Below are 55,060 nucleotides of genomic sequence, written 5' to 3'. Positions count from 1 at the left end.
CGTACGACGGGATCGGGCTGAACGGCGACTCCGGATCCATCAGCGGACCCCAGATGCTGCCGATCCGGAGCAGAATCGGTTCGGCACCGCTGCCCTGCAGAGCGTGGACCGAGATCGGTTCGACCGCCTTCTTGAACGCGACGATGTGGTGCGGCAGGTCAACGGTCGGCAGGTCAAGCTCCTCGTGCCACGGAATCTCGGGACGCCCGCTGTAGACCCCGAGGCTGCTGGCGACGGCGAACCGGCGGACACCCCACGCCCGCGCGGCGTCGAGCGCGTTCAGCAGGCCGGTCAGGTCGGCGCGGTAGAAGTCGACCGGATTCTCACCGGGAACGGTGCCGGCCAGATGGACGATCGCGCGTACGTCGTACTGGTTGCCCAGAGCAAGAAATGCGGCCCGGTCGGTGACGTCGAGGGACTCGACGGCCACCCGCCCGGCCAGGAAGGACGGGACATCGGTCTGGCGGTAGGTCGTGACCACGACCTCCTGCCCGAGCTCGACCAGTGCGTGGGCGGTGTGGGCCCCGATCATGCCGAGGCCGCCGGTGACGAGGATCATCGGACCACCTCGTAGTGCAGGTGCGTGACGCCCGGAGCGGCGACGGCTTCGAGCAGCCGCAGGTTCACGTGCCGCGGCAGCTCCTGGAAGAAGCTGCGCCCGCCGCCGAGCAGGATCGGGATCTGGTGCAGGACCACCTCGTCCACCAGACCGGCGGCCAGCGCGGTGCTCACCACGCCGCCGCCCATCAACGCGACATCCTTGCCCCCGGCAAGCTTCTGGGCCACGGCGACCGCGTCCTCGATGCCGGAAGTCACCAGCGTCTGCCGCTCGCTCATGCCTGCTGACACTCCAGGGGGTGTGACAGACGAATCCAGCGGCCGATGACTGACCACCACCAACGGCGCCGTCGGATGCGGCGCTCCGCCGTCGATCCACCCGGAGTCGTCGTACGTGTTGCGCCCGGCCAGACTCACCCCGACCCGGCTCGCCAGACTGTCGAAGACCCGCGCGCTCGCCTCGCTCAGCCGGAACCCGTCGAACTCCCGGCTCGTGGTGTCGCCGTCGAAGTACCAGTCGAACAGCATCGACCCCTCCCCCAGCCCGCGCCCGGCGCCGGGATCGCGGCCGGTGATGTACCCGTCGACCGACACCGACAACGCAGTGAAGACCTTGCTCATCTCGCTCCCTTCAGATCCCTTGTGGAAAGGCGAAAAAACGCTGCGGATCGTAGGCCCGCTTGACCGCCTGCAGCCGTGGGTAGTTGCTCCCGTGGTACGCCGAGGCCCAGTCCTCGAGCGCCGGATCGGGGAAGTTCGGATACACCCCGCCGGACCCGTCGACATGTGCATTCGCCCACGACGCGTCGACCCACGGGTCACCGGCGTTCGCGACAAGTTCGAGCAGGAACCGCGTCCGCCGGTGCGCGAACGCCGTCGCCTCGGCCGCGACCCGGTTGTACGCCCCACCCATCGCCGTCAACGAAATCTCCCGACGCGTCCCCGCAAGCTCGCCCACCAGCGCCGCGACCGTCCCGGCCCGCAACGAGGACGTGAAGAACTCCGATCGAAGACGCAGCTCAGGCCTCTCCAGCGGATCAGCGAACGAGCTCTTCAGCTCGGCGTACGGCAGTCCACCCTGCACGTCGACCGGCCCCGGAAAGACCTGCAGCAGGTCCCGAGTTGCCGCGGCGCTCAGCATCGAGGCCCCGAACAGTCGCGCCCCACCAGCTCCCAAACTCAGATTCACCGTCACCTCGTCCGGAGCATCCGGCGCCCACTCCTGCCACCTCGAGACCAGCGACGCGAGGTCAACCCCCGGCCACCGCGCCTCGATCCGCGTCATCACCGGCTCAGGCACCGTCGCGAACCGCAGCGACGTCACCACCCCGAACTGCCCACCGCCCGCACCTCGCAACGCCCAGAACAACTCCGGCTCCGACGACTCGGAGCACTCCACGACCCGCCCGTCCGCCAGCACCACCTGTACGCCGACCAACCGGTCGCACGTCAGCCCGTACTTCCGTCCCAGCAGCCCGATCCCACCACCCAGCGTCAGCCCGGCGATCCCGACCCCGGGCCCGCAACCGCCCGGCACGGCTCGCCGGTGACGGTGCAACTCGGCGTACAAGGCCCCCAACCGCACCCCGGCCCCGACCGTCGCGATTCCGTCGCGCACCGAGATCTCGTCGAGCCCCGACAGGTCGAGCACGATCCCGTCCGTCGACGACCGCCGCGCGAAGCAGTGCCCGCCGCCGCGCGGTACGACGCGGTCCCCGGTCGCGGCGCCCTGCCGCAAGCCCGCCACGACGTCCGAGACCGACCGGCACACCACCACCAGCCGCGGTTCCAGGGTGATCATGCCTCGAACCTAGACCCGGTGCCCCGCCCGGTCTTGAACAAATCGAGCCTGCAGGAACGGCCGGTACGACGCCGAGTGGTCGTGCCCGCACAGGCACCGGTCCACCGTCCCGCCCAGCAACTGGGTCGGCGTGAGCCCGGTCAGCCGCAGGCACTCGCGGCTCAGATGCGCCTGGTCGGCGTACCCGACATCGATCGCCAGACCGGCGGTCCCGTCGGCACCGCGCCTCCCGGACGCCGAAGCGCCGGCCTGGGCCAACGCGAGGAACCCCTGGAACCGCAACGTCCGCTGCAACACCTTCGGCCCGACCCCGACCGACCGCAGACACCGCCGCCGCAGCTGGCTCGCCGAGAGCGCCAGCTGATCGGCCAGCGCGTCGATCGTGACCGGCTGCCACGGCATCAACGCCCGCACCGCCTCACCCATCAGCGGATCCGTCCGGCCCCGGAACTCGCGCTCCAGATGCCGCTGCAGGACCATCAACGCCCGCTCCGGCGTACCGGCCAAGGCCATCGTCTCGACCAGCCGATCGACCAACCCACCCCACAGGTCGGTCAGGTCGAGTCGCTGATCCACCAGGTCGTCCAGCCCCGCCTGCAACGGCGGCGCCGTCCCCGGCAGGAACCGCACCCCGACGATCGTCGTCCGCGCCGGAATCACCTCGACCGCCGGCCCGGTCAACGGCCCCACGAGTTGGGGCCGCCCACCGATCGGAAAGTGGATCTCCACCCCACCCGTCGGCAGATGCCGCTGCACGTACGACGCGTCGCCGGTCCGCTGAATCCACACCGTCCGTACGACGCCCGCCAGCACCCCGACCGGCGCCTGCTCGACGTACGACTCCACGCCTGAACTGAAGCGGCCGCCGTACTCGTCGTCAACCCCCGGCAACCACGACGGTCGCGGGATCCGGCGAGGTCCCCGCGACCACGAAGTCCGCCCGTTCCCACGGGCGGTCGCGCTCCAGGAACGGGATCTCCGACGCCATCCACTCGTGCCAGAAGGCTGTCGCCGCCGTCGCATCACCGTTCACCCCCGACGCGATGTCGCGCGCGATCCCCCGCCGTTCCGCCTCGGCGAAGTCCGACTGCACCCACACCAGGACGTCGACCAGCTCCGCCAGCTCACGCCGCCCAGCTCCGACCCCCTCGACCACGACCAGCGACGCCCCGACGTCGATCGAACCCGCCCGACCGTGCACGTCCCAAGCCGGCGGACGGTACGCCACGGCTTCACCTCGCCGTACGGGCTCCAGCACGCCCTCCGCCAGCAACGAGCTCCAGCCGAACATCGGCGCGTGCCACGCGACGTCGTCCACATGGACCACCGTGCCGCCCGCAACACTCGCCAACCGGTCGGCCAGGGTCGACTTGCCGCTCCCACTGCGGCCGTCGATCGCCACCACGCGGGGCCCTGCAGCCAGCACCCGCTCCACGAACTCGTCGAGCGGAATCGACTGCCAGTTGCCGAATATTGGTTCGCCAGGCCCGGGTCGCATGCCTGCATGATGTCCCCATGGAGCCCCTCGAGACCACCCGCCGCCTGGCTGCCGACCTCTTCCCGACGGCGGTCTGGGTCGTGCTCGGCGGCAGCGTGCTGACCTCGGCGCGGACGGCCGGCTCCGATCTCGACGTCGTCGTACTGCTGCCCGACGGCACGCCCGGCGCGCCTCGCCGCGAGTCGATCCGGTACGACGGGTGGCCGGTCGAGTTGTTCGTGCACGACCGGGCCAGCCTTGCCTACTACCTCGCCAAGGACGGCCGCCGTCCCGCGCTGCACCGAATGGTTGCCCTCGGCACCGCGGCTGTCGGTGATCCCGCCGACGACCGGAAGGCGGCCCGCGAGCACCTCGACGCCGGCCCGGCGCCCCTCGACCAGGCCTCGAAGGACAGCCTGCGGTACGGCCTGACCGATCTGCTCGACGACCTGACCCACGCCCCGGACGACGAGCAGGCCGTGATCGCGACGTACACCTGGCTCCGGACCGCCGAAGCGGTTCTGAGCTTCCGCGACCACTGGCTCGGCAGCGGCAAGTGGTTGCTGCGCGAGCTCCGCGATCTCGATCCCGCGTACGCCGACCGCTGGCTGGCCGCGCGCACCAGCACCGCGGCGATCCGCGACCTCGCCGAGGAGGCGCTGACTCTTGCCGGCGGCCCCCTTTTCGCGGGCTACCAGGCCGCCGGCGAGCGCGGTTGATCCAGGATCGTCGAACGATCCACGGTGTTAGTCTGACCCGATCATGGCCAGTGATTCCGCCGTTCCGGACTACGAGCTCGAGGAGACGATCGAGCTCACCACGGCCGAGCAGGTGCGGGCGATCAGCGACCCGCTGCGGACCACGATCCTCGGCCTGCTGCACGAACGCGCCGCCACCGTCAGCGAACTGGCCGCCGCGGTCAAACGCCCGAAGAGCACCGTCGCCCACCACGTGAAGGTGCTGACCGACGCCGGCATCCTGCGCGTCGTACGGACCCGCAAGGTGCGCGCGATCGACGAGCGGTACTACGGCCGCGCGGCCCGGATGTTCTACGTCGGCCTCGGCCGCCGCGTCGACGGCGTCGAGCTGCCGCCGGACTTCAACGACTTCGAGGTCGCGATGAAGGAGTCGACCAGCGCGTACGACGCCGGCCAGCTGCGCTCGTTCATCCGCCACGCGCGCGTCCCCGACGAGCGCGTCGCCGAGTTCTGGGACCGCGTCGAGCAGCTGGTCCATGATTTCGACACGCTGCCCCGCTCGGGCGACACGACGTACGGATTCGTCACTGGTGTGTACCCGATCCTCGACTACCCGGCGCTGCCGCCGAAGAAGGACTAGGTCCGCAGGCGGCGCCTGCTCGAGCCCGGTTCCCGTCCTTGCCTGTTCCTCTCACGTGCATCGGGATCGGGTTGTTCTGGCGTTGACGCTCGTGCTTGGCTTGAGGCGTGCCCCGAGACCAGTTGACCGAGCTCCGCGACCGCATCGCGGCCCACGCGCGTCCCGACCTGTCGACCGCCGTCGACGGCCTGACGCTGTCGAAGGTCGAGTACTCCGAGCCCGACTACTCGCTCACCGAACCGCTGCTCGTCGTGATGGCCCAGGGCGCCAAACGCCTCCTGCTCGGCGACGAGACCTTCGACTACCACGCGGGCGACCTGTTCGTAGTCACCACCGACCTCCCGGTCTCCGGCCACTTCGTCGACGCGACCCCGAAGACCCCCGCGCTCGGAATGGGCATCACGCTGCGCGCGGAAGCGATCGCGCCTCTGCTGCTCCAGACTCCGCCAGTACGCCGTACCGGCGCGACGTCGCGCACTGCCGACGCCACGGCGCGCACCGTCGGCGCAGGCGACCCTCCGGAGCGCACCGTCGGCGCAGCCGACGCGCGCGGGCGTCGTACCGGCGCGACGTCGGCGATCGCGACCGGGCCCGCCGGCCCCGAGATCCTCGACGCCGCCCTCCGCCTGATGCGCCTGCTCGAGTCCCCCACCGACATCCCCGTCCTCGCCCCGCTGATCGAGCGCGAGCTCCTCTGGCGTCTCCTCACCGGCCCGCACGCCGACGTCATCCGCCAGATCGGCCTCGCCGACAGCAGCCTGACCCACGTCAACCGCGCGATCCACTGGATCCGCGACAACTACGCCGAACCACTCCGCGTCGCCGACCTCGCGAGCCTGGCCGGCATGAGCCCAGCCGCCTTCCACCGCCACTTCCGCGGCATCACCAACCTGAGCCCACTCCAGTTCCAGAAGCGCATCCGCCTGCAAGAGGCCCGCTCACTCCTCGCCGCCCACCCACGCGACATCGCCGGCGTCGGCCACCTGGTCGGCTACGACAGCCCGTCCCAGTTCAACCGCGAGTACCGCCGCCTCTTCGGCACCCCACCCGGCGCCGACGCCGCCCGCCTCCGCACGGCTTAACTCGTCGCACTGGTGTAACGCCGCAACCCTCTCCGCCACACCACCCAAGCCGCCGTACTGGTGCCCACAGCAACAATCAAGGGCACCACTACCAGCGCCTCACCCCGGAGCGCCTCCACCGGCACCGTCGCGATCAACGACACGGGCACGACGTACGTGAACACGACCTGAAGCCCCGACTGGTAGACCTGCACCGGATACCGCCCGAACTGCCACAGCGCGTCGTACAGCACATCGAGGCTCAGCCCGAACGCCCAGAAAACCACCGACGCGACCATCACCCGCGTCGCCCACATCGTGACCGTCGCCGCGGCAACAACCACCAACCACGCGACGACCCCACCCGGCGAGGCCACGAGGTCAGCTTTCACTACCCCCGTGACAGCAATCCCGACACCGAGCCCCACCTGGATCAACGCGGTCGGCGCGCACGACCCCAGACTCGCAAGCAGAATGCTCGGCGCCGGCTGCACCAGGATCGCGTCCAGCCGCCCGCTCTTCACCTGCTCCCCGAAGAACTGCAGATTCGGCTCGACGAACGTACTGCGCAGCCCGCTCACGACCTGGAACGTCCCCAGCAGAGCGATTGCCTCGCCAGGTCCCCAGCCGCCCAGCGTTTCGGTCCGCGTGTAGACGACGAGCAACGCCGCGACCGAGGCGCCCGCGCCGACGATCGTCACCAGCAGCTCGAACAGCAGGTCAGCCCGGAAGGCGACCGCCCGGCGTACGGACAGCGAGAACAGCACACCGAACAACATCCCTAACCTCCGAAGGCGGTGAATCGGCGTACCGCACGTCGCCAGACCAGTACGGCGAGCAGCACGGCCGCGACCAGCCAGCCGGCCTGTACGGCGTACACCCTGAGTACGTCGTCGACGTTGCCCGCGGCAACCTCAGCCGGCGCCCCGAGCATCGACCAGAACGGCAGCACCGATCCCACCGCGCGGAACGGCTCGGGCAGGAACGCCAACGGCGCCGCCGTACCGCCGAGCAGGAAGATCAGCGCCTCGCCCATCCCGACCACGCCGTGCGCCCGCTGCGTCCAGACCGCGGTCAGAGCCAGCGTGTAGGTCACAGCGAACCGAAGCCCCGCGGCGAGCACGATCGCCGGCAACGCCAGCAGCAGGTCTCTGCCGTCCAGACTGATACCGGCGAGCAGTCCGACCGCGACGATCAGCGGCGCCCCGAAGACCAGGTGCCAGCACCGGAGCGCGAGATTGGTCCCGAGGAAGTCGAGCACGACCGGCCGCGGCTTCACCAGCTCGACGGCGAAGTCGCCGCCGTAGATGCTGCCCGCCAGCGTGTGGTGCTCGTACGAGACCGTCATCAGCTGAACGGCGAGCAGCACGACGTAGTACGTCGGGACGCCGCTGTCGCCCGGCACCACCGCCGACCACACGAACAGCCCGAGCAACGGCGTCACCACCTGCCCCGCGACCAACGTGATCACGAACGACCGGAAGCTCCACCACTCCACCGAGCTGCGCCAGAACCCCATCCTGAGCAGCACCGCCGTACGGCTGACCGTGCTCACGAAGGGATCCCGTCGCGGTAGAAGCGGTCCATCACGACCTCGAGCGACGGGTCCTCGAGATCCGAGAACTTCGCGGCCAGCGCGGCCAGCTCCCCGTCGTACCGGATGCGACTCTGGTCGATCAGGATGACGCGCTTGCACAGCGTCTCGACGTCGGCCATCGAGTGGCTGGTCAGCAGGACCGTGGCGCCCGTGCTCTTGGCGTACTCGGCGACGAACCGACGCAGTGCGCCCGCGGCGAGTACGTCGAGACCGAGCGTCGGCTCGTCGAGGAACAGCACTTTCGGCTGGTACAGCAGGGCCATCGCGAGGCCGGCCCGCATCCGCTCGCCGAGACTCAGCGCGCGGATCTGCCGGTGCAGGAGCTCCCCGATGTCGAGCAGATCGACCAACTCGTCGACGGTGTTGTCGCCGCGCGGTACGTCGTACAGGACGCGCTGGTACTTGAACGAGTCCATCACCGTCAGCTCCGCCGGGCCGCCGATCGGCTGGCTCCCGCGGATCAGCGCGATCCGCCGCAGGTACTCGCGCCGCCGCTGCCACGGCGTGAAGCCGAGCACCGTCGCGCGCCCTCCGGTCGGGTGCAGGATCCCCGACAGGATCTTCATCGTGGTCGTCTTCCCCGCGCCGTTCGGCCCGAGGAACCCGACGACCTCACCTTCGTCGAGCCCGAACGAGAGCTCACTCACCGCCTCGATCCGCCGGTACTCGCGGTGCACGACCGCCCTGAGCGCGGCCCGCAGACCAGCTTCCCGCACGGGCGCCCGGAAGGTCATCGTCAACCCGTCGACCTGAACAACTGCCATGAACCTCAACCTAGAAGCATGATGCAAGATTTTAAGGTTGCCCGCCGGATCCGCTGGACGGTTCAGGCTTCACGCCCTCCAGGGCCGGTTCAAGGTTTCTCTCTAAGAGTCGCCGCGATCGCAGAGGCGAGTAATAGGCCAGCGCGACACCGGCCAGCATGCCGAGGCTGCTGATCACCAGGGCTGCCTTGAGGTCCAGCAGCGTCCCCACCAGTCCACCGGCCAGCGCCCCGACCGTCTGGCCGCCGATCACCAGCGTGCGCCAGGCGGCCGTCGTACGGCCCAGCAGGTGGTCGGCCACTCTGGCCTGCCTCAGGGCACGCTGCGGTACGCCGTACAAGGCCATGCCGAGCCCAGCCATCGCCTGCCCCACAAAGACAAACGGCCACCACGCCAGCGCCAGAGCGAACCCGGCCCCCGACGCCACCAGCTGACCGACCAGGTACGCCCGTCCCATCCCCAGCCGCCTGCTGTACGCCGGAGCGACGAGCGCGCCCACCACCGACGCGACTCCCAGCGTGGTGACCGCCACTCCCAGCTGAACCGCCGACCACCCCAGCTCCCGCACCAGGTACAGCACCACCAGCGGCCCCTGCATAGCCCCAGCAACCGCCGCCACAGTCGCCGACCGAGCCAACGGCTTGAGCACCGGATCCCCGAACAGCTCCGTAAACCCCACCGTTGGCTTGTGCCTCTGCGACTGCCTCTCCCGCACCGGCTCCTTGATCAGGAGGTTCGCCACCGCAGACCCGACGAACGACACCGCATCCACCACGATCGCGAACGGCGCACTGACCGCCTGCACCAGCAGTCCCCCCACCGAAGGCCCAGCCGTGGACGCCAGGGTCTGGCTCAGCATCGACGCGCTGTTCGCATCCACCAGGTCCTCCCGCCGTACCAGCGCCGGCAGCATCGCCAGCGACGCGGTGTCGGACACCACCGTCAACGCCCCCACCAGCACCGCGACGACGTACAGGTACCCCATCCCGAGCTCCCCCGTTGCCGCCAGCAACGGAATCGCCCCCAGCAACCCCGCCCGCCCCAGATCGGCCCCAACCATCAACCGCTTCCGGCTCCCCCGATCGACCCAGCCCCCCACCGGCAACCCCAACACCAGATGCGGCACCACCCCGAGCGCCCCAGCACCCCCATCTCTCCCGCCGACGCCCCCAGCCCCACCACCGCCACCAACGGCAAAGCCACCCCCGTCACCGCCGACCCCGCCGCCGAAACCCCAAGCCCCACCCACAACTTCACGAACTCGGGATTCCCACGCCATCGCATTCCCCCAACCCTGTCGGCGGCCCGGTCGGTCCACCACCCCCGTTCACCCCCAGCGAACCGATTCCTCCTCTGGCGGAAACCCGCCGCGTTGCGCACGCCCAACTCTTCGGGGTCGTGCGCCGGAATCGCCGCAGGGCGACTGTCACTTGGCGTGGCCTGCCGATACCCCTTGTGACCGGGAGCTAGTAATGTGTGCGTCGGCCGACGGTCCGCTCGGCACAGCTCGGAACTTGGGGAAGGTCATGCAGCCTGAGGCGCCACAGTCCACGGTCAACGAATCCATTCCGACAGCTGCCCGGATGTACGACTTCTATCTGGGCGGCAAGGACAACTTCGCCGCCGACCGGGCCGCGGTCGAGGAGCTGGACAAGGTCGTTCCCAGCACCCGCGCTCTGGCCTTGAACAACCGGCAGTTCCTGCAGCGCGCGGTACGAGTTCTGGCCGAGGAGCACGGCGTCCGGCAGTTCGTCGACATCGGATCCGGGCTGCCGACGCAGGACAACGTGCACCACGTCGCACAGAAGGTCGACGCGGAGTCGCACGTCGTGTACGTCGACAACGACCCGGTGGTGCTCGCCCACGGCCGCGCCCTGCTGGTCGAGGACGACCGCACCACGGTCATCCAGGCCGACATGCGCGACACCGAGACGATCTTCACCCACCCCGACACGCTGCGGCTGATCGACTTCACCCAGCCCGTCGCGGTGCTGTTCAACTCGGTCTTCCACTGCATCCCCGACAGCGAGACCGACGGCCCGCCGGCTGTGGTCCGCCGGGTCGTCGACCGGCTCGTCCCGGGCAGCTTCCTGGTCATGTGCCAACTCGTGAGCGAAGACCCCAAGATCCGCGAGTCGGTCACCAAGATCATGGACCAGGCCACCCAAGGCCACTGGGGCCGCGTCCGCGAGGAGCAGGACGTCGCCGCGTGGTTCGAAGGCATGGACATCCTCGAGCCCGGCCTCGTCGAGGTCTCCACCTGGCGCCCCGACGACGCACAGGTCCCCGCCAAGCAACTGACCACCGAGTGGATCGAGTACGGCGGCATCGCCCGCCTCCGCTGACGCGGAACTCCGTACGACGGCGGCATCGCTTCCTCCGCCGACCCTGCATTCCGTACGACGGCGGCTTGGCGCCTCTCGCCAAGCCGCACGAGTTCAACGTCTGACAGCCGCGCACCCTCGAGGCAGCTCAGGGCCGATTCCAGGCGACCCGGCCGACGGGGCTGAATCCGGGTGACACCGTCGATCGAGTGCGGACATCATGGGCGCATGGCGCGCCTCCACGACATCGTCTTCGACTGCCACCACCCCGCGACCACAGCCCGCTTCTGGGCCGGCGCCCTCGACGGCTACGCCGTCGCACCGTACGACGAGGCCGAACTCGAACGCCTGCGCTCCCTGGGGATCACCAACACCGAAGACGACCCGACCGTCCTCGTCGAACCGTCCCACGACGGACCCCGCCTGTGGTTCCAGCGCGTGCCAGAACCCACCCCCGGCAAGAACCGAGTCCACCTGGACCTGTTGGCCGCCGACGTGGAGTCGGAAATCCAGCGCCTGACAGCCCTAGGCGCGACAGTCCAAGCCCGCCACCCCGGCAACACCGTCCTGACCGACCCAGAAGGCAACGAGTTCTGCCTGTCCCAGTCAGCCTGACGGCGCACGCCGTCGCCCTCACGCCACAGCCCACCACACGGCTCCAGCCTCGCGCTTCCTGTGTGGGGCGGGTGGGGCTCGAACCCACGACCCAGGGATTATGAGTCCCCTGCTCTGACCGGCTGAGCTACCGCCCCCGGCGCCTGGTCCGGCGCTTGTCGGGAGATCGTATCTGGTGCGTCCCGGGTTGTCGGCGCCGGAGGATAACCCGGCGAGGCCTGGGCCTGCCGATGGTTGTCCACAGACACAGGGTTACCGAACAGTTACTTGACGTAGTTGTCCACCGATTGCAGATCGGCCCGTTCCGGAGCACTGTTTCGCGGCACCATCCCTTCAAGAGAGAGGGGAGCAACGATGGCCGCGATCGACTGCGATGCCGCTGATGTGACCGGGCTGGTCGCCTACCTGCGCGACCTCGGGCGGCACGAGCTGCTGAGCCCGGAAGAGGTGTACGAGTTGTCGTCCTGGATCGAGGCCGGCGTACTGGCCGCCGACCAACTGGCCCGGGCCGCACCGACGACGGACCGGGCCGAGCTCGCCCACCGTGCCGAGCTGGGCGCGGTCGTCGAGTTGGGCCAAGCCGCCCGCCGACGCATGATCGAGGGCAACCTCCGCCTCGTCGTGTCCCTGGCCAAGCGGTACGCCGGCAAGGGCCTGTCGCTGCTCGACCTGATCCAGGAGGGCAACATCGGCCTGATCCGGGCCGTCGAGCGCTTCGACCACAAGCTCGGCCACCGCTTCTCGTCGTACGCGATCTGGTGGATCCGCCAGGCCCTCGGCCGGGCGGTCTCCGACCGCTCCCGTCTGATCCGCATGCCGGCGCAGGCGTACGTCGACGCCGGCCGCGTCGCGGCCGTCCACCGGGACCTGATCCAGCGCCTCGAACGAGAACCCACCACCGAGGAACTGGCGGCAGCCGCGTCGCTGACCATCGCCCGGGTCGAAAGAGCCCGGGCCTGGAGGATCCGCCCGGCTCCCCTGGACATCAACGAGGCCGACCAGCTCATCGACGACGAGGACCTGCTCCACCGAGCCGTCCTGATCCGAGACCTCCACTGCCAACTCGAACACCTCGACGACCTGGCCCAAGACATCCTCCGCCTGCGCTTCGGCCTCCACAACACACCGCTGTCCACCTTGGAGGAGACCGCTGAGCAACTCCGCCTACCACCCGCCAAAGTCCGAGCGCTGGAGCTGGAGGCCCTCCGCTACCTACGCAAGTGCCCGGGCCTGAGGGAGTACTCCAACTCGACCTGACCCGCGCCGGTGTTGGGTCTCAGGCCCGGCGATGCGCGCCGGGCCTGAGGCCGCGGTCGGTGTGCGTCAGATGTCGTAGATGCCGTTGACGTCGCGCCCGAACGTGCCGGCCGGAGTCTCCACTTCCAGGTAGTAGAACTCCTCGGTCACCGGGTGAGCCTTGAGGTAGGCCAGCGCCTGCGCCCGGTCGGTCGCGCGGTACGCCTCGTACGTCGCAACCTGCCCGTCGCCCGACCGCCGCTGGACCTTCTCGATGAACTCGAGCCTCAGCGTCGAGTCGGCCTCCACAGAATCAGGAAGGAGAACATGTTCGTCGATCAAAGCCCGCAGCCGCGTATGAGCCTCCTCGTCGGGCGCCGAGGCCAGCAGGGTCTGGAGCGCCTGCTCAGCAGGCTCCCGCCCCAACCGAAGCGACTCGGTACTCGGCGCACCGAAGCTCATCGTGTGCCCCCGAATCTCGTCGCGCAGAACGAGGACCGTCCGCTCGCAGTCGGTGTCCGCCTGCAGATCCCACAACGCAGCCCCAGCGGCCGCCCGGACCGCAGCATCCAGGTCAGCAAGCCGGTCGACCAGTTCCTCGACCTCAGCCACAGTCGCCGTACCAGGCTCCGGCCCCTGCTGAACAGCAGCAAGCCGAACAGCCGGGTCCGGATGATTCAGATACCCGACCACCATCCGAGTCCGCTCACCGGCCCGTACGCCGTCGAACAACCGCACAACATCAGGCCGAGCCACCAGCTCGATCGCGTCCCCACCACCCAGCCCGTACCGATCCGGCACGGACACGGTCTTGGGCCGCCGGAAAAATCGCATAACCCCCAACCTAGGCAACAAGCCACCCCCACCGCCAACACCCGCCCGCATCCGGCCGCGCCCGCATCCCTCCCTGTCCCGATCCCTCGCCGGATGCCTCGTGCCCCATCCCTCGCGTCGGCGCTCCCTCGTCGCAGGCCACCCATGTCTCGCCGCCCGCGGCTCTGCCCGCTCCCTCACCGCCACCCGCACAGCGCCCCGGCCCGTCGACGCCAGCGGGGCTGCCCGGAACCGGTCGCCGGCGCGTCGTACCGGATCCTGGCGCCGTCGGCTCGCCCGTTCCTCACCGGACGACCTATCAGGTTTGCCTCAACCAGCAACCTGCTGTCGGGATGCCCTCCCCCGCGCGGCTTCACCCTTGCGGACGTCGCCCAGTCTCGGCGACGACTTCCGTCAGCTGGTGGGGTGGGCGGGGTGGGGTTGGTGTGGGCTGGGACGATGGGGGTGTGTTGAGACTTCGGCGTTCGGTGTGGCCCTCTGAGTTGATTGAGGGGGTTCGGGTTGCTGCGGGTGGGCGGGACGACATCCTGGCAGCGGTGCAGCTGACGGGCGGGGACTGGGTGGCGGGGACTCGGTCTGCGGTCTATCTGCCGGAAGGCGACAAGGTCCGGCGGGTTGGGTGGGAGGCGATCGAGCGCGCGGCGTGGGACTCCGAGGAGTCGGTGCTGCGGGTGTTCGAGACGACCGCGTTCGGTACGCCGTTGCGGTCGACTGACCTGGCCGTGGACGACCCAGGACGGTTCGGGCAGCTGCTGCGGGAACGGGTGGACGCGAGCATCGTCGTACAGCGGCATGTGCTGTTGGCCGGGAAGAAGGGCGTACGGATCGTCGGGCGGCGCAATCCCGCGACGACGGACGCGCCGGTTGCCTGGAACTTCGTTCTGGACAAGGGATTGGAGCCGGACCGACCGGGGCTGATCGAGCAGGCCGAGGCGGCGCTGCGAGCGGTCCGGGACGAGTTCGGAATCTGACGCGAAAGGCAGTTTGGGCGGGTGCTCGCAGGCGGCGAATCCCGTTTTTGTAGTTCGGCCCGATCCTGCTAACCTAATCCGGTCCTCGGGGATCGGGGGCAGGGAAACACAAGCGATCCCGCGTAGCTCAATTGGCAGAGCAGCCGGCTGTTAACCGGCAGGTTACTGGTTCGAGTCCAGTCGCGGGAGCAACAAACGATCGACCGGTTCCGGATCTCGGAACCGGTCTTTTTGTTGGCCGTACGGCGGGGTGGTGGCTGGCTCTTCTTGTGCCTGTACGGCGGGGCGATGGTCGCTCTTCTAGTTGCTCGTACAGCGGGCCGGTGGATCGCTCTTCTCGTGCCTGTACGGCGGGTGGTGGCTCGCGCTTACGGCTGCGCTGGACCACAGTGGAGCGCTCATCTTGTGTTCGCAGGCCGCTCGTCGATGTCACCCATCGCGGATTGCACGTCGGTCGAGTGCTGCTTCGGTGGGCGTGGGTTGGGGCGCCCCGTCGCTTGGTGCGACGGGGCGGTAGCTGGGTGGGTCAGCTCTTGTTCTTGCGGCGTTCCAGGGCGCGCTGGATGCGGTGTTGTGGTTGCCCGGTCAGCTTGGCGATCAGGGGGACGCGGTACTTGAACGCCGCGACGGCGCCCACGATCAGCACCAGCAGGATGAACCAGCCCATCGAACTTCTCCTTCGGTCGGACCTGGACTCCATCATCCCCTGTGGGTGGTGAGATTCACTGGGTCAAACCCCTGAGCGGGCCCTGGTTTCCTGACCGGAGGGCTGCGAGGCGGGCTGGTGCGGGCTTGAGGGCGAGACGAGGGGCGCCTGAGGGCAGAGGCGGCTGGTGATGCGGCCGGGTAGGTCGCGGGGGCTGAGGTCGCGGCGGCCGGGAAGAAGTACTAGAGAAGGAGGCCTGTGCGGGATCTGCTGCGAGCGGCTGGGGCCGGTCGTGTGGGGAGGTTGGCCGGGTTGAGGTGCCGGCGTGGGTGAGACGGATGGGGAGGCTGACCGGGGCGAGGGGTCGGCGTGGGTGATGCAGGCGGGGAGGCTGACCCGGTCGCAGGGGTAGGCGCGGGGAAAGGTGGCTGGCGATGCGGCCGGGTACGTCGCGGGGGCTGAGGTCGCGGCGGCCGGGAAGAAGTATTGGAGGAGGAGGCCGGCCTGTGCGGGATCGGCTGCGAGCAGCTGGGCCCGGCCGTGTGGGGAGGTTGCCGGGTTGAGGTCCGGCGTGGGGTGAGACGGTGGGGAGGCTAGCCCCGGCGAGGGAACCGGCGTGGGGTGATGCAGGCGGGGCGGCTGGCCCAGTCGCAGGGGCAGGCGCGGGGAAGAGGTGGCTATCGATGCGGCCGGGAACGTCGCGGGGGCTGGCGTCGCGGCGGCCGGGAAGAAGCATTAGAAGTGGGCCGATAGGAGTCGGCTGCGAGCAGCACGGCGCGGCCGTAGGGAGGCTGGCCGGGGCGAGCGGCGGGTGTGGGGGGTGAGCTGGGCACGGAGGCTGGCCCAGGGCGTGAGGGCCGCGTGGGGTGAGGCGGTGGTGAGGTTGGCCGGGCGGTGAGAGGCGATCCCGAGCTCGTCTACAGCGCCCCGGAGATGGCTTGTTCTCGGAGTTCGGTTCTGTATTGCTCCAGGGCGATGAGTTCGCCGAACATGCGGTTGTAGTCGTCGGGCTTGTCGATGGGGTTGGTGCGTTGGAGTTTGGACTTGAGGTCGGCGATGCGGCGTAGGCAGGTGAGTTCCTGGAGGCGGGCCAGGTGGGCTCTTGCGGAGCGTTCGTCGGGGTCTCGGCCGAGGCGGAGGCCCTCGACGGCCAGGGCGGAGACGACGGCGGCGGCGGGGTCGTTGCCCATGGCATCGCGGACGGCTACGACCCAGGCCTCGCCGGGGGCTGCCTGGGAGGGGCCGCCGACCTTGGACATGGCGGCGCGGACGGCGGCCAGCCAGGGGTGGGTGAAGTCGTGGTCGTCGAGTTCGTCGAAGGCGACGCCGACCAGGGCCGGGTACTGCATCGCGAGCTTGAGGACGTCCCACTCCATCAGGAAGCGGGGCTCGCGGGGGGATGGCAGATTCTGGCGTGGGGGTGGCGGGGCCTCGGTCTGTACGACGACCGGCGTGCGGTCCGTGGCACCTTGCCGGGCAGCGGGTGCGGGGCGGGAGGCGGCGCGGTGGACCTCGGTGCGGACCTGGTCGACCTCCATCCCCAGCAGCCCGGCCAGCTCACGCGTGAACGCGTCGACCTTCGACCGGTCCCGGATGCTCACCACCAGGTGCGCCGCGTCGCGCAGCGCGTCGATCCGGGTGTCGGCCCGGTCGAGGTCGTACTTCGCCAGCCGGTCCGTCAGCACGAAGCGGTACAGCGGCACCCGGCGTCCGATCAGCTCCCGGACCGCGGCGTCGCCCTTCTGCAGCCGCAGGTCGCACGGGTCCAGCCCGTCCGGCTCGACCGCGACGTACGTCTGCGCCGCGAAAGCCTGGTCGCCCTCGAAGGCCTTCACCGCGGCCCGCTGCCCCGCCGAGTCCCCGTCGAAGGTGAAGATCACTTCGCCGCGGAACTGGTCGTGGTCCAGCAGCAGCTGCCGCAACACCCGGGCGTGATCGTCGCCGAACGACGTACCGCAGGTCGCCACAGCAGTCTGTACGCCGGACAAGTGGCAGGCCATCACGTCGGTGTACCCCTCGACGACGACCGCCTGTTTGCCCTTGGCGATCTCGCGCCGCGCGAGGTCCACGCCGTACAGGACCTTCGACTTCTTGTAGATCACCGTCTCCGGCGTGTTCAGGTACTTGGCCTCGATCCTGTCGTCGTCGAACAGCCGGCGCGCGCCGAAGCCGATGGTGTCCGAGCCCGCGTCCCGGATCGGCCACATCAAGCGGCCGCGGAACCGGTCGTACAGCCCGCGCTGCCCCTCCGCGCACAACCCCGACGCGACCATCTCGGCGTTGGAGAAACCACGCCCCCGCAGATGCGCGACCAGCTGTTCGCCACCTCGCGGCGAGAACCCGACCCCGAAGTGCGCCGCGGCGTCGCGGTCGAATCCGCGCTTGTCCAGGAACTGCCGGCCGAGCGTCGCCTCGGGCGCCCCGAAGAGCAGCTCGGAGTAGAACTCGCCGGCGACCTTGTGCGCCTCGACCAGGCGCGGCCGCTGGTTGCTCTGCGACTTCGGGATCGGCGCGCCGGACTCGTCGTACCGCAGCTGGATGCCGACCTTCGCGGCCAGCGTCTCGACGGCTTCGTGGAAGGTGATCTGGTCGATCTTCTGGATGAAGTCGATCACGTCGCCGCCCTCTTGGCAGCCGAAGCAGTAGAAGAACCCGCGCGCCGGGGTCACGTTGAACGACGGCGACTTCTCGTCGTGGAACGGGCACAGCCCCTTCAGCGAACCACCGCCGGCGTTCTTCAAGGTCACGTACGAGCCGACCACGTCGTCGATCCGCGCCCGCTCGCGCACCAGCGCGATGTCCTCTTCCTTGATCCTGCCTGCCACGCCGCGAGTCTACGGGGATCCCGAAGCCGCCCGCTGCCCCGCCCGGCTGCCGGCTTCCAGCGGGCCGGACCAAGGCATCGGCGCAGGTCCAGCAGCCGACATCAGACAGCAGCCTGGTCGCCTTCGTTCAGCTGGGCGGTGGTGCTGACCTGGGAGGGGTGGGGCCGCCAAGGCCCGGTCCTTCGCCGATGGAACCGGGCCTGCAGCTCAGACCTCGCCGAGCTCGAGGCCCGGGCCTGCGGCTCAGACCTCGCCGAGGTCGAGGCCGGCCGGCAGCTCAGACCTCGCCGAGCTCGACCGACGCGTCGGCGAGCTTGGCCGGGTCGACCGCACGACCTGAGCGGATCAGGTCCTGGATGCCGTCGATCGCGTCCCACGTGTTGACGTGCAGCCCGGCCAGCACGTGCCGGTCGTCGTCGAGCCAGAACGCGAGATACGCGCCGGAGGCCGGGTCGCCGCGGAGCACCACCTCGTACGACGTACCGCGCGGCACGTCGCCGGCGTACTCCATCCCGAGGTCGTACTGGTCGGTGAAGAAGAACGGGATCGCGTCGTGCACGACGTCCTGGCCGAGCATCGCCTTCGCGGCCGCGGCGCCGCTGTCCTTCGCGTTCGACCAGTGCTCGACGCGCACCGAGTGCCCGAGCAGCGGGTGGTCCCAGCGGACCACGTCGCCGGCGGCGAAGACGCCGTCGGCCGACGTCCGCAGATCCGGCCCGGTGACGATGCCGGAGCCGTGATCGGCGGGGGCGACCTCCAGACCGGCCTCGACGGCGAGCTCGGTGTTCGGCTGGACGCCGACGCCGACCACCACAAGGTCGGCCGGAACGACGTCGCCCGCCGACGTACGGACGCCGGTCACCTTGTCGGTGCCCTCGAAACCCTCGACGCCGGTGTCGAACAGCAGCGTGACCCCGTGCTGCCGGTGCAGGGTGGCGAACAGCTCGCCGACCTGCTCCCCCAGCACCGAGGCGAGCGCGGTGGACTGCGGCTCGATCACCGTCACCTCGCAGCCACGTTCGCGCGCGGCCGCGGCCGATTCCAGCCCGATCCAGCCGGCACCGACGACGACCACGCGCGGCTTCGCGGCGTACGCGTCGGTGAGCGCCTGGGACTCGGCCGCGGTGCGCAGGTAGTGGATGCCCGGCAGGTCACCGCCCGGTACGTCGAGCCGGCGAACCCGCGAGCCGGTCGCGATCAGCAGTTCGTCGTACGACGTACTCGCGCCGTCGGCGGTCGTGACGGTCTTGGCCGCCGGGTCGAGCGCGGTCACGGTGGTGCCGAGCCGCAGCTCGATCGACTGGTCGTCGTACCACTGCTGGTCGTGCAGTTGCGCCGAGCCGGGCTCCTTCTTGCCAAGCAGCACGTCCTTCGACAACGGCGGCCGCTCGTACGGCAGCTCGCTCTCCGTGCCGATCAGCACGACCTCTCCGCTGAAGCCTTCGGCCCGGAGAGTCTCCGCCGCGGTTGCTCCGGCCAGGCTCGCGCCGACGATTACGATCCGCTGTACATCGGTCATGCAGAGCAGCCTATGCCTGCGGACCTCACTCGGTCAGCGCCGCGTGCCAAGCCTGGGCCGATGGATCGGTCAGCGACGCCACCTGATCGACCAGCACGCGAAGGCGCGCGGCATCGTCGGAGGCGGCGCGGTAGTCCGCCGCGAACGGAAGGTCGAGGTTGTCGGGCGCGGTCTTGGCCAGCGCCTCGACGAGCTCGGTGAGCAGCTCGCGCTGGACGGCGCGGCGGCGCTGGCGTTCGGGCGAGTTGAGCACGTGGAACATCCCGATGCCCTTGAGCAGCGCGATCTCGGCGCCGGTGCCGTCGGGGACGACCAGGTCGGCGTCGTACCGAACCAGGCGCGAGCGTCGCCCGAAGCGGGCATGGGTGGACTGCTCGGCGGCCGTGCAGAACCGCCCGATCAGCTGACTGGTCAGGTCCTTGAGCCCACCGAGCGCGCGGCGGCTGTCGTCGAAGGGACCGGTTGGCCAGTACGGCAGCGCGGTCAGCCGCTCCCACGCCTCGTCGAGCTGGGCGTCCTCGCCGTCGGGCAGGTAGGCCTCGCGGACGGTCTGCCAGTACGGCGCGCGCTCGGCCCCGACCCGGTCGAGGTCGATGCTGTGGGCAACGATCCCGTCCTCGACGTCGTGCACCGAGTACGCGACGTCGTCGGCGAAGTCCATCACCTGGGCCTCCAGGCAGCGCTCGTCGCCGAGCCCCTGCCGGAGCCACTCGAACACCGCCAGGTCGTCGTCGTACACCCCGAACTTGCGCAGGCCCTCGCGCCGCGGCCAGGGGTACTTGGTCGCGGCGTCGAGGGTCGCGCGGCTCAGGTTGAGCCCCGCGCTGCGGCCGTCGGCGGTGAACGTCTTGGACTCCAGCCGGGTGAGCAGGCGCAGGGTCTGCGCGTTGCCCTCGAACCCGCCGATGCCGGCCGCGATCTGGTCCAGCGCCCGCTCGCCGTTGTGCCCGAACGGCGGGTGGCCGAGGTCGTGGGACAGACAGGCGGCGTCGACGATGTCGGGATCGCAGCCGAGCGTGCCGGCCAGCTCGCGGCCGATCTGGGCGACCTCGAGGCTGTGCGTCAGCCGGTTGCGGACGAAGTCGTCACTGCCGGCCGTCGCCACCTGGGTCTTCGCGGCCAGGCGGCGCAGGCCGGCACTGTGCAGCACGCGGGCGCGATCGCGCGCGAAGGCCGTCCGCCCCGGTCGTTTGACCGGCTCGGGCACCCAGCGCTCGGCGTCGTGCTCGTCGTACCCCTCCGACTGCTTCCTCATCACAGCTCAAACTACTGGGCGGCACCGACATTCAGGCGAACATCAGCCCCACCCGCCCTGAACCATGGTCTGGAACTTCCATCCGCCGTCGGTCTTCAGCAGGAGGTCGCCGTACCGGATCGGTGTGGTGTTGCCGGCGTACGTCATCGTGCCGTCGCTGACCACGAAGACCAGCGCGTCGGACAGGAAGTGCGGAGTCCGGGTCGTCTCCAGCTTGACGTCGTCGGAGCCGCCCATCACCTGCGCCATCTGCGCCAGGTACTCCGAGCGGTCGGTCTGGGTGGCCGAGCCGGCGCCCTTGCCGTCGTCGGTGACCTCGTTCAGCGGGAAGACGGCCAGGTCGGCCATCCCCTCGTAGTCCTTCGCCGCGGCCAGCGCGTCGTACTTGTCGAACCACGCGAGCACGCTCGCGACGTCGGCCTCGGTCGGTACAAAACCCGTCATGAAACCCCTCCTCGGTTAAACTACGTACACTGTACCCAGTTTATCCAGGGGTTCAAACTCAGGTCATGCAGTAGCGCAGCCAGACGACTCCGCCCTCGAACGCTTCGACGTTGGCCAGGCCGAGGTCGAGCCGGTCCGTGAACCCGCCCGGCCAGCGCGGGCCGGAGCCGACGACCACCGGGTGCACGAGCAGGCTGAGCTCGTCGATCAGGCCTTGCGCGAGCAGTACGCCGAGCAACGTGCCGCCCGTGTCGACGCGCACCACGCGCGCGTCGTGATGCTTGCCGAGCAGCTGAAGCGTCTCGTCGAGGTCGACCCGCTCATAGCCGGTGATCATCTCGCGGGTGCGGCTGTCCGGCGGGCGGGCCGGCGTCTGGTCGGCGTACAAGGCCAGTACGTCGGACCAGTGGCCGGCGGCGCGCAGGCGGTCCCACTCACGGACGCGCGCACGACTGTCGACGACGGCGAGGAGCGGGCCCTTGGAGCGCGGGCCGGGTTGCGGAGCCGAGCGCAGGGCGGACTCCTGGGCGAGGATCGTGTCCGCGCCGACGAGCGTGACGTCCTCCTGCCACAGCGTCGCCATCGCGTAGAACCGCGCCAGATCCACCTCGAACCCGGCCGTCACGCCGTCGAGCGAGACCGCCAGATGACCCACTACATGTGGCCGCATGCTCCAGACCGTAAAGGCCACCACCGACAGTCCGAAGGTTGCAGAGACTCATTTGCAGAGTATCCTCTGCACCATGCGGAAGATCGATGCACGGAGCCTGCGCGGCCTGGCCCATCCCCTGCGGATGACGATCCTGGAGGCGCTCGAGCTGGACGGTCCGGCCACGTCGAGCACGCTGTCCCAGCGCCTCGGCGAGAACACGGGCACGATCAGCTGGCACCTGCGCCTGCTGGCCGAGCACGGCTACATCGAGGAGGACATCGAGCGCGGCACGCGCCGCGAGCGGTGGTGGAGGGTGCCACGGGGGCAGACCGTCCTGGATCCCTCTGAGTTCCGCGACGATCCGGAGACGAGCGGGGCGCTGCGGGTCTACCTGCAGCATCTGGTGCAGCGGTACTACGCGCGAGTGCAGGCGTACGTCGAGCAGAACTGGCCCGGCGAGTGGCAACATGCCGCGGCGCTGTCGGACTGGCGCGACCTCGAGCTCGCGCCTGAGCAGCTCACCGCACTGAACGACGAGTTGGCGGCGGTGATCGACCGCTACAAGTCGGTCGAGCCGGGCGAGGGCGCGAAGCCGATCATCGTCCAGCTCCAGTCCTTCCCGAGAAACCCCGACGCACCCGCCCGCGCGGCGGATGCACGTGGTGCAGCCGATCCGGCCCACGGGTCCGATCGCGAGCTTCACCCATGAGTCTCCTACGCAGGCATCGCGACTTCCGGTTGCTCTGGACCGGCGAGACGGCGAGCAGATTCGGCACCGCCGTCTCCGGGGTCGCGGTCCCGCTGGTCGCGATTTCGGTGCTGGAAGCAACGACCTTCCAGGTCGGCCTGCTGACGGCGTTCGCCTGGCTGCCCTGGCTGGTGATCGGTCTTCCGGTCGGCGCGTGGGTCGATCGGCTTCCCCGCCGCCCGATCATGCTGGCCGCCGCCGCGTCGTCGTTCCTGCTGCTCACGCTGGTCCCGCTGGCTCACCTCGCGGGCCGGTTGACGGTCCACTTCCTCCTGGCGGCCGTTGTCCTGACCGGTGTCGCGGCCGTGCTCTTCCAGACCGCCTACACGGCGTACCTGCCGACCCTGATCGATCCGGCCGACCACGCCGAGGGCAACGCCAAGCTCCACGGCAGCGCCTCCGCCGCCCAGATCGCGGGTGCCGCCTGCGGCGGCCTGATCATCCAGCTCGCCGGCCCGGTCAACGGCCTCCTGGTCGACGCCGCCACCTTCCTCATCGCCCTGGCCTGCCTGGCCGCGATCCACCACCGCGAACCACGCCGTACGCCGGTCCGCCGCCCCGCGATCAACACCGAGATCGGCGAAGGTCTCCGCCTCGTCGCCCAGGACGTCTGGCTCCGCACCCTCACACTCTTCGGCGCCGTCTCGAACCTGGCCCTGATGGGCTACCAGTCGATCGCCGTCGTCTTCCTCGTCCGCGAGGTCGGCCTCACCCCCGGCACCGTTGGCGCCCTCATCGCCGCGGCCGGCAGCGGCGGCATCGTCGGCGCCTTCGCGGCCCGCCGCCTGATGACCCGCTTCGGCACCGCCCGCACCATCCTGCTGGCCGAGCTGGGCCTGCCAACCCTTGCCCTGCTGATCCCCCTGAGCACGATCAGCCCGTGGTTCTACCTAGCGGGAGCGTTCTCCATCGGCGTCGGCGTGGTCGCCGGAAACGTCGTCAAGGCCACCTTCTACCAGTCGTACTGCCCGCCGGACCTCCTCGGCCGGCTGACCGCGACGTCGTCCTTCGTCAACTACGGCACGATCCCGCTGGGCGCTCTCCTCGGTGGCACGCTCGGGCAGTTCCTCGGCCTGACGCCCGCCCTCTGGATCACCACCGCCGGCATCCCGCTGGCCGGCCTGGTCTTGCTCTGCTCACCGATCCGCGGCCGGCGAGACCTCCCCACCCACCGGTACGACGAACTACCAGGGCCGCGGGATCTCAGCAGGCGCAGCTGAATTCAACCGGGTCCGGATCGATTCACGCGCCTGGCCGTAGATCGTCTCGTGGTCGTCCCGGAGCAGAGAGGCAAGGTTGGCCGAGTCGTAGAACGCGTTGAGCTCGAAGGCCAGCGCCGGTACGTCGGCCGCCAGCTCGCCCAGCTCCACAGCCTCGGTGATGGTTTGCTCGATCAGGCCCATCCACTCCACGTTGACCTCGGACAGGTAGTCGCGAACCACGCCGGGCCGCGCGCCGAACTCGTGGGAGGTCTTGGCGAAGAAGCAGCCGCCCGGGAACACCCGCTCGCGGGAGTAGTCGAGCCAGCGATCCCCCAGCGCCCAGACCCGCGCGAGGCCGGGCGGTACGGCGAAGGCGGGGGTGACGACCGCGTCGGCGTAGATGCGGCGGGCGGCACGGATGGTCGCGAGCTGGAGCTCCTCCTTGGAGCCGAAGTGCGCGAAGAGCCCGCTCTTGCTGATCTCCAGATCCTTGGCGAGCCGGCCGATCGAAAGCCCTTCGAGCCCGTCGACCGAGGCGATGTCGACGGCACGGCGCAGAACGGCACGGCGGGTCTGGTCGCCGCGGACCAGACGCCCGTCGACGCGCGTCGTCTCCATCGTCACCTCCTCTGCCGAGCTGATCCTAAGGGTGTTGACGGATCGGCTCACGCAAACTAATAATACGACCGTTCGTATAGTTTACTCCGGATTGAGGAACTGTGTCTGATCCCCGAGCTTTCGACGAAGCGGATGCAGCGATGTGCCTGGCAGGTGAGGAGAAGTGATGACCCAAGCGGTCGGCGCCGGCCTGCGCACAGTCGCCGTGGTTTCACCGGAGGTCGCCGGGCGGTTGGCCTTCGAGCTGTGGCGGCGGCCCCTCCGTCGCGGGAAGGTCCGCGCGACGGAGCTCGAGGTACACCGCAAGGCGCGGGTCGACATCGTCGACGGCGTGGTGACCTACGCGTGGGGTGACGGGAAACGCCCGGTCCTGCTCGTGCACGGCTGGCGCTCGCGGGCCTCCCGGTTCGCCCGATTCATCGAGCAACTGGTCGACCTCGGCTACAGCCCGGTCTCGTACGACGCTCCCGGCCACGGCGACTCCCCCGGCCGCGCCGGCACGATCCTCGACCACGAGCGCATCATCAACCAGCTCGCCACGCAGTACGGCGCGTTCGACGGCGTCATCGCGCACTCGCTCGGCGTCCCGTTCGCGCTGTACGCGCTGCGCGGGGACGTGCACGCCGAGCGCGTCGTCACGATCAGCGGCTTCGCCGAGTTCGGCTACCTCGCCGACGCGTTCTGCCGGGGACTCGGGCTGACCGCGAGGACCAACCAGGCGCTCCGCCGCCGGATCGAGCGCAAGCTGTTCGGCGGCGACCCCGAGATCTGGACCAAGTACTCGGTCGCGCAGGGCGACATCGACCTCCTCTCGATCCACAACGACGAGGACGACGTAGTGGACCCGGCCCAGGCGCCGATCCTGCTCAGCCGGTACGGCGACCGCGCGACGTACCGGCAGACCAACGGCCTCGGCCATCGCCGGATCATGATCGATCCGGACGTGGTGGCCGAGGCCGTCGCCTTCGTGCGGAACTCAGATGTCGCGGAACGTCTCGATCTGGGCGCCTAGCGAGTTCAGCCGGGTCGCCAGGTCCTCGTAGCCGCGGTTGATGACGTAGACCGAGCGCAGGACCGAGGTGCCCTTGGCCGCCATCATCGCGATCAGGGTGACCACGGCGGGCCGCAGCGCCGGCGGGCACATGATCTCGGCGCCGGAGAAGTGCGTCGGGCCCTCGACCATCACGCGGTGCGGGTCGAGGAGCTTGACGCGGCCGCCGAGCTTGTTCAGGTCGGTCAGGTAGATCGCGCGGTTCTCGTAGACCCAGTCGTGGATCAGGGTCTGGCCGGTCGCCGTCGCCGCGATGACCGCGAAGAACGGCAGGTTGTCGATGTTCAGCCCAGGGAACGGCATCGGGTGGATCTTGTCGATCGGCGCGTGCAGCGTCGACGGGCGGGTGGTCAGGTCGACCAGCCGGGTCCGGCCGTTCTCGGCCAGGTACTCCTCGGAGCGGCTGTAGTCCAGGCCCATCTCCTCCAGCAGCGCCAGCTCGATCTCCAGGAACTCCACCGGCGCGCGCCGGATGGTGATCTCCGAGCTGGTGACGATCGCGGCGGTGAGCAGGCTCATCGCCTCGATCGGGTCCTCGGACGGCGCGTAGTCGACGTCGACGTCGATCTCCGGGGTGCCGTGCACGGTCAGCGTGGTCGAGCCGACCCCGTCGATCCGCACGCCGAGCAGGTCGAGGTAGAAGCAGAGGTCCTGGACCATGTAGTTGGACGAGGCGTTGCGGATCACCGTCACGCCGTCGTACCGGGCGGCGGCCATGATCGCGTTCTCGGTCACGGTGTCGCCGCGCTCGGTCAGCACGATCGGCTTGCCCGGCGTGATCGCCCGGTTGACCACCGCGTGGTACTCCCCCGCGGTCGCCTTGATCTCCAGGCCGAACGGGCGCAGCGCCGACATGTGCGGCTCGACCGTCCGGGTGCCGAGGTCGCAGCCACCGGCGTACGGGAGGGCGAAGGTGTCCTCGCGGTGCAGCAGCGGGCCGAGGAACATGATGATGGAGCGCGTACGACGGGCAGCCTCGGCGTCCATGCCGCCCAGGTTCAGGTGCTCCGGCGGGACGATCTCCAGGTCGCCGGCGTCGTTCAGCCAGGTGGTCTTCACGCCGATCGAGTTCAGCACCTCGAGCAGCCGGTTGACCTCCTCGATCCGCGCGACCTTGCGCAGCGTGGTGCGGCCCTTGTTCAGCAGGCTGGCGCACAGCAGCGCGACACCGGCGTTCTTCGACGACTTGACGTCGATCGATCCGGACAACTGCCGGCCGCCGGCGACACGGAGGTGGACCGGACCGCCACCGAGAGAGACAATTTCGGAGTCGAGGGCCTCGCCGATCCGGGCGAGCATCTCGAGAGTGAGGTTCTGATGACCCTTTTCGATCCGGTTCACAGCACTCTGGCTCGTGCCGAGCACATCGGCGAGCTGGGTCTGCGTCCAGCCGCGGTGCTTGCGGGCGTCCCGGATCAGGTTGCCGATCCGGCTCAGGTAGTCATCGGTCATGCGCCGGACCTTATCTCACATGTGAGATACCACTGCACCGACCCGCCGCCTACAGCGTAGTCAATGTCACGCCGCACCGACCAGCCACCCCCGGCAACACCGCCGCCCCCTAGTGTCCTCCGAAGGGAGATCGTGCTTCAGCTCCGGTGTCCAGGTGCGTGCATCGCAAGGCGGAGAAGTGGACTCGATGCGAAGCATCGTGGCCGCTTCTCCAACGCCGCGAGGTGCGTGCCTGGGCGCCGGAGATGTGCACGAGCTCCCTTCGGAGGACACTAAAGTTAGCGCCACCCCGCCGCCGCCATCGGAGAGGACCAGCAGATGCCCGACGACGTCAGCACCGCCGCCGGTGTGACCGAGTTCGAGGCCGAGTCCTGGCCTCTCGAAGCAGCCGCCGACAGCCTCGCGCAGGTGATCGAGGGCTTCCACAACGGCGACACCCGCCCGCTGGTGATCGGTGACGGCGACCAGCCGGTGCTGGTCGTGCTGGCGATCGCGGACCTGGCCGACTTCCGCGCCCGGATCGCCGAGCTGCTCGGCAACCCGGTCGACGCCGGCTGGCTGCGGTACTACCTGCGCTCGAACTTCGACATGAGCTCGGAGACCCTGGTCGAGCTGCTCGGCGTCGACACCGACCACGGCCTGAGCTCGCTGGCCAGCCAGGTGAACGTCGAGCAGGCGGCCGTTCTGCTGCCCGACCACCTGCGCCGGACCGAGGCCGGCGGCAACCCGCTGATGCTGATCGGCGACGGCATGCTCGCGACCGCCGCGCTGATCGCCTTCCCGGCGTTCTCGGTGCTGCTCGCGATGGAAGGCGGCGGCACCGAGGAGGACGACTCCTGCGCGCACGACGACGAGGAGAAGCCGACCACGCCGCTGGAGGTGCTGGCCGAGCGGCTGGGCCCGATCTCCACGCAGCTGGTCGCGCAGATCAACGCCGGCCGTGAGCCGGGCCTGCCGAAGTACGACCTGCACTTCGAGGACGACCTGATCGAGCACCTGCGCGGGCTCGAGGAGCGCGCGCAGAAGGCCCCGAACGGCGGCGCCCACGGGGAGCTGTCCGAACTGCTGCACCAGTTCGACCAGATGCGCAGCGGGCTGATGAGCGACGAGGGCGAAGAGCTGACCGAAGCGCCGTACCTGGAGATCGACGACCTGGCCGCGGCGCTGCCCGAGGTCCGCGACAGCTTCCGCGGCGGTGCCGACGACCCGTACCTGATCGGCGTCGACGGGCACCCGCTGGCCGGGCTGATCTCCTACGACCTGTACGAGATGCTGCAGCAGGTCTCGGTCGACATGAACGGCACCGACGACGCGCCGGTGCTGCCACTGCCGAAGCCGCGCTGGGAGAGCGGGCCCGAGCTGGTCCCGTTCGAGGCCGCGCTCGAGGTGTGCGGTGCCGTGCTCGAGGACATCAAGGGCGGCACCGGCACGCTGCTGTTCATCGAGGACGACGGCGGCGAGCCGGAGCTCGTGCTCGGCCCGCTCAGCTGGTTCTGGGCGTACGTCGACTACCTCGATCTCGAGGCCGCCGAGGCCTAGGGAGACACACCCTAAGCGGTGAAGACCTGGTTCCACTCCTTGAGGGTGGCCAGCTCGTACACCCCGGCCGGGGTGTACGGGTCCTTCGCCAGGATGTCGCGCAGCTCGGCCTCGTCGGCGACGTCGTAGATCAGCAGCGCGCCGGACTCGTCGGCGAACGGTCCGGCCTCGACGAGCTTGCCGGCTTCCTTGAGGGAAGCCAGGTAGTCCCGGTGGGCCGGACGGACCTGCATCCGTGCCTCGGAGTCGGACGGGTCGAACGTCAGCTGCACAGCGAAGAGGGCCATGCCCGCAACTCTACAAGAGTGCGCGAAAACCCAACGACACAAGGGAATTTGGTGCGGGAAGGGAGTCACGAGCCGCCACAGCGGCTGGTTCGAGTCAGACCCGAAAGTCGACGTGTGATGCCCTTCCCGCCCGGCTATCTTGGACTGCCGGATCAGCCCAACGCAAGAGGTTGGTGAAGACGATTTGCTGCGGTCAGCAGCGTCAGGTAACGCTTAGTGACCGAACCACCGGACGCCTCGATCAGGGCCCGGATACAGGTGTACAGACCGTCACGCGCCTGCTCTGTCAAGGCCCGGTGCCCCGAGTACGACGACAGCAAATCGAGGTACTCGGCCGCCGAGTAGGTCAGCTCCCACTCGTACCGGCGCACCTGCGCCGGCTCGAACCGTCCGGACGCCGCGATCTCCTCCTCGTCGCCCGCCACCGAGTCTCCCGCCGGCAGACCACGCCGGTCGGTGTCGTCGGTGAACCGCTCGTAGCAGTCCTGGACGTCGGTCCAGAACTCCGAGCTGCCACCGGCAACGTGATGCGTCGACACCACCGCCAGTACGCCGCCCGGGCGCAACGCGTCGGCCGCCTTGCCGACCCGCGTCGCCGGATCGAGCCAGTGGAACGCCGTCGCCGACAGCACCAGGTCGAACCGCTCGGCCGGCAGCGGCCAGGTGTCGAAGTCGGCGACGATCACCTCGAGCTCGGGCAGCTTGTCGCGCGCGATCCCGCCGAGCGCCGGACTCAGCTCGACCGCCTTGACCGACCACCCACGCCGCACCATCGGCGCGGTCGCCTGCCCGGTCCCGCACCCGATCTCCAGCACCCGCGGCCGCGCGACCGGCCCGAGCATCCGCGCCACGTCGTCGTACACGCGGATCGGGTACGACGGCCGCACGCGGTCGTACAGCTCGGCGTCTTCCCCGAAGGTCTCCCGCAACCGCCCCATGCGAGCAGGCTAGCGCTTGGCGGGCGTCGTACGGACTGTGTACGACGCCCGGCCGGCGCTCAGTCCAAGGTGGCGCGGCCGGCTTCCAGGCGGGCCACCGGGATGCGGAACGGGGAGCAGGACACGTAGTCCAGGCCGACCTCGTGGAAGAAGTGGATGCTGTCGGGGTCGCCACCGTGCTCGCCACAGATGCCGAGCTTGAGGTCCGGGCGGGTGGCCCGGCCGCGCTCGACGCCGGTCCGGACCAGGCTGCCGACGCCCTCGCGGTCGATCGACTCGAACGGGGAGACGGCGAAGATGCCCTTCTCCAGGTAGCGCGAGAAGAACGAGCCCTCGACGTCGTCGCGACTGAAGCCCCAGGTGGTCTGGGTCAGGTCGTTGGTCCCGAACGAGAAAAAGTCCGCGGCCTCGGCGATCTGGTCCGCGATGACGGCAGCCCGAGGCAGCTCGATCATCGTGCCGATCGGCGTGCTCCACTCGACACCGCCTCGATCGGCAATCGCATCGCCGCCGCCGGCACCCACACCGCCCTCGTCGGCCCCCGCGCCACCCTCTGTAGTAACCGTCGCGCCCGCAGGTGTCGCGTTGGCCGCGACCTCAGCCAGCACCCGTTCCACCTCGTCGCGGGCCAGCTGCAGTTCCTGGATCGCACCCACCAGCGGGATCATGATCTCCGGTCGCGGGTCCTTGCCGGCCTTCCGCAGCTCGGCTGCCGCCGAGGCGATCGCCCGCACCTGCATCGCGAACAGCCCCGGAATCATCAGCCCGAGCCGCACACCCCGCAGCCCGAGCATCGGGTTCTGCTCGTGCAGCCGCTGGACCGCGGCCAGCAGCTTGACCTCGTGCCCCGGCTCCTCGCCGCGCTCCTTGGCCAGCGCGACCTTCACCGCGAGGTCCTCCATCGACGGCAGGAACTCGTGCAGCGGCGGATCGATCAGCCGGATCGTCACCGGCAGCCCGTCCATCGCCTCCAGCAGCTCCAGGAAATCCCCCCGCTGCAAGGGCTCCAGCTCGGCCAGCGCGGCCTCCCGCTCGGCGGCGTTCTCGGACAGGATCAGCCGCTCGACCGACTCCCGCCGTTCGCCGAGGAACATGTGCTCGGTCCGGCACAGACCGATGCCCTGGGCACCGAACCGCCGGGCCCGCGCCGCGTCGTCGGCCGTGTCCGCGTTCGTCCGTACGCCGAGCCGCCGGATCTCGTCGGCGTGCGTCATCAGCCGGTGCACGGCCGCTACCAGCTCGTCGCCGGCGTCCGGCGCGAGCGACCCCTCGAAGTACTGCACGACCGGCGACGGAACGACCGGCACCTCACCGAGGAACACCTCGCCCGTCGTACCGTCGATCGAGATCACCTCGCCGGGACCGAACGTCGTCCCGTTCACGGTGACTTTCTCGGCCGCGACGTTCACGTCGAGGTCGTCGGCACCGCAAACGCAGGTCTTGCCCATCCCGCGCGCGACCACGGCCGCGTGCGACGTCTTGCCACCCCGACTCGTCAGGATCCCTTGGGCCGCGATCATCCCGTGCAGGTCGTCGGGGTTCGTCTCGCGCCGGACCAGGATGACCTTCTCGCCGCGGTCGGCGGCCTCGACGGCGGCGGCCGAGGTGAACACGACCTTGCCGGAGGCGGCACCCGGCGACGCGCCGATCGCCTTGGTGATCAGCTCCTTGGAGGCGTCGGAGTCGAACCGCGGGAACATCAGCTGCGCGAGCTGCGCGCCCTTCACCCGCCGCAGGGCCTCGTCGGTGTCGATCATGCCCTCGTCGACCAGGCTGGTGGCGATCCGGAACGCGGCCGCCGCGGTCCGCTTGCCGACCCGCGTCTGCAGCATCCACAGCTTGCCGCGCTCGACGGTGAACTCGATGTCGCACAGATCCTTGTAGTGGCCTTCGAGCGTGGCCATGATCTCCATCAGCGCGTCGTACGACGTCCTGTCGATCTGCTCGAGGTCGGCCAGCGGGACCGTGTTGCGGATGCCGGCCACGACGTCCTCGCCCTGCGCGTTCTGCAGGTAGTCGCCGTACACGCCGGGCTGGCCGCTGGACGGGTCGCGGGTGAACGCGACGCCGGTGCCGGAGTCCATGCCGAGGTTGCCGAAGACCATCGAGCAGACGCTCACCGCGGTCCCGAGGTCGGCCGCGATCCGCTCCTGGCGGCGGTAGAGGATGGCGCGCTCGGAGTTCCAGGAGCCGAACACCGCCTCGGTCGCCAGGTCCAGCTGCTCGCGCGGGTCCTGCGGGAAGTCGCGGCCGGTGTGCTCACGGACGGCGGCCTTGAAGGTGCCGACCAGGGCCTCGAGATCGTCGGCGTCCAGGTCGAGATCGTTCCTGGTGCCCTTGGCCTGTTTGGCCGCCTCGATCGCGTCCTCGAAGACGTCGCCTTCCATGCCCAGCACGGTCTTGCCGAACATCTGGATCAGCCGCCGGTAGGCGTCCCACGCGAACCGGGCGTTGCCCGACTGGTGCGCCAGGCCGTTCACCGAGTCGTCGTTGAGGCCGACGTTGAGAACGGTCTCCATCATGCCGGGCATCGACACGGCGGCGCCCGACCGGACCGAGACCAGCAGCGGGTCGTCGGCCTGGCCGAGCTTCTTGCCCATCTTCTGCTGCAGCGCGTCGACGTGGTGGTCGATCTCGTCGGCCAGCTCCGCGGGCACCGAACCGGTGGCCAGGTAGACCTTGCAGGCCTCGGCGGAGATGGTGAAACCGGGCGGCACCGGCAGGCCGAGATTGGTCATCTCGGCCAGGTTCGCCCCCTTGCCCCCGAGCAGTTCCTTCAGGTCCTTGTTGCCTTCAGCGAAGTCGTAGACGAGTTTCGGCACAGTCACTCCCAAGGTGGTCGAGCGATGCGGTGGGGTCGCGGCATGGTGGCCGCTGGCCCGTCCGGCTCCGGTGACGGGGGCGTTCCTTCAGAGTAAGCCCAAAAACCAGTCCACTTGAACACTGGTCTCACAGTCAGACCGTGACCCTGCCCACACGACGCAGGCGGAAAACCCTTACCACCTTGGGATTGTCAGAACTTTCGGCGTGTTCTCAAGTAATCACCGACCACCGCCGCTCCGAGGCCGTCGGCGTCCGGCGCGAGCACCCGGCCACCGGTACGGCGCGCGAGCAGATCGACGAACTTCTCCAGCCGCGGGTCGTCGCCGAGCCGGAAAACGGTCAGCGAAGCGCCGAGCTTGGCCAGCCGGTCCACCTCGAAGATCGTCTTGCGCAACGTCGCCGGCTCCGGCGGGTACGAGAACTCCGCCGTACCGTCCGGCTCCAGGTGCGCCGTCGGCTCCCCGTCCGTCACCATCAGGACGACCGGGTTCGCGTCCGGGTGCCGCCGCAGGTGCCGGCCCGCGAGCAGCAGCGCGTGGTGCGCGTTGGTGCCCTGCTCCCAGGTGCCTTCGAGTCCGATCAGCTGCGGCAGCTCCACCACCCCGGCGTACCGGCCGAAGGTGATCAGCTGGAGCGCGTCGTTGCGGTAGCGGGTCGAGATGAGTTGGTGCAGCGCGAGCGCCGTCCGCTTCATCGGGAGCCAGCGGTTCTCCTGGACCATCGACCAGGAGGTGTCCACCAGCAACGCCACCGCGGCGCGCGCCCGGTGCTCCGTCTCGGCGATCTCCACGTCGCTCACGTCGAGCCCGACCCGCGCGCCGACGCTCGCGGTGCGCAGTACGGCGTTGCGCACGGTCTTGGGCACGTCCCACGCCTGGGTGTCGCCGAACTGCCACTGGCGAGTCGATCCACTCAACTCCCCCGCCGCACCCGCCGACGCCGACTCCCGCTCGCCGGACTGACCACGAGCAGCCCGCAGTACGTCGGACAACGCGGTCTGACCGAGCTGCCGCAACGCCTTCGGCGACAGCCGCAACGAGCCGTCCGGAGCACGCTCCAGCAGCCCCTGGTTGCGCAGCTCGCGCTCGAGTTCGCTCAACCGCCGGGCGTCGACCGTCGCCTCGTCCCCGAGCTGCCGGGTCAGGGCATCCAGATCGATGTCCTCCAACCGCGCACCCGGGTAGGACTGCGACAGCTGCTCAGCCAGCGCGTCCAGCTCGGCCAGGTCGTTCATCGCCCGCGCTCCCTCGGCCAAGCCGAGCGGGTCGTCGCCGCTCATCCGCTCACCCGAGTACCAGTCCTCGCCCGGCCGCAGCGCCTGCAACTGCGAATCCAGCTGCTGCAACTGCTGCGACAGCTCCGGACTGCCGAACGCCTGCTGCGACAGCTGGGCCAGCTCGGCCCTCTGCTCCGGGGTCATCGAGTTCATCATCCGTTGCGCCGCGGCCGCTCGCCGGGCCAACGCGTCGATGAGCTCGTCGACGGTGCGTGGGTTCTCCGGGAAGAACTCGCCGTGCTTGGCCATGAACTGCTCGAACAGCTGGTCCACGTCCGGCCGGTCCTGCGCGTGCGCGGCCAGCAAGGCGTTGAGATCGGCCAGCATCTCGTTGACCCGCGCGACGTCCTCGGGCGTCGTGTTCTGCAGGGCCTCCTTCATGCCCTCGAACCGCGACCCGAGCAGCTCCTTGCCGAGCAGCTCGCGGATCTCGTCGTACTTCTGCCGCGCCTGAGGCGACTGCCAGTCGTACTCCGCCAGCTCCCGTACGGCGGCCGCCGTACCGGACGGCAGCGCGTCGAGCTGCGCCTCGCGGAACCGGGCGTCGTCCGACGGGTTCGGGAACAGGTCGTGCCGCTCAGCCTCCAGCGCTTCGTCGAGCAGCCGCTGGACGTCGCGCAGGGTGCCTTCGAGATTGTGCCGGGACTGGATCTCGCGTCGCCGCTCCCAGAGCCGGCGGGTGAGGTCGTCCAGCCCTTGCGTGTTCCGGGTGCCGCGGCGGAGCAGCTCCTCCAGCGCGGACCGCGGCGACGACCCGGCCATCACGTCCTGGCCGAGCTCGTCCAGCGCGTCCCGCAGATCCACCGGCGGCGCCAGTGGATCGGGCCCTTCGTGCCAGGGCCCGTACGACCAGCCTTCGGGAATCGCAGCGGTCATCTCAGCCCTCCTTCCGGGCGTACCGACATCTCAGGCTCCGTAGACGGTCGTGTCGTCGTCGGCGTCCTTGGCGAGTCGTTTCGACAGGTAGAGCGCCTCCAGCGCGAGCTCCACCGCGGCCGCGATCCGGCCCGGCGAATCGTCCGCCTCGACACCGGCGCGCGCGGCCACGTCGTGCAGCACCGGCAGCTCGGGAAGGGCGGACAGTACGTCGCGACCAGGAATTCGCTCGCCGGTCGTCACCAAGTGGCCCTCGGCAACGGCATTCGCCAGCGGTGTCAGGTCCAGCCCGGCGAACCGCTCCCGCGCCGTGTCGGCGACCGACCGACGCAGCAGGTACTCGAGCAGCTCGGTCTCCCGGCCCTCTTCGCCGGGCTCGAACTCCAGCTTGCCCCGCAGTACGGCGGGCACCGCGTCGAGGTCGACCGGCCGGGCCACGGCCGGCTCCTCGCCCGTGATGGCGCTTCGCCGCAGCGCTGCGGCCGCAACGGTCTCGGCGGCGGCAACAGCGAACCGGGCCGACACACCCGACCGCTGGTCGATCGCCGTCGACTCACGCAGGTGCCGGACGAACCGCGCCAGCACCTCCAGCAGCGGCTCCCCGACCTCTGCGGTCAGGTGCGCCTCCTGCCGTACGACGTCCACCTCGGCGTCGACGTCGAGCGGGTAGTGGGTCCGGACCTCGGCGCCGAACCGGTCCTTCAGCGGCGTGATGATCCGGCCGCGGTTGGTGTAGTCCTCGGGGTTGGCCGTTGCCACCAGCAACACGTCCAGCGGCAGGCGGAGCGTGTAGCCGCGGACCTGGATGTCGCGCTCCTCCATCACGTTCAGCAGCGCGACCTGGATCCGCTCGGCCAGGTCGGGCAGCTCGTTGATCGCGACGATCCCGCGGTGCGCCCGCGGGACCAGGCCGAAGTGGATCGTCTCGGGGTCACCGAGGCTGCGGCCCTCGGCGACCTTGACCGGGTCGACGTCGCCGATCAGGTCACCGACGGAGGTGTCGGGCGTCGCCAGCTTCTCGGCGTACCGCAGGTCGCGGTGCAGCCAGGTCACCGGCAGGTCGTCGCCGAGCTCGGCGGCCCGGCGCTTCGACGCGGGCGTGATCGGGTCGAGCGGGTGCTCGGGCAGCTCCGCCCCCTCGATCACGGGCGTCCACTCGTCGAGCAGCCCGATCAGCGTGCGTAGCAGGCGGGTCTTGCCCTGTCCGCGCTCACCGAGCAGGACGACGTCGTGCCCGGCGAGCAGCGCCCGCTCGAGCTGGGGAATCACGGTTCGGGAGAACCCGACGATGCCGGGCCACGGGTCGTCGCCGGCGCGCAGCTTGGTCAGCAGGTTGTCGCGGATCTCGGCTTTGATGGTGCGGGGAAGGTAACCGGCGGCGCGAAGCTCGCCGGCCTTCCCGGGAAGGTCAGCAGGTGCACTAGTCACTCTGACGACGTTAGCTCGCCCACCCCAGTCAAGGCCCGGGATTTCATCTGTTGAGGTAGGCATCCAGTAGCGCGGCACCGTGCAACATGGCCCTCGTACGCCGGTCGTGCGCTGCTCGCCGCTCGGCGACAGCCGCTCTCAGCGCCTCCGTGCTCCCCGTACGGCGAAGCCCTTCGAGCACCGGACGGATCTGGTCGAAGCCGTACCGGCCCTGCCGCAGCATGTGGATGATCCGGGCGTCCCGGACCTGGCCGGGCTGGTAACGGCGGTAGTTCGTCCCGCGCTCCCGAGCCGGCAGGAGCAGCCCGGCGGCCTCCCAGACGCGTAACGCGGAGGTCCTGATCCCGAGCTGATGGGCCAGCTCACCGACGCGCAGCGGCGGGCCCGAGACCGGCTGGCCGTCGAGGAACTGCTCGGCCGCCGCGCCCAGGGCCTCGCTGGCCGTGTCGGTTGCCCTGCGTTGCTCGTGCAGCTCGGCGTGGCTCTGGTCGATCACGCGGAGTGCGAGTTCGAGATCGCCGTCGTGGACCGCGCGCATGATCAGCTGCGAGCTCTCGGCGCCGAATCCCGGGGCGAGTGCACGGTAGGTGAGCAACGCGTCGAGGTGCTGTTCGTCGTACTGGCGGTAGCCGCTGTCGGTCCGCGGTGTTTCCGGGAGTACGCCGGCGGCCTCGTAGTTGCGGATCAGCTGGGTCGACACCCCGACCCGCCGCGCGAGGTCGACCGGGCGCAGGCTCATCCCTGAACCCGCGGCGTGACGCGGCCGGAGGTGAACAGGTACGTCGGCCGGAAGGTGACCGGCGTCCACGGCTGGTCGTCGGAGTCGCGGAGGACGAAGTGGTCGCCGTCCAGCGGCTCGGTCGGCAGCAGCTCGAACTCCTGCATCGGCTCCTCGGCGAACGCCAGCCGATCCCCGGTCGCCTGGTAGGTAAGGATCAGTTTGCCGTCGCGCCGCAGAACCTCCATCGCGACACTCTCCCGCGCGTAGCGCCCCAAGTGCCGACCCCCGAAGCCTGCCCCGGCCTCCGTGGCCCCGCCCTCTGGCGCGCCGGCCTCTGCCGCCCCCGCCTCTGCCGCCCCGGTCGGCGCAGCCGGCTCGGGCCCGGGCGGCACGCCCACACCGGTGTGACTGCTGAAGACCTCCGTCGCCAGCTCCTCGAACAGCGCCGGTGCCTTGCCCGAGTTCGTCAGCAGGCAGAACGCGATCCTGGCCTCCGGATCGATCCGCAGGAACGCGAGCTGCGAGATCGTCGCGCCGTCGTGCCCGAACAGCCGACGGCCTTCCCAGTCGTACAGCCGCCAGGCCAGCCCGATCTCGGCCACCCCGCCGCTCCCGCCGGGGTAGTCGACCTGCGGCTCGCGCATCTCGGCGTACTGGTCGAGATGCGGCTGCGCGAACTTCAGCAGGTCCTCGGCCGTCGCCGTGATCAGCCCGGCCGGGCCGAGGCTGCGCGGCAGCTGCCAGGTCGAGACGACCGAGCCGTCGCTGCCGAGATGCCCGACCGCCGCGCGATGCAGGATCGCCTCCTCTGGCAGCGTCATCGTGGCGGTCAGCCCGAGCGGCTCGACCAGCCGGGCCCGAAGCGACTCGTCCCAGGTCCGGCCGTCGAGCACCTCGATGATGCGTCCGAGCACCACGAAGCCGGCGTTGCAGTAGGAGTACGCCGTACCGGGCTCGAACAGCTGCGGTACGTCGGCCAGCAGCGCGACGTACCGCTCGACGCAGTCGTCGCCGCGCCCGGTGTCGGTGAACACGTCGCCGTCGATCCCGCTGGTGTGGCTCAGCAGCTGGCGGACCGTGATCCGCGGATCGATCGATGCCTCGGGCAACAGTTTGACCACCGCGTCGTCCAGCGCCAGCCGGCCTTCGGCGGCGAGCTGGACGATCATCGTCGCCGTCCAGGGCTTGGTCACCGAGCCGAGCTGGAAGACCGAGTCGGCCGTCGTCTCGACCCCGGTCCGCCGGTTCAGCACGCCGTACGGCGCGATCGTCTGCTCACCGTCGGCCCACACCCCGAGCACCGCGCCCGGTACGTCGTACTTCGCGGCCAGGTGCGTCAGTCTCGCGGTCCAGTCAGGCACGAGGCCAAACTACTTGCCCTTGGTCAGCTCCTCCAGCGCGACCCGGACGCCGTCGCGCGCGGCCTGCTCGGTCAGGCCGAGCTGGTTCAGTACCTTCGCCGCGACGCCGCCCGGGAAGTGGTAGAAGGCCATCAGGAGGTGCTCGGTGCCGATGTAGTTGTGGCCGAGCAGGAGGGCCTCCTCGGTCGCGTAGCCGATCACGTGCGAGGCGCGTGGGGTCATCGGGAGCTCGCCTGCATCGGCGGGATCGCCGGCCGCGGCCGGCGGGAACTCGGCGTCGACCGCGGCCAGCACGTCGTCCTCGGTGAGACCGGCCGAGATCATCAGCAGCGTGGCGACCGACTGCGGCTCGGTGAACAGGCCCAGCAGCAGGTGCTCGGTGCCGACGAACCCTTGGCCACGCTCACGAGCGATCCCGGAGGCGGCCTGGATGACCACCTTCGTGCGCAGCGTGAACCGCTCGAGATCGAGCTTCACCGGCCAGGAGTCGGAGAACCGCTTGTGCGCGGCCTGCTTGCTGACACCGAGCACCGCGCTGATCTCGACCCACGACCGGCCCGCGCCGCGAGCCCGGTCGACGAAGTACCCGAGAGCAGCGTCGGAGGTGGCGGTCAGATCGGTGATCGTGCTGGACGCGGTCGCGAGTTGCTCGAGCACGTCGTCGCTGCCGGTGTCGGTCCGGATGGTGTCGATGAGTTGCTGCAGATCAGGTCCAGGAGTCATGCGTCAACCGTAGGTTGACAACCTGTTCGCGTCAACCCCGGGTTGACGTCAACACTCGTGCCGAACGAAGTCGGTCAGCGCCCACCCGGTACTACCGTCCCTGAGCCGCACATGCACCCAAGAGTCCCCGTCCCGAGGCGCGATCGGCGTCAGATGATCCCCTTGATAAACAGTCGCCACCACCGTCCGACTCCGAGGCGCATCCCGAACCGTCGCATCCTCCGCACACACCGTCAACTCTTCCGTCGCAGCCCCCTTGCCTTGGGCAACAACCGCTCCCGCTCCACCGGCGACCAGGACCAGCGCGGCAACGGCGATCAACCATCGTCTGTTCAGAGCAGTTCGAGGAGGAGCAGACACCGATCCGACGGCCCGAAGAGCCGCCGCGAAGTCAGCTGCTGTTGCGTAGCGCTCCTTCGGGTCCTTCGCCATCGCCCTGGCCACCACCGCATCGAACGCCAGCGGTACGCCGTACTGGCTTGGCTGTGGCGCCGGAAGGATCGCCACGGCGTACGCGAGCTCGGGCAGGGTCTTTCGGTCGTACGGAAGCAACCCCGTGAGCAGCGAGAACAGTGTGCCGCCGAGCGCGTAGACATCCGCCGCAGCGGCCACCGGATCGCCGCGCCACTGCTCCGGCGCCATGTACGCGACCGTGCCCGCCATCGCCCCCAGCGGCGGACCAGCCGGCGCATCAGACCGCAGCCAGTCAGAGGACCCGCCCGTGAGATCGAACCCGGTGCTCGACTCCAGGCTCACCAGCTGCCGCGCGACCCCGAAGTCCCCGACCAGCGGGCGTCCCTCGTTCAGGATGATGTTCGCCGGCTTGAGATCTCGATGGATCACCCCGGCCTCGTGCATCGCGTGCACCGCGTCGGCCACCGACGCGAGCAGCTCGGCCGCCTCGACAGGCTCCAGCGGACCGTCGTCGGCCAGCCGCCGCTGCAGATCCGGCCCGCTCAGCCGATCCATCACCAGCCACGCGTTGTTCCCGTCGCCGCCGACCTCCTGCACGCGGACCACACCCGGGTGCACCACCGCCGCGGCCGCCCGCGCCTCGCGACGCAGCCGTTCGCGGTACTGCGGGTCGACCAGCTCGGGATGCACCACCTTGACCGCGACGCGCTGCCCGTCGGCCAGCCGGTTCGCGTCGTACACCACCCCTGTCGCGCCAGCACCCAGCGGCTCCGCGAGGCGGTAGCCAGGGACCTCGACGATCACGGCTCGCACACTAACCCGCACTCTCCGAGGTGGGAAGGCTCTGCGCTGCCAGCTCGGCCAGAGGTGCCAGCTGTGCCACCTCGACCAGCACCTGGCGCCGAAATTCGTCCAGATTCCCGGAGTCGTTCACCCGCAAGGGCGACAGCAGCTGTACGACGGCCCGCCTGAGCGGATCGTCCGCGGCAGCGTCGACCAGCGGCAGCAGTTCCCGAGCCTCGGTCAGCGCCTGGCTGAGCAGCCGAAGCCGGATCGGCTGCTCCAGCAGCAGCGCGGCCACACGCAGCATCCGCCGCCCGGCCCGCATCGCCAGCTCGCCACTGACCGGCTGCATCTCCCCGCCGTCACCGCGGTCGCGGAACGCGTCGATCCACGGCTCGACGGTCTCCCCACGCCAGATCGGGCCGGACGAGAGCTCGGCGTCCGGTTCGGGCAGGCCGTGGCTGCGACGCCGGCGCCACGCGGTCACCAGCTGCCGGTTCAGGCCGAGCGCCTCGGCGATCTCGGCGATGCCGTAGAAGGCCTTCCGCGGGTGGTTCATCGACTCAGCGTATCCACTGATGACACCTCTTGCCATCTCTGACGACACGCCTTACCGTCATCTCAGATGACAGCCTATTGGAGGTTCTGATGACACGCCGCCCCGTTTTCGTCCTCTCAGCACTCGCCTTCGGCGCCGCCCTGACCGCCGGAGCACTGACGGCCGGAGCTCCGGCCGCGCACGCGGTCGAGGTCCCCGAGCACGCGGTGATCACCTGCCAGAGCGCGACCCTCTACGAGAACTACGACTTCTCGATCCCGGGCCCGGTGAACGCCCTGCGCACGCTGGAGGCCGGCAACAAGGTCGGCCACACCCGCGGCGCGCACCCGGTCTACAACGGCTGGGCCTCGGTCCAGGACTTCGGCCCGAACGACTGGGGCTTCGTCCGGATCGAGTGCCTGGGCGGCTGGGGCAGCTGGTAACCGAGACCGTTCGAGATCGAGGAGACGACCGATGAACCGCATCACCCGCACCACCGCCCTCGCCGCCGTCGTACTGGCCGGCGCCACCACCCTCACCGCGACGTCCGCCGAAGCCGCCAACGGCCGGGTCGGCGTCCGCGAGACCGTCTGCGCGCAGGATCTCGAGCTGCGCACCGAACCGCTCGGCGCGCGGATGGGCACGCTGCACCATCCGGAGACCTTCCTGGTCGAGCGCGTCTCCGGGACCTGGGTCTACGGTTTCGCGTACGGCGACATCAACCACCGGGGCTGGGTCCAGGACGGGTGGTTCTGCTGATGCGCCGGCTTCTGGCCGTCCTGGCCGCGGGGCTGCTGACGGCGGCCGCGACCCAGCTGCCGTCGTACGCCGTGAACCAGTACACGACCGTCGGCAACGTGCCGAAGCCGGTCGCGTGCAACAACCACGGCACGATCCCGGCCGGTGGCTGGCTCGCCAACAAGTCGTGCGGGTACGTGATGGGCACGGCGATCGCCGGGACCCGGTTCGACGTCCACACGACGACGCCGACCAACTTCCACTTCGGGCGCTGGCGGGCCGGTGACGGCTCGAACTTCTGCGCGTTCCTGGTGCCGTCGGCACTGGATCTGGGGACCGGTTCGTCGGTCGCCGACAGCTGCAGCGCGGACACCAGCGAGCGGCTGTCACACCGGCGGACGTTCGGCCGCGACTTCGACGCCGCGCCGCACACGGGCAACGGCGCGATCATCGTGCGGATCAACCCGTCGGCGTGCACCGGCTATTACAACTACTTCACCGACAGCACGTACGCCGGGGGCCGGCTGCACGATCCGGCCGGCTTCGCGCTGCCGGCGACCGGTGGGTACCGCTACTCGACCAACGACCTCGGCGCCTCGATGATCCGCGTCGACGACGCGAGCGGCGAAACGATCTGGCTGTTCGTCGCCCGGTCCTGCATCGCCGGCCAACTCCCCGCCGGCCTCAACAACCAGAACGACTGACCCGCCTGCTCGCATCCCCACAGTCCTCTTAGGGTGTGGGGATGCAGCAGTTGGCGGATCTGATCGTGCCCGGCCTCAAAGTCTTGTTCTGTGGCATCAACCCCGGGCTGATGTCCGCACAGACCGGCCACCACTTCGCCCGCCCCGGCAACCGGTTCTGGCCCGCGTTGCACCAGGCCGGCTTCACTCCCCGCCAACTCTTGCCCGCCGAGCAACCCGAACTCCTCGACCTCTGCCTGGGCATCACCAACGTCGTCGACCGCCCGTCAGCCCGCGCCGACGAGCTGACCAAGGCCGAGTTCCGCGCCGGCGGCGAGAACCTCGAACGCAAGGTGCTCGAGTTCGCCCCCGACTGGCTGGCGGTCGTCGGCGTCACGGCGTACCGCGACGCCTTCGGCCTGCCGAAGGCCGCGATGGGCCGGCAGGACCGCACGATCGGCCCGACCCGGGTCTGGATCCTGCCCAACCCGAGCGGACTGAACGCGCACTACACCCTGCCGAAACTCGCCACCGCGTACGCCGAACTGCGCGAGGCCGCGGGCCTGCCGGATCTGTTCAGCTCAGTGCTTTCAGAATGAAGTCGACGACCGCCTCCGGCTGCGACACCGCAACCGAGTGCGACCCCTCGACCTCGACCGTCGTGCCGCCCGCTCGCTCGGCCATGAAGCGCTGGGCGTCGGGATGGATCGCCTGATCCTGCGTCGACACGAGCGTCCAGCTCGGCAGCCTCTTCCAGCCCGGCTCGCCGGTGAACTCCTCCTCGAGCCCCTGCGCGGCGACCGGCCGCTGCGACGCCGCCAGCACCCGGCTCACCTCGATCGGCAGGTCCGCCGCGAACACCTCCGGGTACGCCGCCGGGTCGAGCCGCAGCTCCGGCGCCTCGGTCCCGTCCGGCTGCGGGAACAGCGTCGGCCGGACCGCCGCCCCGAACGGCGTCTCCGGGAACTTCGCGGAGATCCCGGCCGGGCTCTCCCCTTCGTCCAGCACGAAGGCGGCGACGTGGACGAGGCCGACCACGTTCTCCAGGTCCTGCGCCGCCTTGTCGATCACCGCGCCGCCGTACGAGTGACCGACGAGCAGGACCGGCCCGTCGATCTGGCGGACCACGCTCGCGACGTACGCCGCGTCGGGCGTCAGGCCGCGCAGCGGGTTCGCCACCGCGGTCACGTCGACGTGCACCTTCTGGAGCAGGTCGATCACACCGTTCCAGCTGCCGCCGTCGGCGAACGCGCCGTGGACGAGAACGACGGTCGTGGGGTTCGTGGTCATCTCAGAAGGTCCCTTCGGTAGTTCAAGCCAGTGCGGAACGCAGGGTCCGGACCGCCAGGTCGATCGCGGCGGTCGCGGCGCGCGTGTCCCGCAGCGCGTCCAACATCACGAAGTCGTGGATAATTCCGCCGAACCGTACGGCGGTCACGTCGACGCCGGCCTCGCGCAGCTTCGCGGCGTACGCCTCGCCCTCGTCGCGCAGTACGTCGGCCTCGCCGGTGATCACCAGCGCGGCCGGCAGACCGGTCAGCTGCTCAGTGGTCGCGCGGAGCGGCGACGCGGTGATCTGGTTCCGCTCGGCCTCGTCGGTCGTGTACTGGTCCCAGAACCACTGCATCCCGTCGCGCTGCAGGAAGTAGCCCTCGGCGAACTCCTGGTACGACGCGGTGTCGAACGACGCGTCGGTCACGGGGTAGAACAGCACCTGCTGCTTGAAGGTCAGGTCGCCGCGCTCCTTGGCCAGCAGCGTCACCGCCGCGGCCAGGTTGCCGCCGACCGAGTCGCCGGCGATCGCCAGCCGGGTCGCGTCCAGGCCCTTGCTCTTGCCTTCGGCAACGATCCAGCGGGCGACCGCGTAGGCCTGCTCGAGCGCGTGTGGGTAGCGCACCTCGGGCGACAGGTCGTACTCCGGGAAGACGACCGCGGCACCGGCACCGACGGCCAGTTCGCGGACCAGACGGTCGTGGGTGTGCGCGTTGCCGAACACCCAGCCGGCGCCGTGGATGTAGAGGATCACCGGCAGTTCGTCCGTCGTACCGGCCGGCTTGACGATCCGGGCCTTGGTGCCGTCGGCGACGGTGATCCACTCCTCGTCGACCGGGAGCTTCGGGTAGTCGGTGGTCTGCACCTCGTCGACCACCTTGCGGCCCTCGGCCGGGTCGAGCTGGAACAGGAACGGGGGCTGCGCGGTCGCGTCGGCGAAGGCTTGGGCGGCGGGCTCCAGAACGGTCATCGGACTCTCCTCCAGAAGATCTCCGGTGCGGAGAACGGGCGTTCTCCGCGGTGTCCTGTACTGTAGGAGAACGATGGTTCTCCGCGCAAGTGGGGTGCTCGGGATCACAGACGGCGGGCGCGGCCCGGCGACGAGAGGGTGCAGGCAGATGGCGATCGACACGGCGACCGCGCAGCGACAGGTGCTGGACGCGGCGGACGCGCTGTTCTACGAGCGCGGTGTCCAGTCCGTCGGGATGGACGCGATCCGGACGGCGTCCGGGGTCTCGCTGAAGCGGCTCTACCAGTTGTTCCCGTCGAAGGACGTGCTGATCGAGGCGTACCTGCACCAGCGCGACCAGCTGTGGAAGGACATGCTCGCCGAGCACGTGGACGCCGCGACGGATCCGCGCGAGCGGATCCTGGCGGTGTTCGAGTTCCTGCACACGTGGTTCACCCAGAAGGACTTCCGGGGGTGCGCGTTCATCAACTCCTTCGGCGAGCTGGGCGCCGTGTCACCGCGGGTCGCCGAGCTGGCGCAGCAGCACAAGGCGGGCTTCCGCCAGGCCCTCACCGAGTTGGCGGCGGCCGCTCAGGCGCCGGATCCGCAGCAGCTGGCCGACCACTTGATCCTGCTGAGCGAGGGTGCCATCACCACGTCCGCCATCTCCGGCTCTGCCCAACCAGCCCGCCGCGCCCGCGAGGCCGCCGTACTGCTGATGCAGGCCTCGCTGCCTGCCGACTAGGATCTGCGGGTTCGTAGGTGCTGACGAAGGACGGAAGATGGCTGACCTGCCGCAGGATCTGCGGACTGCGCTCGAGGCGGCTCTGAGCAACGTCCCCGCAGCGCAGCTGACCAGCTCCTTCCAGCGGCTCAGCACCCGGTACCGCGAGGAGCAGGCGGCGACGTCGCCGATCATGGCGTCGCCTGCTGACGTCATCACCTACTCGGCGTACCGGATGCCGGCGACTTTCGCCGCCGTGCGTTCGACGCTGGAGCAGGTCGCCTTGCAGCTGCCGGACTTCGCGCCGGTCAAGCAGCTCGACCTCGGCGGCGGCACGGGCTCCGCGGTCTGGGCCGCGACCGACGTCTGGCCGTCGCTCGCGAACGTCACCGTGCTCGAGCAGGTCACCGAAGCGATTGCCCTAGGCAAGAAACTCACCGCGAACGCCGAGTCCCCTGCCGTGCGCACCACGACCTGGACCACCGGCCGGCTCGACCAGTCCACGTTCGAGTCCGCCGACCTGGTCACCGTCTCGTACGTGCTCAGCGAGCTGTCGACCGAACAACAGCAGAACCTCGTCGCGCAACTGGCGACCCAGCAAGGCCTGGTCGCGCTGATCGAGCCCGGCACCCCCGGTGGCTACGAACGCATCGTCGCCGCCCGCGACCAGCTCATCGCCGCCGGCCACAGCGTGATCGCCCCCTGCCCGCACGACCTCGCCTGCCCGATCCCCCGCGGCCGCGACTGGTGCCACTTCACCAGCCGCGTCAACCGCAGCGCCGTCCACCGCCGGACCAAGGGCGCCGAACTCGGCTTCGAGGACGAGAAGTTCTCGTACGTCGTCACCAGCCCGACGCTGCGCGCTCACGCGGCGAACCGCGTCCTCCGCCACCCCCAGCAACGCAAGGGCCTGGTCTCCCTGCGCCTCTGCACCGACGCCGGCGAACTCCGCGAAGAACTCGTCTCCAAACGCCAGGGCCCCCTCTACCGCACCGCCCGCAACACCGAGTTCGGCGACCCCTGGCCGACCTGACGCCCGTCCGCAGACCTGCTCTCCCGCGAGCCCCCGGCGCGGCTGACACCCGGGGTCGGCAGGATGGGCGGCATGCGAGCCGCTGACCTCCTCCGGTCGATCGATCCCCTCCCGTACGGCGCACGCGTCCGCGCGATCGCCGACGAAGCCCGGCGCCTCCGCGGCACCCCGGCCCTGGAGGAGCTCCTCACCGACCTCGCCGCCGGCCCCGCCGACCAGCGCGTCATCGGCCTCCGCATCGCCCAGATCACCGGCCACGTCGCGTACGTCACCCGCCTCCTCCACGACCCCGAACCCACCGTCCAGGCCCAGGCCCTGGCCGCGGTCGGCCACTGGAGCCGCCGCCCCACGCCCACCCCGGCGCCCCCGGCCACCGCCGCGGACTCGGCCAACCCGACCAGCCCGACCAGCCCGGCCGATCCGGCTGATCCGACTGATCCGGCCAGCCCGGCTGATCCGGCTAACCCGGCCGATCCGGCTGATCCGGCTGATCCGACTGATCCGGCCAGCCCGGCCGATCCGGCCAGCCCGGCGGCCGTCTCCGACGACGAGCTGCGCATCCTGCACGACGACGCACCGGCCGCGCTCCGCCCTCGCCTGCTGCAGGTCATTCGCCGTACCGGCCGTCAACTGCTCGCCGCCCGCCTCATCGACGAACAGCGCGACCGCTGGGGCGACCAGTACGCGGCAGCCCTGCTCGACAGCACCGACGACGCGACCGTCCGGCGCCTCCTCCCCGAACTCGCCTACTGCTTCTCCTCCGGCCAGTGGGAGCGCCTGACCCGCCGGCACCCGCAGGTCGTCCTCGACCACGCGACCGAGACCCTGCCGACCGGATCCGACCGCGACGAGTGGTGGCAGGGCGTCGCGTACGGCGTCACCTCCGCCCTCGACCACGACGCGCCCCGCGCCTTCGCCCTGATCAGGTCGGCCATCGCTCCCGACGACCTCCCGTGGCCAGTCGTCAACATCCTCGGCCGCCTGATCGACCTGGACCCCACCGGCGTACTCGCCCTCCTCCTGACGCCCGACCGAGCGAGCACGCTGCCCAGAGCCCTCACCCCAGCAGTCCGCCGTCGCCTCCACCGGTACGCCGACGAGGACCTGGCCGCGCTCGGCCGCCTACTCTGGCCGGATCCCAGCGGCCTGCTCAGCGACCTCCCGCCCTCCCGTCGGGCCGGCGTCTTCGCCCTGATCACCGCCGAGGTCGACCTCACCCAGACAGCGCTCTCCGGCCGGCTCCTCGACGTACTCCCGCACGCGACCCGCACCGAGCAAGCCCGCCGCATGCTCGCCCTGCCCGACATCGCCGAGGAGCTACACCGCCGCTGGGAGATCACCGCCTACCTCCCGTACGACGAAGCCTTCGCCCTGCTCGAACCCGAGATCGCCCGCCCGGAAGCAGCAGACCGAGCGGCCGTCTACCGCGCCGTCGTCCAGGCGGCCGGACGATCCCGGCAACTGGAGTCCGTCCAGGGTGCGCTCTCCTGGGCGACCCGCGTCCGCAACGACCGGGACCCCGTCCGGCAGTCGGTGCTCGAAGCGGCCGCCGCGCTCCCGCCGTCCGTCCTCGACGACGAGCTCGTGGCCCCGCTGCAGACCCTGCTCACCGACGCGCTCGAAGCCCGCGACACGTCCTGGCCGAGCCGCGCCGCACTCACCGAGCTCGCCCGCCACGCCGTCCACCAAGGAGCCCAGCGCAACCAATCCGCCCTGCTCGCCTGGGGCCTCGACGCCCACGCCGCGATCACCCAGAACCGCGGCGCCGTCGACCTCAACGGCATCATCGACGGCCTGCCGCGCGGCCGCGAAACCGCCGTCTACGAAGCGCTGCGTCCGTACTTGGAGAGCGCCGCCGAACGCACCGAGTTCAAGCTGCTCTTCGCCGTGTCGGACGCGTTCGACCGCCGGGGCTGGGACAACGACCACCTGCAGAACCTGCTTGAGGTCGCGCTCTGGTCCAACCAGGAGTTCACCGTCGGTGCCGCCGCCTCACGCTGGCTCACCCCTCCGGCAACCCGCGCCGACCGCGTCGGCCGGATCATCGCCCGCGACCTGGGCATGGTCCAGTGGGACGCCGTCTGGTCAGCCGTCACCCAAGTCCGCACCGACCTGCTGGACGTCGTACTGGCCGACCCCGCCCGCAGCGAACTCTTCACCAAGAGCCACGCCCCCTGGCGAGTCGGTGGCTCCACGCTGCGCCGCTGGCTCCCCCGCCAGCACCGCCGGTACGCCGAGGTGCTGACCACCGTCGCCGACGACCCCCGCCTCGCCGAGTGGACCCGAGCCGAAGCCATCCTCATGCTCGGCCAACTCCCCACGATCGGCCCCACCGCCGTCCACCCCTACCTCCCCACCCCAAGCACCGCCCCGCTCCCAAGTACCGACCCCCGCAACACCCCGCACCCCGCCCCAACCACCACCCCACCCCCGCCCCCAAGTACCGACCCCCGCAACGTCCCCCTCCCCGACCCAGTCACCACCCCACTCCCCACCCCGAACACCGCAGCCGAGCCCAGCGTCCTGCTCCAAGAAGCAGCCCTCCGCGCCCTCTCCTGGTCCGACCAACCCCAACTCGCCCTCCCCCAGCTCCTCCAGCACGCCAACAACGACCGCGCCCGAGTAGCCATCTACGCCGCCACCCGAGTCGCCCGCTTCGTCCGCCCCAGCACCCTCCCCAGCCTCCTCCACCCGGTCCTGATCGGCGAAGGCATCAAGGTGACCTCCCGCAAGGAAGCCGCCCGCCTCCTCGGCGAACTCCGCGCCCCCGGCGCCGCCGCCGTACTCACCGACGCCTGGGGCGACGCCCACCGCGACGTCCGCGCCGCGATCACCAGCGCCGCCTCGCAGTACCTCCTGCACGAGCCCGCCAGCTGGGCCCTGCTCCAGCAAGCCGTCCACGACAGCGCCGCCACCGCGACCGTCCTCACCCAGCGCACGCCGTACGGCCTGGCCGGCAAGTACCGATCCCGGTACGCCGACCTGCTGATCGCCGTCACCAACCGCCCCGAGCCCGAGGTCGCTCGCGCCGCCGTCCTCGCGCTGCAGCACTGGGCGAACTGGAACACCGCCGTCGCCCCCGTGATCGCCGCGTTCATCACCGACCTCGCCTCCCGCACCTGGACCAGCGCCGCCACCGCGCTCGTCGGCGTCGTCGCCACCGACCCGGACCGCGGCCTCGACGAACTCGTCGGCTCGGTCCGGCTCCTCGTCCGCCTGGAGAACAACCCCGAGGTCCCCAACGCCCTCCCCGATCGTGACCACCCGGCGCGCCAACGCCTCACGACGGTCGTCGACACCCTGGTCAGAACTCTCGCCCGCCGCTCGACCGAAGCGCGTCAATCCCTGCGCCCGGTCGCGGACGAACTCACCGACCCGCCATACCTGCACCTCCGGCTGAAACTCCTGACCACAGCCCTCCGCTGGCCCGCCCTCGCCGAAGATCTGGCCACCCTCCGCCACGAGGTCGCGCACCGCCCACTAGCCGCGGCAACAGCCGCCAACCTCCTCGCGTCCCGCCTCGCCGCCGACTCCGCCCACTGGACACCGAACGACCTCACCGCCACAGCCATCGATTTGTCGACCCGGCCCGACCTCGCCGACGGCCTGTTCCTCAAGGCACTGATCGCAGCAGCAGGCCCCCGCTCCGGCTGGCCTCCCACCTGGCGAGACCTACTAGTTGCCCTCCGCAACCACCCCGCCCCGGACGTCCGCGAGTGCGCCCTAGAACTCACCACCAGCCAGGAGAACTGACCCGCCGACGACCGAAGTCCAGACGGGCTCGACGTACCCGCTCACCCACATCTCCCCGGGCTCGAACCCACCCACGTCGTTCCGGCCGCAGCGGCCTGAGCCACCTCCGATCTCACCGGCCGCAGTACCACCCACCCCACTCCCGCGCTTTCCCGGAGGCCCCGGCAGGCTCACCTCCGACCTACTTGTTCTCCTCCGCGTCGCGCTTCGCCTTGGCCCGGCGTTTGCCCTCGTGCATGGCGACGACGCGGGCGATGGGGATCGCGCGACCCTCTTCCAGCAGGTCCTCGGGCAGCGACTGCGGCGCGGGCAGCTCGGCGGCCCAGTGATCCGCCGACGCGAGCAGTCCGGGCGCACTCCGTACGGTGAAGTCGCGAGGCGACACGTTGTCGAGGTCGGCCCAGCCCACCGGGAACGACACCGGCGTACCGGGCCGGATCCGCGGGCTGTACGCCGCGACCACCGTCGCGCCGCCGGCGCGGGTCGAGTCGACGAAGACCTTCCCTTCCCGGTCCTCCTTGATGTACGCCGTGGTCGCGACACTCGGATCGACGCGCTCGGCGCGCGCCGCGATCGCCCGGGTGGCCGCGGCGGCGTCCTCGATCGAGATCTGGTCGTCGATCGGGACGTACACGTGCACGCCCTTCGCGCCGCTCGTCTTCACCGCGCCCTTCAGCCCGGAATCGGTCAGCGCCTGCCGCACCAGATGCGCCGCCCGCACCGCGAGCCCGAACGTCTCGTCCCCCTCCGGCGGGTCGAGATCGAGCACCAGATGCGTGACCCGGTCCCAGCGGCCGGCGCGCATCAACGTCGGGTGGTACTCCACGGCCCGCTGGTTCGCGAACCACAGCAGCGTGCGCCGGTCGTCGCACAGCGCGTACGAGACCTCGCGCTTGGACGCCTCGGCCCAGACCGTCACCGTCTTCACCCACTCCGGCGTGTACTTCGGCACGTTCTTCTGCATGAACGGCTGCTGCCGCGGCCGGACCCGCTTGACCGTCAGCGGCCGCTCCCGCAGCTCCGGCAGCATCCGCTCGTGCACCGCGTCGAGGTAGTCGACGAGATCCCGCTTCGTCGCTTCCGCGCCGTCGAACAACGGCTGATCGAGGTTGGTCAGATCGACCCCGTCACGCGTCTCGTCCGGTGTGCTCGCCATGGGCCGAGCCTAGACTGCACGAGGCCCGTTGTACCCCCTGGAAGGAAGCGACCCAATGACGTTCTCGATCGTGGCGTACGACGTGAAGTCGGCATCCTGGGGTGTGGCGGTGGCATCGAAGTTCCTGGCGGTCGGGGCGGTGGTTCCGTGGGGCCGGGCGGGCGCCGGGGCGGTCGCGACCCAGGCGGCGGCGAATCTGTCGTACGGGCCGGAGGGGCTCGACCTGCTCGCCGAGGGGTTGCCGGCGGCGGACGTCATCGAGCGGCTGACCGCGGCGGATGACGGGCGGGACAGTCGGCAGGTAGGGGTCGTCGACGCGGCCGGGCGGGGTGCGACGTACACCGGGCCGGAGTGCATGGACTGGGCCGGTGGCCTGGCCGGGGACGGGTTCGCAATGCAGGGCAACATCCTGGCCGGGCCCGGCGTCGTCCCCGCGATGGCGGAGGCCTGGCGTGATCGCGCCGACGAGCCGTTCGCCCACCGCCTCCTGCAGTCCCTCACCGCCGGGGACCAGACCGGCGGCGATCGCCGCGGCCGGCAGAGCGCCGCCCTGCGCGTCTGGCGCGCCGGAGCGGCGTACGGCGGTCAGCTCGACCTCGCCATCAACCTCCGTGTCGACGACCACCGGACTCCGGTCGAGGAACTCGGTCGCCTGCTCGATCTCCACGACCTGTACTTCGGGACGCCCGACCCGTCCACGCTGCTCCCGCTCGAAGGCGCGCTGGCCGACGAGGTCACCACGCTCCTGACCAGGCTCGGCCACGAAACACTCGACGCCTGGGCCGGCACCGAGAACTTCGAGGAACGCCTCGTCCCCGGCAAGCTCGACCCCGTCGTCCTCGAGCAGCTGCGCAACTCGTTGCCTTAGACAACCGATTGCCAACCGCAACGTTGCCGAGATCAACCATCTCCCGGACACCGGCGTCGAACCTGGAAACGCCACTACGACTGCGAGAATGATGGTCGGCATGTTCAAGCACCCGAAGTCTGCCGCGATCCTGACAGGCAGCATCCTGACCGTTCTCGCCCTCACCGCCTGCGGCTCCGAGCCGAAAACCAGCAACGCCGCCGCGACGCCGAGCACGCCCCCGGACTACACCCTGAGCGCCGACGGCTACGGCAAGCTCCGCCTCGGGATGACCGTCGACCAGGCCAAGGCCACCGGTGAGCTCGGCACCAAGAAGTCCGGCGACAACTGCCAGGGCTACGACCTGGCCGCCTTCCCGACCCCGGCCGACACCGTCAGCGTCTATTTCTCCAAGCAGCACGGCCTGGTGGGGATCTTCGCGAGCGAGACAATGTCCACCAAGGAAGGCATCAAACTCGGCTCAACCATCCAGCAGGTCAAAACGGCCTACCCCAAGGCCGCCGAATCCGAAAACGGCATCACCGTAGACGTCCCCGGCAGCACCACGGCGTTCTACACCATCGGCACCACCGAGAACACCAAGACCGTCACCGAACTAGGCCTGGCCACCAAAAACCAGGACTGCTTCGGCTGACCCCGGTAGCGGCGAGGGGCGAGACAGACACACCGCCCAACCACAGCCGCAACCGCCACCACCGCCACGGGCACGGGCACGGGCGAACTGCTACCGACGCCCAACCCTCTTTCAGGCCGCTGCGGAGGTTTCGTCCGACACCGCTTGTTGGCGAGTTCTGACACCGCCGGGCACGTGTCGGTGCCGCGGATGTTGGTTTGCGTCGACACCGCTTCCGCGCCCGACGGGTGTCAGGTTGTCCGCTGCTTTGTGGCTTGGGCCAGACTGTAGGAGTCGGTGCCGGTCTCGAGGATGGTGCCGCCGAAGGTGAGTCGGCCGACGATGGCTGCGCACAGGCGGGGGTCGGTGAAGGTCTTGGTCCAGCCGCCGAAGGGACTCATTGGACGCGATCGCGACCGAGGCCCTTGACCCGGTAGCCTGCCATGGCGGCCTCGGTGCCGAGTGCGATCAGCAGATGGGACTTGCCGGTGCCGGAGTCCCCGATCAGACACAGCGGCTGTCCCTTCTGGACCCATTCGCACTTGGCGAGGGTGTGGATCACGGCGGGATCGATGTTGGGGTTGGCGTCGAAGCCGAAGGCCCGCAGGGACTTCTCGCGGGGGAACTTGGCGGCCTTGATCCGGCGTTCGGACCGGCGTCGGGCGCGATCGTCGCACTCGGCAAGCAGTAGTTCGGCGAGGAACCCGCGGTAAGACATCTACTCACGCCCTGCCCGGTCGGCGTAGTCGGTGAAGGAGTTGCGGATGGTGGGCATTCGCAGCATCCGGCACGCTTGGTCGATCGCGGCGTCGGCTGCTTCTTCGGTCATTCCACGGCGCTTGGTGGTCACGGTGCGGCTCCTTCGTTCGGGGTGTCACGTCGGTGGGCCAACAGCTGGTCGTACTTCTCCACGCTCGGCAGCGGCCGAGTGTCGGCCGGGATGTGGGCACGGAGCCGGCGCTCGGTCAGCGATCGCACGGCAGGGATCTCGCCTTCTCCGCGTGCCCTGTCGCCGCTCATCAGGGACTGGTGGTCCGCTGTCGTGTCGTCGGCTCCGCCATCTGCTGTGTCGTTGTACTTGCGCGCTTCCAACGCGACAGCGTCCGCGGTGAGCGCGCCTGCAAGCAGCGCCGTCGCGAGTCCGGCGACGACGTGGTCGTGTGGAAGGTGCCGGTGCATCATCAGGACCTCAATGAGGGCACGGGTGCCGTCGGCGTCACCGTGGGCCTTGCAGGCCGCGGCCCACCAGGCGTCGTGAACGGGCGTGAACCGCCCGGATGCCCTGGCCTGCTCCAGCGCTTTCGCACCGGGTAACGCGCCCGGTTTGCGGAGGAGGACCTCGAGATAGTGGTCCAGGTCGACCCGGGTCGAGCCCTTGGTCATGAGCCGTTCGTGGCGGGCGATCTCGGTCCTGCCGTCGAACACGACCAGGTCGCTGGCGTTCAGGAGCACCCGGGCTTGACGGCCGACCATGCGCGCGGGCACGGAGTACTTGCTCATCCGGACCGTGACCTGGGCGTACCGGTCCACGCGCGGGGTGAACCCGCGGCCGGTCTCGAACGGCTCGGTCGGAAGGGGCGCGAGGAGTGGCTGCTCGGTGGCGAAGTGTCCCCCGACCGTGCGGGCGCGGGACCCGATCCGCCGGGCGTCGTCGGCTTCGTCCCAGGCGTCGGCCATAGCGTTGAGCTCGGCGAGGGAGTCGACTTCTGGGATGGGGACGAGGTGGTTGCGTCGGAACCAGCCGATCTGCCCCTTGACGCCGCCCTTCTCGTGCGCACCTTGGATTCCGGGCTGGCACTAGAAGGCTTCGATGCCGTAGTGGGAACGGACGGCGGTCCACCTGTCGGCCTCGACCCGCTGGCGGGAGAACCCGATCACGCTCGCGACGGCGGCCTTGAGGTTGTCGTAGCGGATCTTCCCGGTCGGCACCCCGCCGAGCACGTTGAAGGCGTGGACGTGACCCTCGAAGAAGGCTTCCTGCCCAGCCGAGGCACTGACCCTGTGCACGGCCTTGCCCGAGTAGGAGAGCCGAAGGCTGAACAGCGCGCAGGTTACGAGCTCGCCGCGCAGGCGGATGGCGACGTCGCCGAAGTCAACCTCGGCCTCGCGGCCCGGGAGGTGCTCTTGCGGGATGAACGCGTTGGCAGGTTCCCGTCCGACCTCGACGCGAGTCTCACGGCGTCGGGTGGCGACGTACTCGCGGACCATCCAGTACGACACCACCCCGGCCCCGTCATGTTCGTCAAGCAGTCGATCGATGATCCACTTCGCCGTGTGTCGCTGCTTCCGCGGCGCGTCGAGGTCCGAGCGCAGCCGGTCGTCGATCACCACTCGGTACGCGTCAAGCCGTGAGCCGCGTTTGGGCGGTTGCTTTCTCTCCTTCGGCCATGCAGATTCCAGCCGCCGCTGTCACGGTTCGGAAGCCGACGCCGTGCTTGCGCTGCAGCCGGGAACGGTGACCGCATGCGACCACAGGCCGGAATGACTGGCCGACGGAGCCGATGAGCAGCGAGTAGGCCAGGTCGAGTCCCACTGAGGCCCAGGTCAGTACGACGGCCCGGCCTTGCGTGGTGACG

57 protein-coding genes and 2 tRNA genes (2 of these 59 cut by a window edge) are annotated in these 55,060 nt (G+C 70.0%); 21 read left to right on the top strand and 38 right to left on the bottom strand.

The window, feature by feature from the left end; genetic code table 11:
* The 5 genes in view from HDA39_RS02865 to HDA39_RS42065 are tightly spaced (at most 31 nt apart) and all read right to left on the bottom strand, a layout consistent with a single transcriptional unit that may run on beyond the window.
* Positions 1–559 carry the 5' portion of an NAD-dependent epimerase/dehydratase family protein gene (locus tag HDA39_RS02865; protein ID WP_184793687.1) on the bottom strand. The gene continues 356 nt to the left of window position 1, outside the view, so only the first 559 of its 915 coding nucleotides appear in the window; it begins with the start codon at positions 557–559; the stop codon falls past the left edge of the window.
* Entirely contained in the window at positions 556–1,179 is a 624-nt protein-coding gene (locus tag HDA39_RS02860; RefSeq protein ID WP_184793686.1) for a dihydrofolate reductase family protein, read from the bottom strand. The genes HDA39_RS02865 and HDA39_RS02860 overlap by 4 nt, the downstream gene beginning before the upstream one ends.
* A gap of 10 nt (positions 1,180–1,189) precedes the next feature.
* Complete coding sequence (locus HDA39_RS02855) at positions 1,190–2,359, bottom strand: FAD-binding oxidoreductase (protein WP_184793685.1); 1,170 nt, start codon at positions 2,357–2,359, stop codon at positions 1,190–1,192.
* A gap of 9 nt (positions 2,360–2,368) precedes the next feature.
* Entirely contained in the window at positions 2,369–3,205 is an 837-nt protein-coding gene (locus HDA39_RS02850; RefSeq protein ID WP_184793684.1) for a DUF6597 domain-containing transcriptional factor, read from the bottom strand.
* A gap of 31 nt (positions 3,206–3,236) precedes the next feature.
* The gene (locus HDA39_RS42065; RefSeq protein WP_238355963.1) at positions 3,237–3,857 is read right to left on the bottom strand and encodes a uridine kinase family protein; all 621 of its coding nucleotides are present in this window, start codon (positions 3,855–3,857) and stop codon (positions 3,237–3,239) included.
* 17 nt (positions 3,858–3,874) lie between these two features.
* Here HDA39_RS42065 and HDA39_RS02840 point away from each other — a divergent pair, with 17 nt between their 5' ends.
* The 3 genes from HDA39_RS02840 to HDA39_RS02830 all read left to right on the top strand — a co-directional run bounded on the left by HDA39_RS02840 (position 3,875) and on the right by HDA39_RS02830 (position 6,256).
* The gene (locus HDA39_RS02840) at positions 3,875–4,555 is read left to right on the top strand and encodes a nucleotidyltransferase domain-containing protein (RefSeq protein WP_238355962.1); all 681 of its coding nucleotides are present in this window, start codon (positions 3,875–3,877) and stop codon (positions 4,553–4,555) included.
* A gap of 43 nt (positions 4,556–4,598) precedes the next feature.
* Entirely contained in the window at positions 4,599–5,174 is a 576-nt protein-coding gene (locus HDA39_RS02835; RefSeq protein WP_184793683.1) for an ArsR/SmtB family transcription factor, read from the top strand.
* 107 nt (positions 5,175–5,281) lie between these two features.
* Entirely contained in the window at positions 5,282–6,256 is a 975-nt protein-coding gene (locus tag HDA39_RS02830) for an AraC family transcriptional regulator N-terminal domain-containing protein (protein ID WP_184793682.1), read from the top strand.
* On the opposite strand, the gene HDA39_RS02825 is transcribed toward HDA39_RS02830, so the two are convergent.
* The 4 genes from HDA39_RS02825 to HDA39_RS02810 are packed head-to-tail and all read right to left on the bottom strand — an operon-like array spanning position 6,253 to position 9,875.
* A complete protein-coding gene (locus HDA39_RS02825) occupies positions 6,253–7,014 on the bottom strand; it encodes an ABC transporter permease (protein ID WP_184793681.1) in 762 nt (253 codons plus the stop codon). The genes HDA39_RS02830 and HDA39_RS02825 overlap by 4 nt on opposite strands.
* 2 nt (positions 7,015–7,016) lie before the next feature.
* Positions 7,017–7,790 carry an ABC-2 family transporter protein gene (locus tag HDA39_RS02820; RefSeq protein WP_337925601.1) on the bottom strand — a complete coding sequence of 258 codons (774 nt, stop codon included), beginning with the start codon at positions 7,788–7,790 and terminating at the stop codon, positions 7,017–7,019.
* Positions 7,787–8,596: an ABC transporter ATP-binding protein gene (locus tag HDA39_RS02815; protein ID WP_184793680.1), complete on the bottom strand. Its 810-nt coding sequence runs from the start codon at positions 8,594–8,596 to the stop codon at positions 7,787–7,789. The genes HDA39_RS02820 and HDA39_RS02815 overlap by 4 nt, the downstream gene beginning before the upstream one ends.
* 31 nt (positions 8,597–8,627) lie before the next feature.
* Positions 8,628–9,875 carry an MFS transporter gene (locus HDA39_RS02810; protein ID WP_273481453.1) on the bottom strand — a complete coding sequence of 416 codons (1,248 nt, stop codon included), beginning with the start codon at positions 9,873–9,875 and terminating at the stop codon, positions 8,628–8,630.
* Between the two features lie 193 nt (positions 9,876–10,068).
* Between HDA39_RS02810 and HDA39_RS02805 the strand changes: the two genes are divergently transcribed.
* Positions 10,069–10,941, top strand: a complete 873-nt coding sequence (locus tag HDA39_RS02805) for an SAM-dependent methyltransferase (RefSeq protein WP_184793678.1) — start codon at positions 10,069–10,071, stop codon at positions 10,939–10,941.
* 207 nt (positions 10,942–11,148) lie between these two features.
* Positions 11,149–11,535 carry a VOC family protein gene (locus tag HDA39_RS02800; protein ID WP_184793677.1) on the top strand — a complete coding sequence of 129 codons (387 nt, stop codon included), beginning with the start codon at positions 11,149–11,151 and terminating at the stop codon, positions 11,533–11,535.
* 63 nt (positions 11,536–11,598) lie between these two features.
* Here HDA39_RS02800 and HDA39_RS02795 read toward each other — a convergent pair.
* A tRNA-Ile gene (locus HDA39_RS02795) sits at positions 11,599–11,672 on the bottom strand.
* A gap of 217 nt (positions 11,673–11,889) precedes the next feature.
* Between HDA39_RS02795 and HDA39_RS02790 the strand changes: the two genes are divergently transcribed.
* Positions 11,890–12,792, top strand: coding sequence for a sigma-70 family RNA polymerase sigma factor (locus HDA39_RS02790; protein ID WP_184793676.1), 903 nt, complete (start codon positions 11,890–11,892; stop codon positions 12,790–12,792).
* A 66-nt stretch (positions 12,793–12,858) separates the two neighbouring features.
* On the opposite strand, the gene HDA39_RS02785 is transcribed toward HDA39_RS02790, so the two are convergent.
* A complete protein-coding gene (locus HDA39_RS02785) occupies positions 12,859–13,605 on the bottom strand; it encodes a hypothetical protein (RefSeq protein ID WP_184793675.1) in 747 nt (248 codons plus the stop codon).
* Between the two features lie 536 nt (positions 13,606–14,141).
* Between HDA39_RS02785 and HDA39_RS02780 the strand changes: the two genes are divergently transcribed.
* Positions 14,142–14,576 (top strand): hypothetical protein, encoded by a 435-nt coding sequence (locus HDA39_RS02780; RefSeq protein ID WP_337925600.1) that lies wholly within the window; start codon positions 14,142–14,144, stop codon positions 14,574–14,576.
* Between the two features lie 116 nt (positions 14,577–14,692).
* Positions 14,693–14,765, top strand: a tRNA-Asn gene (locus HDA39_RS02775).
* Between the two features lie 337 nt (positions 14,766–15,102).
* On the opposite strand, the gene HDA39_RS02770 is transcribed toward HDA39_RS02775, so the two are convergent.
* The 6 genes from HDA39_RS02770 to HDA39_RS02745 all read right to left on the bottom strand — a co-directional run bounded on the left by HDA39_RS02770 (position 15,103) and on the right by HDA39_RS02745 (position 21,935).
* Positions 15,103–15,243, bottom strand: coding sequence for a hypothetical protein (locus HDA39_RS02770; protein ID WP_184793674.1), 141 nt, complete (start codon positions 15,241–15,243; stop codon positions 15,103–15,105).
* Positions 15,244–16,139: 896 nt separating this feature from the next.
* On the bottom strand, positions 16,140–18,047 hold the full coding sequence (gene dnaG, locus HDA39_RS02765) for a DNA primase (protein WP_184793673.1): 1,908 nt from the start codon (positions 18,045–18,047) through the stop codon (positions 16,140–16,142).
* Positions 18,048–18,324: 277 nt separating this feature from the next.
* Positions 18,325–19,566, bottom strand: coding sequence for an NAD(P)/FAD-dependent oxidoreductase (locus tag HDA39_RS02760; protein ID WP_184793672.1), 1,242 nt, complete (start codon positions 19,564–19,566; stop codon positions 18,325–18,327).
* 25 nt (positions 19,567–19,591) lie between these two features.
* Positions 19,592–20,821, bottom strand: coding sequence for a deoxyguanosinetriphosphate triphosphohydrolase (locus HDA39_RS02755; RefSeq protein ID WP_184793671.1), 1,230 nt, complete (start codon positions 20,819–20,821; stop codon positions 19,592–19,594).
* A gap of 42 nt (positions 20,822–20,863) precedes the next feature.
* Complete coding sequence (locus HDA39_RS02750) at positions 20,864–21,265, bottom strand: nuclear transport factor 2 family protein (RefSeq protein ID WP_184793670.1); 402 nt, start codon at positions 21,263–21,265, stop codon at positions 20,864–20,866.
* Between the two features lie 58 nt (positions 21,266–21,323).
* Entirely contained in the window at positions 21,324–21,935 is a 612-nt protein-coding gene (locus tag HDA39_RS02745) for a dihydrofolate reductase family protein (protein ID WP_184793669.1), read from the bottom strand.
* 73 nt (positions 21,936–22,008) lie between these two features.
* Between HDA39_RS02745 and HDA39_RS02740 the strand changes: the two genes are divergently transcribed.
* The gene (locus HDA39_RS02740; protein ID WP_202892851.1) at positions 22,009–22,626 is read left to right on the top strand and encodes a winged helix-turn-helix domain-containing protein; all 618 of its coding nucleotides are present in this window, start codon (positions 22,009–22,011) and stop codon (positions 22,624–22,626) included.
* Entirely contained in the window at positions 22,623–23,885 is a 1,263-nt protein-coding gene (locus tag HDA39_RS02735; protein WP_184793667.1) for an MFS transporter, read from the top strand. Before HDA39_RS02740 ends, HDA39_RS02735 begins: the two co-directional genes overlap by 4 nt.
* On the opposite strand, the gene HDA39_RS02730 is transcribed toward HDA39_RS02735, so the two are convergent.
* Positions 23,850–24,485 (bottom strand): TetR/AcrR family transcriptional regulator, encoded by a 636-nt coding sequence (locus HDA39_RS02730; RefSeq protein ID WP_184793666.1) that lies wholly within the window; start codon positions 24,483–24,485, stop codon positions 23,850–23,852. The two genes, HDA39_RS02735 and HDA39_RS02730, sit on opposite strands and share 36 nt — an antisense overlap.
* 166 nt (positions 24,486–24,651) lie before the next feature.
* On the opposite strand from HDA39_RS02730, the gene HDA39_RS02725 reads away from it, so the two are divergent.
* Positions 24,652–25,497 carry an alpha/beta hydrolase gene (locus HDA39_RS02725; protein ID WP_184793665.1) on the top strand — a complete coding sequence of 282 codons (846 nt, stop codon included), beginning with the start codon at positions 24,652–24,654 and terminating at the stop codon, positions 25,495–25,497.
* On the opposite strand, the gene HDA39_RS02720 is transcribed toward HDA39_RS02725, so the two are convergent.
* Positions 25,462–26,988: a helix-turn-helix domain-containing protein gene (locus HDA39_RS02720; protein WP_184793664.1), complete on the bottom strand. Its 1,527-nt coding sequence runs from the start codon at positions 26,986–26,988 to the stop codon at positions 25,462–25,464. The genes HDA39_RS02725 and HDA39_RS02720 overlap by 36 nt on opposite strands.
* Positions 26,989–27,306: 318 nt before the next feature.
* Between HDA39_RS02720 and HDA39_RS02715 the strand changes: the two genes are divergently transcribed.
* On the top strand, positions 27,307–28,527 hold the full coding sequence (locus HDA39_RS02715; RefSeq protein ID WP_184793663.1) for a hypothetical protein: 1,221 nt from the start codon (positions 27,307–27,309) through the stop codon (positions 28,525–28,527).
* 11 nt (positions 28,528–28,538) lie between these two features.
* On the opposite strand, the gene HDA39_RS02710 is transcribed toward HDA39_RS02715, so the two are convergent.
* The 10 genes from HDA39_RS02710 to HDA39_RS02665 form a co-directional block, all read right to left on the bottom strand.
* Positions 28,539–28,814 carry a YciI family protein gene (locus tag HDA39_RS02710; protein WP_184793662.1) on the bottom strand — a complete coding sequence of 92 codons (276 nt, stop codon included), beginning with the start codon at positions 28,812–28,814 and terminating at the stop codon, positions 28,539–28,541.
* A gap of 152 nt (positions 28,815–28,966) precedes the next feature.
* Complete coding sequence (locus HDA39_RS02705) at positions 28,967–29,752, bottom strand: class I SAM-dependent methyltransferase (protein WP_184793661.1); 786 nt, start codon at positions 29,750–29,752, stop codon at positions 28,967–28,969.
* Positions 29,753–29,811: 59 nt separating this feature from the next.
* The gene (ppdK, locus tag HDA39_RS02700; protein ID WP_184793660.1) at positions 29,812–32,574 is read right to left on the bottom strand and encodes a pyruvate, phosphate dikinase; all 2,763 of its coding nucleotides are present in this window, start codon (positions 32,572–32,574) and stop codon (positions 29,812–29,814) included.
* 191 nt (positions 32,575–32,765) lie between these two features.
* A complete protein-coding gene (locus HDA39_RS02695) occupies positions 32,766–34,727 on the bottom strand; it encodes a vWA domain-containing protein (RefSeq protein ID WP_184793659.1) in 1,962 nt (653 codons plus the stop codon).
* Between the two features lie 30 nt (positions 34,728–34,757).
* A complete protein-coding gene (locus HDA39_RS02690; protein WP_184793658.1) occupies positions 34,758–36,155 on the bottom strand; it encodes an ATP-binding protein in 1,398 nt (465 codons plus the stop codon).
* 43 nt (positions 36,156–36,198) lie between these two features.
* A complete protein-coding gene (locus tag HDA39_RS02685; protein WP_184793657.1) occupies positions 36,199–36,894 on the bottom strand; it encodes a MerR family transcriptional regulator in 696 nt (231 codons plus the stop codon).
* Positions 36,891–38,237 (bottom strand): serine hydrolase, encoded by a 1,347-nt coding sequence (locus HDA39_RS02680; RefSeq protein ID WP_184793656.1) that lies wholly within the window; start codon positions 38,235–38,237, stop codon positions 36,891–36,893. The genes HDA39_RS02685 and HDA39_RS02680 overlap by 4 nt, the downstream gene beginning before the upstream one ends.
* A gap of 9 nt (positions 38,238–38,246) precedes the next feature.
* Entirely contained in the window at positions 38,247–38,960 is a 714-nt protein-coding gene (locus HDA39_RS02675; protein WP_184793655.1) for a Clp protease N-terminal domain-containing protein, read from the bottom strand.
* A gap of 48 nt (positions 38,961–39,008) precedes the next feature.
* A complete protein-coding gene (locus tag HDA39_RS43600; protein ID WP_184793654.1) occupies positions 39,009–40,178 on the bottom strand; it encodes a protein kinase domain-containing protein in 1,170 nt (389 codons plus the stop codon).
* A 10-nt stretch (positions 40,179–40,188) separates the two neighbouring features.
* A complete protein-coding gene (locus tag HDA39_RS02665) occupies positions 40,189–40,716 on the bottom strand; it encodes a helix-turn-helix transcriptional regulator (RefSeq protein WP_184793653.1) in 528 nt (175 codons plus the stop codon).
* A gap of 89 nt (positions 40,717–40,805) precedes the next feature.
* On the opposite strand from HDA39_RS02665, the gene HDA39_RS02660 reads away from it, so the two are divergent.
* The 4 genes from HDA39_RS02660 to mug are packed head-to-tail and all read left to right on the top strand — an operon-like array spanning position 40,806 to position 42,715.
* On the top strand, positions 40,806–41,138 hold the full coding sequence (locus HDA39_RS02660; protein WP_184793652.1) for a hypothetical protein: 333 nt from the start codon (positions 40,806–40,808) through the stop codon (positions 41,136–41,138).
* 31 nt (positions 41,139–41,169) lie between these two features.
* A complete protein-coding gene (locus HDA39_RS02655) occupies positions 41,170–41,454 on the top strand; it encodes a hypothetical protein (protein ID WP_184793651.1) in 285 nt (94 codons plus the stop codon).
* Positions 41,454–42,137, top strand: coding sequence for a hypothetical protein (locus HDA39_RS02650; RefSeq protein ID WP_184793650.1), 684 nt, complete (start codon positions 41,454–41,456; stop codon positions 42,135–42,137). The genes HDA39_RS02655 and HDA39_RS02650 overlap by 1 nt, the downstream gene beginning before the upstream one ends.
* A 41-nt stretch (positions 42,138–42,178) precedes the next feature.
* Positions 42,179–42,715: a G/U mismatch-specific DNA glycosylase gene (mug, locus tag HDA39_RS02645; protein ID WP_184793649.1), complete on the top strand. Its 537-nt coding sequence runs from the start codon at positions 42,179–42,181 to the stop codon at positions 42,713–42,715.
* On the opposite strand, the gene HDA39_RS02640 is transcribed toward mug, so the two are convergent.
* Positions 42,693–43,406 carry an alpha/beta fold hydrolase gene (locus HDA39_RS02640; protein WP_184793648.1) on the bottom strand — a complete coding sequence of 238 codons (714 nt, stop codon included), beginning with the start codon at positions 43,404–43,406 and terminating at the stop codon, positions 42,693–42,695. The two genes, mug and HDA39_RS02640, sit on opposite strands and share 23 nt — an antisense overlap.
* Positions 43,407–43,428: 22 nt before the next feature.
* On the bottom strand, positions 43,429–44,358 hold the full coding sequence (locus tag HDA39_RS02635; RefSeq protein WP_184793647.1) for an alpha/beta hydrolase: 930 nt from the start codon (positions 44,356–44,358) through the stop codon (positions 43,429–43,431).
* Positions 44,359–44,506: 148 nt separating this feature from the next.
* Between HDA39_RS02635 and HDA39_RS02630 the strand changes: the two genes are divergently transcribed.
* From HDA39_RS02630 to HDA39_RS42060, 3 genes are all read left to right on the top strand, one after another.
* Complete coding sequence (locus HDA39_RS02630; RefSeq protein WP_184793646.1) at positions 44,507–45,082, top strand: TetR/AcrR family transcriptional regulator; 576 nt, start codon at positions 44,507–44,509, stop codon at positions 45,080–45,082.
* A gap of 37 nt (positions 45,083–45,119) precedes the next feature.
* Positions 45,120–46,094 (top strand): small ribosomal subunit Rsm22 family protein, encoded by a 975-nt coding sequence (locus tag HDA39_RS02625; protein WP_184793645.1) that lies wholly within the window; start codon positions 45,120–45,122, stop codon positions 46,092–46,094.
* A gap of 72 nt (positions 46,095–46,166) precedes the next feature.
* Positions 46,167–49,847: a hypothetical protein gene (locus tag HDA39_RS42060; protein ID WP_238355960.1), complete on the top strand. Its 3,681-nt coding sequence runs from the start codon at positions 46,167–46,169 to the stop codon at positions 49,845–49,847.
* A gap of 181 nt (positions 49,848–50,028) precedes the next feature.
* Here the strand turns inward: HDA39_RS42060 and ligD are convergent, their stop codons facing one another.
* Complete coding sequence (gene ligD, locus HDA39_RS02615) at positions 50,029–51,003, bottom strand: non-homologous end-joining DNA ligase (protein WP_184793644.1); 975 nt, start codon at positions 51,001–51,003, stop codon at positions 50,029–50,031.
* 55 nt (positions 51,004–51,058) lie between these two features.
* On the opposite strand from ligD, the gene HDA39_RS02610 reads away from it, so the two are divergent.
* Positions 51,059–51,871 (top strand): DUF1028 domain-containing protein, encoded by an 813-nt coding sequence (locus HDA39_RS02610; protein WP_184793643.1) that lies wholly within the window; start codon positions 51,059–51,061, stop codon positions 51,869–51,871.
* 100 nt (positions 51,872–51,971) lie between these two features.
* Positions 51,972–52,505: a hypothetical protein gene (locus HDA39_RS02605; protein WP_184793642.1), complete on the top strand. Its 534-nt coding sequence runs from the start codon at positions 51,972–51,974 to the stop codon at positions 52,503–52,505.
* 230 nt (positions 52,506–52,735) lie between these two features.
* Here HDA39_RS02605 and HDA39_RS43000 read toward each other — a convergent pair whose 3' ends face one another.
* From HDA39_RS43000 to HDA39_RS02590, 6 genes are all read right to left on the bottom strand, one after another.
* The gene (locus HDA39_RS43000; protein ID WP_273481452.1) at positions 52,736–52,885 is read right to left on the bottom strand and encodes an ATP-binding protein; all 150 of its coding nucleotides are present in this window, start codon (positions 52,883–52,885) and stop codon (positions 52,736–52,738) included.
* Positions 52,882–53,202, bottom strand: a complete 321-nt coding sequence (locus HDA39_RS42995) for an ATP-binding protein (protein WP_273481451.1) — start codon at positions 53,200–53,202, stop codon at positions 52,882–52,884. Before HDA39_RS42995 ends, HDA39_RS43000 begins: the two co-directional genes overlap by 4 nt.
* Positions 53,203–53,334 (bottom strand): hypothetical protein, encoded by a 132-nt coding sequence (locus HDA39_RS42990; protein ID WP_273481450.1) that lies wholly within the window; start codon positions 53,332–53,334, stop codon positions 53,203–53,205. It lies immediately after the preceding gene.
* Positions 53,331–54,161: a Mu transposase domain-containing protein gene (locus HDA39_RS41780; protein WP_202892849.1), complete on the bottom strand. Its 831-nt coding sequence runs from the start codon at positions 54,159–54,161 to the stop codon at positions 53,331–53,333. The genes HDA39_RS42990 and HDA39_RS41780 overlap by 4 nt, the downstream gene beginning before the upstream one ends.
* Positions 54,162–54,281: 120 nt before the next feature.
* On the bottom strand, positions 54,282–54,815 hold the full coding sequence (locus HDA39_RS41775) for a transposase (protein ID WP_202892848.1): 534 nt from the start codon (positions 54,813–54,815) through the stop codon (positions 54,282–54,284).
* A gap of 10 nt (positions 54,816–54,825) precedes the next feature.
* A protein-coding gene (locus tag HDA39_RS02590) for a hypothetical protein (RefSeq protein WP_184793641.1) crosses the window boundary here: on the bottom strand, positions 54,826–55,060 show its 3' portion. It continues 20 nt past the right edge of the window; only the last 235 of its 255 coding nucleotides appear in the window; the start codon falls outside the window, past its right edge — the gene reads right to left on this strand; its stop codon occupies positions 54,826–54,828.

The sequence above is a fragment of the Kribbella italica genome, from assembly GCF_014205135.1.
Lineage (GTDB): Bacteria > Actinomycetota > Actinomycetes > Propionibacteriales > Kribbellaceae > Kribbella > Kribbella italica.
The sequence above is the reverse complement of the archived record's forward strand: the minus strand, read 5'-3'. Positions and strand labels throughout refer to the sequence as shown.

Excerpts from the sequence above, each read along its gene's own strand:
- HDA39_RS02650 (WP_184793650.1), top strand. The coding sequence starts at position 41,454 with ATGCGCCGGCTTCTGGCCGTCCTGGCCGCGGGGCTGCTGACGGCGGCC.
- HDA39_RS02860 (WP_184793686.1), bottom strand. The coding sequence starts at position 1,179 with ATGAGCAAGGTCTTCACTGCGTTGTCGGTGTCGGTCGACGGGTACATC.
- HDA39_RS02605 (WP_184793642.1), top strand. The coding sequence starts at position 51,972 with ATGTTCAAGCACCCGAAGTCTGCCGCGATCCTGACAGGCAGCATCCTG.
- HDA39_RS43000 (WP_273481452.1), bottom strand. The coding sequence starts at position 52,885 with ATGAGTCCCTTCGGCGGCTGGACCAAGACCTTCACCGACCCCCGCCTG.
- HDA39_RS02655 (WP_184793651.1), top strand. The coding sequence starts at position 41,170 with ATGAACCGCATCACCCGCACCACCGCCCTCGCCGCCGTCGTACTGGCC.
- HDA39_RS02710 (WP_184793662.1), bottom strand. The coding sequence starts at position 28,814 with ATGGCCCTCTTCGCTGTGCAGCTGACGTTCGACCCGTCCGACTCCGAG.
- HDA39_RS02725 (WP_184793665.1), top strand. The coding sequence starts at position 24,652 with ATGACCCAAGCGGTCGGCGCCGGCCTGCGCACAGTCGCCGTGGTTTCA.
- HDA39_RS02660 (WP_184793652.1), top strand. The coding sequence starts at position 40,806 with ATGACACGCCGCCCCGTTTTCGTCCTCTCAGCACTCGCCTTCGGCGCC.
- mug (WP_184793649.1), top strand. The coding sequence starts at position 42,179 with ATGCAGCAGTTGGCGGATCTGATCGTGCCCGGCCTCAAAGTCTTGTTC.
- HDA39_RS02810 (WP_273481453.1), bottom strand. The coding sequence starts at position 9,875 with ATGGCGTGGGAATCCCGAGTTCGTGAAGTTGTGGGTGGGGCTTGGGGT.
- HDA39_RS02665 (WP_184793653.1), bottom strand. The coding sequence starts at position 40,716 with ATGAACCACCCGCGGAAGGCCTTCTACGGCATCGCCGAGATCGCCGAG.
- HDA39_RS02755 (WP_184793671.1), bottom strand. The coding sequence starts at position 20,821 with ATGAGGAAGCAGTCGGAGGGGTACGACGAGCACGACGCCGAGCGCTGG.
- HDA39_RS02760 (WP_184793672.1), bottom strand. The coding sequence starts at position 19,566 with ATGACCGATGTACAGCGGATCGTAATCGTCGGCGCGAGCCTGGCCGGA.
- HDA39_RS02790 (WP_184793676.1), top strand. The coding sequence starts at position 11,890 with ATGGCCGCGATCGACTGCGATGCCGCTGATGTGACCGGGCTGGTCGCC.
- ligD (WP_184793644.1), bottom strand. The coding sequence starts at position 51,003 with ATGGCGAGCACACCGGACGAGACGCGTGACGGGGTCGATCTGACCAAC.
- HDA39_RS02610 (WP_184793643.1), top strand. The coding sequence starts at position 51,059 with ATGACGTTCTCGATCGTGGCGTACGACGTGAAGTCGGCATCCTGGGGT.
- HDA39_RS02640 (WP_184793648.1), bottom strand. The coding sequence starts at position 43,406 with ATGACCACGAACCCCACGACCGTCGTTCTCGTCCACGGCGCGTTCGCC.
- HDA39_RS02825 (WP_184793681.1), bottom strand. The coding sequence starts at position 7,014 with ATGTTGTTCGGTGTGCTGTTCTCGCTGTCCGTACGCCGGGCGGTCGCC.
- HDA39_RS02715 (WP_184793663.1), top strand. The coding sequence starts at position 27,307 with ATGCCCGACGACGTCAGCACCGCCGCCGGTGTGACCGAGTTCGAGGCC.
- HDA39_RS02770 (WP_184793674.1), bottom strand. The coding sequence starts at position 15,243 with ATGGGCTGGTTCATCCTGCTGGTGCTGATCGTGGGCGCCGTCGCGGCG.
- HDA39_RS02705 (WP_184793661.1), bottom strand. The coding sequence starts at position 29,752 with ATGGGGCGGTTGCGGGAGACCTTCGGGGAAGACGCCGAGCTGTACGAC.
- HDA39_RS02750 (WP_184793670.1), bottom strand. The coding sequence starts at position 21,265 with ATGACGGGTTTTGTACCGACCGAGGCCGACGTCGCGAGCGTGCTCGCG.
- HDA39_RS02720 (WP_184793664.1), bottom strand. The coding sequence starts at position 26,988 with ATGACCGATGACTACCTGAGCCGGATCGGCAACCTGATCCGGGACGCC.
- HDA39_RS02840 (WP_238355962.1), top strand. The coding sequence starts at position 3,875 with ATGGAGCCCCTCGAGACCACCCGCCGCCTGGCTGCCGACCTCTTCCCG.
- HDA39_RS02730 (WP_184793666.1), bottom strand. The coding sequence starts at position 24,485 with ATGGAGACGACGCGCGTCGACGGGCGTCTGGTCCGCGGCGACCAGACC.
- HDA39_RS02630 (WP_184793646.1), top strand. The coding sequence starts at position 44,507 with ATGGCGATCGACACGGCGACCGCGCAGCGACAGGTGCTGGACGCGGCG.
- HDA39_RS02745 (WP_184793669.1), bottom strand. The coding sequence starts at position 21,935 with ATGCGGCCACATGTAGTGGGTCATCTGGCGGTCTCGCTCGACGGCGTG.
- HDA39_RS02695 (WP_184793659.1), bottom strand. The coding sequence starts at position 34,727 with ATGACCGCTGCGATTCCCGAAGGCTGGTCGTACGGGCCCTGGCACGAA.
- HDA39_RS02855 (WP_184793685.1), bottom strand. The coding sequence starts at position 2,359 with ATGATCACCCTGGAACCGCGGCTGGTGGTGGTGTGCCGGTCGGTCTCG.
- HDA39_RS02735 (WP_184793667.1), top strand. The coding sequence starts at position 22,623 with ATGAGTCTCCTACGCAGGCATCGCGACTTCCGGTTGCTCTGGACCGGC.
- HDA39_RS02785 (WP_184793675.1), bottom strand. The coding sequence starts at position 13,605 with ATGCGATTTTTCCGGCGGCCCAAGACCGTGTCCGTGCCGGATCGGTAC.
- HDA39_RS02815 (WP_184793680.1), bottom strand. The coding sequence starts at position 8,596 with ATGGCAGTTGTTCAGGTCGACGGGTTGACGATGACCTTCCGGGCGCCC.
- HDA39_RS02675 (WP_184793655.1), bottom strand. The coding sequence starts at position 38,960 with ATGACTCCTGGACCTGATCTGCAGCAACTCATCGACACCATCCGGACC.
- HDA39_RS42065 (WP_238355963.1), bottom strand. The coding sequence starts at position 3,857 with ATGCGACCCGGGCCTGGCGAACCAATATTCGGCAACTGGCAGTCGATT.
- HDA39_RS02805 (WP_184793678.1), top strand. The coding sequence starts at position 10,069 with ATGTGTGCGTCGGCCGACGGTCCGCTCGGCACAGCTCGGAACTTGGGG.
- HDA39_RS02800 (WP_184793677.1), top strand. The coding sequence starts at position 11,149 with ATGGCGCGCCTCCACGACATCGTCTTCGACTGCCACCACCCCGCGACC.
- HDA39_RS42060 (WP_238355960.1), top strand. The coding sequence starts at position 46,167 with ATGCGAGCCGCTGACCTCCTCCGGTCGATCGATCCCCTCCCGTACGGC.
- HDA39_RS02740 (WP_202892851.1), top strand. The coding sequence starts at position 22,009 with ATGCGGAAGATCGATGCACGGAGCCTGCGCGGCCTGGCCCATCCCCTG.
- HDA39_RS02835 (WP_184793683.1), top strand. The coding sequence starts at position 4,599 with ATGGCCAGTGATTCCGCCGTTCCGGACTACGAGCTCGAGGAGACGATC.
- HDA39_RS02635 (WP_184793647.1), bottom strand. The coding sequence starts at position 44,358 with ATGACCGTTCTGGAGCCCGCCGCCCAAGCCTTCGCCGACGCGACCGCG.
- HDA39_RS41780 (WP_202892849.1), bottom strand. The coding sequence starts at position 54,161 with ATGGCCGACGCCTGGGACGAAGCCGACGACGCCCGGCGGATCGGGTCC.
- HDA39_RS02685 (WP_184793657.1), bottom strand. The coding sequence starts at position 36,894 with ATGAGCCTGCGCCCGGTCGACCTCGCGCGGCGGGTCGGGGTGTCGACC.
- HDA39_RS42995 (WP_273481451.1), bottom strand. The coding sequence starts at position 53,202 with ATGTCTTACCGCGGGTTCCTCGCCGAACTACTGCTTGCCGAGTGCGAC.
- HDA39_RS02625 (WP_184793645.1), top strand. The coding sequence starts at position 45,120 with ATGGCTGACCTGCCGCAGGATCTGCGGACTGCGCTCGAGGCGGCTCTG.